At 62.2% G+C, this 44,366-nt stretch carries 36 protein-coding genes and 1 rRNA gene (1 of these 37 only partly in view); 21 read left to right on the forward strand and 16 right to left on the reverse strand.

Annotated features, from left to right (window positions below; translation table 11 throughout):
• From AC1DYQ_RS21210 to AC1DYQ_RS21225, 4 genes are all read right to left on the reverse strand, one after another.
• Positions 1-1,145: the 5' portion of a phospholipase A gene (locus AC1DYQ_RS21210; RefSeq protein WP_477688455.1), read on the reverse strand. The gene continues 61 nt to the left of window position 1, outside the view; only the first 1,145 of its 1,206 coding nucleotides appear in the window; it begins with the start codon at positions 1,143-1,145; its stop codon lies off the left edge, out of view.
• 25 nt (positions 1,146-1,170) lie between these two features.
• Positions 1,171-1,557, reverse strand: a complete 387-nt coding sequence (locus AC1DYQ_RS21215) for a hypothetical protein (RefSeq protein WP_457282668.1) — start codon at positions 1,555-1,557, stop codon at positions 1,171-1,173.
• Between the two features lie 408 nt (positions 1,558-1,965).
• The gene (locus AC1DYQ_RS21220) at positions 1,966-4,059 is read right to left on the reverse strand and encodes an ATP-dependent helicase (RefSeq protein WP_477688456.1); all 2,094 of its coding nucleotides are present in this window, start codon (positions 4,057-4,059) and stop codon (positions 1,966-1,968) included.
• A 268-nt stretch (positions 4,060-4,327) separates the two neighbouring features.
• Positions 4,328-5,191, reverse strand: coding sequence for an IclR family transcriptional regulator (locus AC1DYQ_RS21225; RefSeq protein WP_477688457.1), 864 nt, complete (start codon positions 5,189-5,191; stop codon positions 4,328-4,330).
• A 541-nt stretch (positions 5,192-5,732) separates the two neighbouring features.
• Here AC1DYQ_RS21225 and AC1DYQ_RS21230 point away from each other — a divergent pair.
• The 12 genes from AC1DYQ_RS21230 to AC1DYQ_RS21285 all read left to right on the forward strand — a co-directional run bounded on the left by AC1DYQ_RS21230 (position 5,733) and on the right by AC1DYQ_RS21285 (position 17,869).
• Positions 5,733-7,271, forward strand: a complete 1,539-nt coding sequence (locus tag AC1DYQ_RS21230) for a sugar ABC transporter ATP-binding protein (protein WP_477688458.1) — start codon at positions 5,733-5,735, stop codon at positions 7,269-7,271.
• Between the two features lie 22 nt (positions 7,272-7,293).
• Positions 7,294-8,289, forward strand: coding sequence for an ABC transporter permease (locus AC1DYQ_RS21235; RefSeq protein ID WP_477688459.1), 996 nt, complete (start codon positions 7,294-7,296; stop codon positions 8,287-8,289).
• Between the two features lie 107 nt (positions 8,290-8,396).
• Positions 8,397-9,338 carry a substrate-binding domain-containing protein gene (locus AC1DYQ_RS21240; protein WP_477688488.1) on the forward strand — a complete coding sequence of 314 codons (942 nt, stop codon included), beginning with the start codon at positions 8,397-8,399 and terminating at the stop codon, positions 9,336-9,338.
• A 78-nt stretch (positions 9,339-9,416) separates the two neighbouring features.
• Positions 9,417-10,697 (forward strand): L-fuconate dehydratase, encoded by a 1,281-nt coding sequence (locus AC1DYQ_RS21245; protein WP_477688460.1) that lies wholly within the window; start codon positions 9,417-9,419, stop codon positions 10,695-10,697.
• Between the two features lie 61 nt (positions 10,698-10,758).
• The gene (locus tag AC1DYQ_RS21250; RefSeq protein ID WP_477688461.1) at positions 10,759-11,541 is read left to right on the forward strand and encodes an L-fucose dehydrogenase; all 783 of its coding nucleotides are present in this window, start codon (positions 10,759-10,761) and stop codon (positions 11,539-11,541) included.
• A 169-nt stretch (positions 11,542-11,710) separates the two neighbouring features.
• Positions 11,711-12,772 carry a porin gene (locus AC1DYQ_RS21255; protein WP_477688462.1) on the forward strand — a complete coding sequence of 354 codons (1,062 nt, stop codon included), beginning with the start codon at positions 11,711-11,713 and terminating at the stop codon, positions 12,770-12,772.
• Between the two features lie 221 nt (positions 12,773-12,993).
• Positions 12,994-13,947: an AEC family transporter gene (locus tag AC1DYQ_RS21260; protein WP_477688463.1), complete on the forward strand. Its 954-nt coding sequence runs from the start codon at positions 12,994-12,996 to the stop codon at positions 13,945-13,947.
• Between the two features lie 164 nt (positions 13,948-14,111).
• On the forward strand, positions 14,112-14,537 hold the full coding sequence (locus AC1DYQ_RS21265; RefSeq protein WP_477688464.1) for a YciI family protein: 426 nt from the start codon (positions 14,112-14,114) through the stop codon (positions 14,535-14,537).
• 67 nt (positions 14,538-14,604) lie between these two features.
• A complete protein-coding gene (locus tag AC1DYQ_RS21270) occupies positions 14,605-15,378 on the forward strand; it encodes a YciI family protein (protein WP_477688465.1) in 774 nt (257 codons plus the stop codon).
• Between the two features lie 174 nt (positions 15,379-15,552).
• A complete protein-coding gene (locus tag AC1DYQ_RS21275; RefSeq protein WP_477688466.1) occupies positions 15,553-16,089 on the forward strand; it encodes an SRPBCC family protein in 537 nt (178 codons plus the stop codon).
• 37 nt (positions 16,090-16,126) lie between these two features.
• Entirely contained in the window at positions 16,127-16,564 is a 438-nt protein-coding gene (locus tag AC1DYQ_RS21280) for a YciI family protein (protein WP_477688467.1), read from the forward strand.
• A gap of 6 nt (positions 16,565-16,570) precedes the next feature.
• Positions 16,571-17,869: an RNA polymerase sigma factor gene (locus AC1DYQ_RS21285; protein ID WP_477688468.1), complete on the forward strand. Its 1,299-nt coding sequence runs from the start codon at positions 16,571-16,573 to the stop codon at positions 17,867-17,869.
• Between the two features lie 6 nt (positions 17,870-17,875).
• Here the strand turns inward: AC1DYQ_RS21285 and AC1DYQ_RS21290 are convergent, their stop codons facing one another.
• Positions 17,876-19,162: an MFS transporter gene (locus AC1DYQ_RS21290; RefSeq protein ID WP_477688469.1), complete on the reverse strand. Its 1,287-nt coding sequence runs from the start codon at positions 19,160-19,162 to the stop codon at positions 17,876-17,878.
• Positions 19,163-19,302: 140 nt separating this feature from the next.
• Here AC1DYQ_RS21290 and AC1DYQ_RS21295 point away from each other — a divergent pair, with 140 nt between their 5' ends.
• From AC1DYQ_RS21295 to AC1DYQ_RS21305, 3 genes are all read left to right on the forward strand, one after another.
• Positions 19,303-20,067, forward strand: a complete 765-nt coding sequence (locus AC1DYQ_RS21295; RefSeq protein ID WP_477688489.1) for an ArsR/SmtB family transcription factor — start codon at positions 19,303-19,305, stop codon at positions 20,065-20,067.
• A 112-nt stretch (positions 20,068-20,179) separates the two neighbouring features.
• A complete protein-coding gene (locus tag AC1DYQ_RS21300) occupies positions 20,180-20,584 on the forward strand; it encodes a pentapeptide repeat-containing protein (RefSeq protein ID WP_477688470.1) in 405 nt (134 codons plus the stop codon).
• Positions 20,585-20,655: 71 nt separating this feature from the next.
• Complete coding sequence (locus AC1DYQ_RS21305; RefSeq protein WP_477688471.1) at positions 20,656-21,015, forward strand: hypothetical protein; 360 nt, start codon at positions 20,656-20,658, stop codon at positions 21,013-21,015.
• Between the two features lie 553 nt (positions 21,016-21,568).
• Here the strand turns inward: AC1DYQ_RS21305 and priA are convergent.
• Genes priA through hemE form a run of 3 tightly spaced genes read right to left on the reverse strand, consistent with a single transcriptional unit; the run spans position 21,569 to position 25,254 of the window.
• Positions 21,569-23,770, reverse strand: coding sequence for a replication restart helicase PriA (gene priA / locus AC1DYQ_RS21310; protein ID WP_477688472.1), 2,202 nt, complete (start codon positions 23,768-23,770; stop codon positions 21,569-21,571).
• Positions 23,767-24,108, reverse strand: a complete 342-nt coding sequence (locus tag AC1DYQ_RS21315; RefSeq protein WP_477688473.1) for a hypothetical protein — start codon at positions 24,106-24,108, stop codon at positions 23,767-23,769. Before AC1DYQ_RS21315 ends, priA begins: the two co-directional genes overlap by 4 nt.
• 36 nt (positions 24,109-24,144) lie before the next feature.
• Positions 24,145-25,254 carry a uroporphyrinogen decarboxylase gene (gene hemE, locus AC1DYQ_RS21320; protein ID WP_477688474.1) on the reverse strand — a complete coding sequence of 370 codons (1,110 nt, stop codon included), beginning with the start codon at positions 25,252-25,254 and terminating at the stop codon, positions 24,145-24,147.
• A gap of 124 nt (positions 25,255-25,378) precedes the next feature.
• On the opposite strand from hemE, the gene AC1DYQ_RS21325 reads away from it, so the two are divergent.
• On the forward strand, positions 25,379-25,747 hold the full coding sequence (locus AC1DYQ_RS21325) for an aminoacyl-tRNA synthetase (RefSeq protein WP_477688475.1): 369 nt from the start codon (positions 25,379-25,381) through the stop codon (positions 25,745-25,747).
• On the opposite strand, the gene AC1DYQ_RS21330 is transcribed toward AC1DYQ_RS21325, so the two are convergent.
• Positions 25,728-28,313, reverse strand: a complete 2,586-nt coding sequence (locus AC1DYQ_RS21330) for a putative bifunctional diguanylate cyclase/phosphodiesterase (protein WP_477688476.1) — start codon at positions 28,311-28,313, stop codon at positions 25,728-25,730. The two genes, AC1DYQ_RS21325 and AC1DYQ_RS21330, sit on opposite strands and share 20 nt — an antisense overlap.
• Before the next feature lie 279 nt (positions 28,314-28,592).
• Here AC1DYQ_RS21330 and AC1DYQ_RS21335 point away from each other — a divergent pair, with 279 nt between their 5' ends.
• On the forward strand, positions 28,593-28,889 hold the full coding sequence (locus AC1DYQ_RS21335) for a hypothetical protein (RefSeq protein ID WP_457306745.1): 297 nt from the start codon (positions 28,593-28,595) through the stop codon (positions 28,887-28,889).
• A 31-nt stretch (positions 28,890-28,920) separates the two neighbouring features.
• Here the strand turns inward: AC1DYQ_RS21335 and AC1DYQ_RS21340 are convergent, their stop codons facing one another.
• From AC1DYQ_RS21340 to AC1DYQ_RS21360, 5 genes are all read right to left on the reverse strand, one after another.
• Positions 28,921-30,255, reverse strand: a complete 1,335-nt coding sequence (locus tag AC1DYQ_RS21340) for a class I SAM-dependent methyltransferase (protein ID WP_477688477.1) — start codon at positions 30,253-30,255, stop codon at positions 28,921-28,923.
• Between the two features lie 175 nt (positions 30,256-30,430).
• On the reverse strand, positions 30,431-31,213 hold the full coding sequence (locus tag AC1DYQ_RS21345) for a hypothetical protein (protein ID WP_477688478.1): 783 nt from the start codon (positions 31,211-31,213) through the stop codon (positions 30,431-30,433).
• 74 nt (positions 31,214-31,287) lie between these two features.
• The gene (locus tag AC1DYQ_RS21350) at positions 31,288-31,752 is read right to left on the reverse strand and encodes a CoA-binding protein (RefSeq protein ID WP_477688479.1); all 465 of its coding nucleotides are present in this window, start codon (positions 31,750-31,752) and stop codon (positions 31,288-31,290) included.
• Positions 31,753-31,830: 78 nt separating this feature from the next.
• On the reverse strand, positions 31,831-32,484 hold the full coding sequence (locus tag AC1DYQ_RS21355) for a thioredoxin family protein (protein ID WP_477688480.1): 654 nt from the start codon (positions 32,482-32,484) through the stop codon (positions 31,831-31,833).
• A 47-nt stretch (positions 32,485-32,531) separates the two neighbouring features.
• On the reverse strand, positions 32,532-34,712 hold the full coding sequence (locus AC1DYQ_RS21360; protein WP_477688481.1) for a protein-disulfide reductase DsbD family protein: 2,181 nt from the start codon (positions 34,710-34,712) through the stop codon (positions 32,532-32,534).
• 146 nt (positions 34,713-34,858) lie between these two features.
• Between AC1DYQ_RS21360 and AC1DYQ_RS21365 the strand changes: the two genes are divergently transcribed.
• Positions 34,859-36,469, forward strand: a complete 1,611-nt coding sequence (locus AC1DYQ_RS21365; protein ID WP_477688482.1) for a B12-binding domain-containing radical SAM protein — start codon at positions 34,859-34,861, stop codon at positions 36,467-36,469.
• Positions 36,470-36,488: 19 nt separating this feature from the next.
• Here AC1DYQ_RS21365 and AC1DYQ_RS21370 read toward each other — a convergent pair whose 3' ends face one another.
• Both AC1DYQ_RS21370 and AC1DYQ_RS21375 read right to left on the reverse strand, forming a co-directional pair.
• On the reverse strand, positions 36,489-38,201 hold the full coding sequence (locus AC1DYQ_RS21370) for a phospholipase D-like domain-containing protein (protein WP_477688483.1): 1,713 nt from the start codon (positions 38,199-38,201) through the stop codon (positions 36,489-36,491).
• 136 nt (positions 38,202-38,337) lie between these two features.
• Entirely contained in the window at positions 38,338-40,266 is a 1,929-nt protein-coding gene (locus AC1DYQ_RS21375) for an ATP-binding cassette domain-containing protein (RefSeq protein WP_477688484.1), read from the reverse strand.
• A 220-nt stretch (positions 40,267-40,486) separates the two neighbouring features.
• Between AC1DYQ_RS21375 and AC1DYQ_RS21380 the strand changes: the two genes are divergently transcribed.
• The 3 genes from AC1DYQ_RS21380 to AC1DYQ_RS21390 all read left to right on the forward strand — a co-directional run.
• The gene (locus AC1DYQ_RS21380; protein ID WP_477688485.1) at positions 40,487-40,963 is read left to right on the forward strand and encodes a (2Fe-2S)-binding protein; all 477 of its coding nucleotides are present in this window, start codon (positions 40,487-40,489) and stop codon (positions 40,961-40,963) included.
• Positions 40,960-43,269, forward strand: coding sequence for a xanthine dehydrogenase family protein molybdopterin-binding subunit (locus tag AC1DYQ_RS21385; RefSeq protein ID WP_477688486.1), 2,310 nt, complete (start codon positions 40,960-40,962; stop codon positions 43,267-43,269). The genes AC1DYQ_RS21380 and AC1DYQ_RS21385 overlap by 4 nt, the downstream gene beginning before the upstream one ends.
• A 649-nt stretch (positions 43,270-43,918) precedes the next feature.
• Positions 43,919-44,366 (forward strand): 16S ribosomal RNA (locus tag AC1DYQ_RS21390); the annotation flags it as partial.

The following is a 44,366-nucleotide window of genomic DNA, read 5'->3' on the forward strand; positions in this document are numbered from 1 at the left end:
AGGCTGTCACCGTAGCCGCTGAAAAGCTGCACGTGATAACGCAGGCCGGTGTAGTTGGGCGACGAGGCCGGCGCCATCATCCAGTCAAACCGGGCCGAGCCGCGGGCTTCCTTGCGCAGCGAGTGGCGCAGCGTGACGCCCACCGTGTTGGCCTTGTTGATCTGCCAGCTGCCCGTGACTTCCGCGCGGCCCACATAGTTTTCGATGCCGGGGTTGTCGTCATTGCCCGAGGACTCCCTGAGCCGGTCCCAGATACGCCCCTGAAGGATCAGGCCCGAGTCCTGGCCCAATGTTTTCTCGGCGGCGCCCATCAGGTAGACGCGGTTCCAGCTGCGCGACAGCGGCAGCGACTGGCCGTTGGACTGGTGCACCAGCCCCAGGCCCGAGAGCCGGTAGTTCCAGCCACCGGCCAAAGGGATCTGGTGCGGGTAGATGTAGATCACCTCGGGCTCGTGGTCGGTGGTGCGAAACGGCCGCGAGATGCTGCCGTTGAACAGTTGCCAATAGCTTTGCTGCGTGTAGCCGAACCATACCGAGTCATGGTCGTCGTCGTCGTTGTCGCCGCTTTTCAGCAGGCCTTTGGCGACCTTGGTGCGCACCGACAGCTGGATTTTGTTTTCAGTGCGCATATAGGGCACAGAGGTCAGCGCGGTATGCCCGGCGGAGGGTGATGAGGGTTGCGTGTTCACGCTGTCGGCGGTGGAAACGGCCAGCGTGATCGGCCGGTAGCCGCGCAGCGAGAACGTGTCGCAGTCGGTGCCGCGCTGCAGTTCCCAGAAGCGGGACAGTTCCGAGTACCTGGTGTTTTTGCAGCCGATCGGCTTGCCGTCCGGCGCTTCGGTGTTCAGTGATGGCAACAGCAGCACCGGAGTAGCCGGCTGGCCGGTCTGGGCATTGGCCGGCGCTGTGGTCAGGCTGGGTGCGGGCGTGTTGGCGGGCGTTTGCGCATCGGCCCATTGCTGGAAGCAGGTGAGCTGCGCCGCAGGGTCGCCCTTCATGGCCTGGCAGGTTTGCCAGCCTGTGCTGGATGGGCGGTTTGCCGGCGTGGCCTGTGCATGTGCCGCAGCCGTGGTGCCAAGACCCAGGAGGGCCAGAAGCACCGTGCAAAGCGATGCAGCAGCAGGATTGAGAGATTTCAGTGGCATGGCTCGGTCTTGAAAATTGCGCTGTTCAGGGCAGCCGGGTCAGCGTAAAAGGCACATCGGGTGCATTGTCGGGGGCGCTGCTGCTGGTGTCTTTCCAGGTGCCCTTGAAGGCCTTGCCGCAAGACCCTTCAACCATTTCACCGTTCCAGGTGCCGGTGATGCTGACATTGTCGGAGGATTCGTCGAGCAGCAACATGCCACCCTCCAGGTCACCGGCCAATGCGGCCTTGGCCGCATGTCCTGCAATGGCTTTGGAGCCAACGGCCGGACCCAGGTCGCGGCTCACGATGCCGGCCAGGCTTTCGGCGAATTCGGCATGCCGTTCCAGCAGCATGGTGGCGCGGGCCGGCAAGCCGGCAGGTGGGCGGTCAAAACGCACGGCCCACAGGCCATGGAGTTGTGCGGCTTTCATCTCCGTGGCGGCCGGGCACGCGGCGTCGGGTTTCGTTTGGGCCGTAGCACTAGCGGATATTGCGCAAGCGGCGATTAAAAAAAGAGCGCGTCGAAGAAAAAGCAAAGTCATGAACAAGTGAGTGCACGGCCTGGCCGTGCGGTACGGGCTGTAGCAAGGCAGCAAGGCGGACGGAGCGGCCAAGGCTGCAGTGCAGGGGGTGAAACGGAAAACTCGGGCACGCGAGTGCGGGGTTGATGCAACGCGCAGGCCGTGGAGCTTGCGCACTATCTCATGAATAGATCTCAATCAGGTAAAGCACCGGTAAAAACCCGCGGCCTGAAACGGTTTGTAACCACAGCACTGAAAACGCCTTCATGCGGCCCGGCACCTGATCTCGCGCCGAATTAACCACGGAACAGGGCTGCGCTAGCGCGTCTCTGCCGCCGCTGCTGCCGCCGCAATCCCGTCCGCTGACTTCTTCGCAAACTCCGCACGCAGGGCCTTGAGCTTTTCTCGCGGGTCTTCTTTCACCGTGGCCTTGTCCAGCGCCATCTCGGCGATGAAGCGGCTGGGCGCGCCGGGAATCATGTCGCGGCCCTTCTTGCGTTTGCGCAGCCAGTTCACAGCCAGCGTGCGTTGTGCGCGGGTGATGCCTACATACATCAGGCGGCGCTCTTCCTGCAGGCGCAATGCGATGCTGTCGGTGTTGACGCCGTCATCGTCTTCCAGCTTGAAGGGCAGCAGGCCTTCGTTCACGCCGGCCAGTACCACGTGTGGCCATTCCAGGCCTTTGGCGGCGTGCAGGGTTGAAAGGGTGACCACGTTCTGGTCGCCTTCGCGTTCGCTGATGGTGGAAAGCAGCGCAATGGTCTGCACCACTTCGAGCATGGTTTTGGTCTCGGCGGCCACCACGGCGCCTGAGGCGTCGTCGATCTGCCCACCGCAGCGCTGGGCCACCCAGTCGCAGAAATCCATCACATTGGTCCAGCGCGCGACCGCGAGTTTTTCGCTGTCTTCACCGTCGTAGAGGTGCTTCTCGTAGTCGATTTCCTTGAGCCAGTCGTTCAGGAAAACGCGCGCGTCCTCCGCGCCCACAGTGCGCTTGGCGCGGTATTCGAGGTCGTTGAGGTAGCGGCCAAACTCATGCAGCGAACCGACCGCCTTGGCCGGCAGCACCGAGCCCAGCGAGTTGCTGAAGAGCGCCTCGAAAAGGCTTTGCTTCGACTGGCTCGCGAAGGTGCCGAGTGCGCCCAGCGTGGTGTGGCCGATGCCGCGCTTGGGTGTGGTCACCGCGCGCATGAACGCCGGGTCGTCGTTGTTGTTGACCAGCAGCCGCATCCAGCAGCACAGGTCCTTGATTTCAGCACGGTCGAAAAAACTCTGGCCGCCCGAAACTTTGTACGGAATGTTGGCTTTGCGAAAGGCCTTCTCAAAAGGCTTGGCCAGATGGTTGGCGCGGTACAGCACGCAAAAATCTTTCCACTCCTTGTACTGCCCGCCTTCTGCCTGCAAGCTGCCTTCGGCGCGCAGGCTCTGGATGCGGGCCACCACGCGTTCGGCTTCGTGCTCTTCGCTGTCGCAATCGATCACGCGCACCGGCTCGCCTTCGCCGAGCTCGCTGAACAGCGTCTTGGGAAACAGCTTGGGGTTGGGGCCGATCACGTTGTTGGCCGCGCGCAGGATGGCGCTGGTGGAGCGGTAGTTCTGCTCGAGCTTCACGACCTTGAGGTTGGGGTAGTCCTGCGGCAGCTTTTTCAGGTTGTCCAGCGTGGCGCCACGCCAGCCGTAAATCGACTGGTCGTCGTCGCCCACGGCGGTGAAGCGCCCACGCGGGCCCACCAGCAGTTTGAGCATTTCGTACTGCGTGGCGTTGGTGTCCTGGTATTCGTCGACCAGCACATGGCCCAGCGACTGCTGCCATTTTTCGCGCACGCTGTCGTGCTCGCGCAGCAGCTTGAGCGGCAGGCCGACCAGGTCGTCGAAGTCGACGCTCTGGTAGGCGGTCAGGCGCTCTTCGTAGTGCGCCATGACGCGGGCAATGGCACGCTCTTCGTCGCCATTGGCCTGCGCCAGGGCTTCGGCTGCGTTGAGGCCCATGTTCTTCCACAGGCTGATGGTCCATTGCCATTGCCGCGCCGTGGCCGCATCGGTGCTGCCGCCAGCGTCCTTGATGATGCTGGTCACGTCATCGCTGTCGAGAATCGAGAACTGGGGTTTGAGGCCCAGCGCCGCGCCGTCCTGGCGCAGCATGCGCACGCCCAGTGCGTGGAAGGTGCAGACCAGCACGCCCTTGGCGCTTTTGCCGATCAGCGCCTTGGCCCGCTCGCGCATTTCAGCGGCGGCCTTGTTGGTGAAGGTGATCGCGGCAATCTGTTCGGGCCTGAGCCCTGACTGGATCAGCCGGCCTATCTTGTGCGTGATCACCCGCGTCTTGCCTGAACCGGCGCCCGCCAGTACCAGGCAGGGACCATGCAGGTAGTTCACGGCTTCTTGTTGGGCGAGGTTCAGGCCGTGGGTCATGAAAAAGAATCGGTTCCAGGGGAAAAATGCGCGGGACCGGCCTTGTCAGGTACTGCCGGTGAACGGCAAATCATAGCGGCTGCCCTTTTTGGCGCCTGCAGCGCAGGCCGGGACCGCGCAGCAGGTTTCATGCCGGTCGGTCTGGCCGGGTGAAAAACCGCAGCCGAACAACCGGCTTCAACTGGGGATTCAGGCAATAAAAGCCTGCAGGGTAATGCTTGCCAGCGCAAGCAGCTATCAAATTAGTAGCGATCGATCTGGCTCGGCTTCATGCGTTCCGGCTCGCCGGGGCGAACCCACCCTGCGTCAACGACAGTGCCTGGGCTGCCTGCTGCAGCAGCAGGCGCACGGTTTTCTGGTCGGGGCCGACGTGGCGGTCTATGCGCCGCACGTATGGGCAGGTCAACGCGGCCAGGGCGCTGTGGTCGGGCCCGAAGATGGGGCAGGAAATATCGGCCACGCCGAAAGACTGCAGACTGTCGCGCTCGAAATAGCCTTGCTCCCGGATGACACCGAGGGCGGCAACCAATGCATCGGACCCTATCGGCACTTCGCCTTCGAGTGCGGTGTGTTGGGCCAGCATTTGCTGAGCCTGGCTGGCATCCGCGAAAGCCAGCAATACCCGGCCCGAAGCGGTATCGACCAGCCCGACATGCACGCCCACGCGGATCGTCATGCTCCAGGTGCCGGGGCCGTTGACCTGCGCGGTGATCAGCACGTTGCCCTGGTCATAGACGCCCATGTGGCAGGCCTGCTCAGCCTTGTGCGCAAAGGCCTCCATGATGGGAATGGCCTGGGTCACCAGCCGGTTGAGCGGTGGATGCATGTGCGCCAGCGTGAAGAGTTTCAGGCTCAGCGAATAGCGGTCGCCCGAGAGCGAACGCATGACATATTGCCGTGCCACCAACCGCTCCAGCATGCGGTAGATCTCGCTCGCGTTGCGGTCCATTTCCTTGACGATCTCCGCGCGCGTCAGGCCCTGCGGCTGGCGAGCCAGCAACTCAAGGATGTCCAGGCCCTTGTCAAGCGCCGGTGCTCTGTAGCGGTCGTCGGCAAGAGGCGGGGATGCGGTGGCGCCAGCGTCGTTCGGGTTGTGGTCATTCGTCGGGAGAACGGAATATTTTTGTGTCATGGCGGCAGGGTGGGTGAGGTCAGAAGCATTGCAATTTTGATATGTAACGCAGCGCTCCTGATATGGCACGCGGCGCTCGCGAAGACTTTCGCCTTCATTGTTTTAGATTTATTTACTTTTGCACTTAATGTTCATCAATAAATTAAATCCTGACCTAGGGAAAGTCCGGAGCTTGGAAAGATGAGCAAATTTCTATGATTCACACCGCTTCGATCCATAAGTGAATAGATTGTTCATCAATGAACCATTTGTAACAATAAGTTTCCTGATTTTGGTGCCTTCGCCTCATTGAACGGTTCCGTCAACGCAAAAAGGTTTTTGTCATGCACCCAGGAAGTTTGGAAGGAAAAACAGTATCGATCTGCGCGGCCGCCCAAGGCGTCGGCCTGGCCCGTACACCGGTTTGCCGGGCCCCGGGTGATTCCGGGCGTTGCTGCAGCGCCTGGTTGGGGCGCACTCCGGGCCAGTCGGCGGGCCGTCTGGCCACGGTCAACGACATCGCGCCGATCTGAGCAAGCACCGCGCCAGCCCGGAACCGCCCATGACACCTCTTGTGAGCATCAGCAACCTGTGCAAATCCTTTCCGGGAGTGCGCGCATTGCACAACGCCCGGCTTGAGATTGCTGCAGGCGAGGTGCACGCGCTGATGGGTGAGAACGGCGCCGGGAAATCGACCCTGATGAAGATACTGGCCGGGGTCTACCAGAAGGATGCGGGCGAGATCAGCATCGACGGTCAGGCGGTCGAGATTGCCAGCCCGCGCGCTGCCCAAGCATTGGGTATCGGCATCATCCACCAGGAACTCAACCTGATGAGCCATCTGAGCGTGGCGCAGAACATCTTCATCGGACGCGAGCCGATCGGGCGGCTTGGGCTGTTCATCGATACCGAGAAGATGGCCCGCGACACGAAAGCGATTTTCGACCGCCTGAACCTGAACCTGGAACCGCACACGCTGGTCTGCGACCTGACAGTGGCGCGCCAGCAGATGGTCGAGATTGCCAAGGCGCTGTCGTTCGACTCGCGCGTGCTGATCATGGATGAGCCCACTGCCGCGCTGAACAATGCCGAAATCGACGACTTGTTCCGCATCATCGGCCAGCTCAAGCGCCATGGCGTTGGCATCGTGTACATCTCGCACAAGATGGACGAGCTCAAGCGCATCTCGGACCGCGTGACGGTGATGCGCGACGGCCAGTACATCGGCACCGTGCCGACTGCCACCACCAGCATGGACACCATCATCGGCATGATGGTCGGGCGCGCGCTGCTTGAAGACGAGAGGCCGCCGGCAACCGGTCAGGGCCGGGAGACCGTGCTGGAGGTGCGCGGGCTCAATCGCGGCCGTACGATCAAGGATGTCAGTTTCACCGTGCGCAAGGGCGAAATCCTCGGGTTTGCCGGCCTGATGGGCGCGGGCCGGACCGAAGTGGCGCGTGCCGTGTTCGGCGCCGACAAAAGGGATTCAGGGGAGATCTGGGTCAGGGGCCGCCAGATCGGGGTGCATAGCCCGGCCGACGCGGTTGAGCACGGCATCGGCTACCTGTCGGAAGACCGCAAGCACTTCGGTCTGGCCACCGGCATGGATGTGCAGACCAACATTGTGCTGTCGAGCCTGCGGCGGTTCTTGAGCTTCGGGTTTCTTCTCAAACCCGCTGCCATACAGGACACGGCTGCGAAGCTGATCGCGCAACTGGGCATCAAGACCCCAAGCGCGCTGCAGAAAGTGGCGCTGCTGTCGGGGGGTAACCAGCAAAAAATCGTCGTCGCCAAATGGCTGGTGCGCGACTGCGAGATCCTGTTTTTTGACGAGCCTACGCGCGGCATTGACGTGGGCGCCAAGAGCGAAATCTACAAGCTGCTCAATGCGCTGGCGGCTCAGGGCCGTGCCATCGTGATGATCTCCTCCGAACTGCCCGAGGTGCTGCGGCTGAGCCACCGCATCGTGGTGATGTGTGAGGGCCGCATCACGGGCGAGCTGGCGGCACGGGATGCGACCCAGGAAAAAATCATGCAGCTCGCCACCCAGCGCGAAGCCCCGGCTGCCGTTTCCGGCATGGTTGCCGCTGTTGCATTCTAAAAAAACACCGGAACCATCACCCATGACCGTCTCCAAGTTGCTGCAAGGTTTCAAAACTGCAGCTTTTAGCAGCAACACCCGTCAAAAGCTGTTGGCATTTGCCAGCTTGCTGGGGTTGCTGATTTTCTTCAGCATGGCCTCGTCCAGCTTCATGCAGACCGACAACATGGTGGGCATTTTGCAGGCCACTGCGGTTAACGGTGTGCTGGCCATCGCCTGCACCTTTGTCATCATCACCTCGGGCATCGACCTGTCGGTGGGCACCCTGATGACCTTTTGCGCAGTCATGGCCGGGGTGGTGCTGACCTATTGGGGCCTGCCCTTCTACCTGGGCGTGCTGGCTGCCATTTTCTTCGGTGCGTTCTCTGGCTTCACCTCGGGCGTGCTGATTGCCAAGCTGAAGATTCCGCCGTTCATTGCCACGCTGGGCATGATGCTCATGCTCAAAGGCCTGTCGCTGGTCATCACCCAATCCAAGCCAATCTATTTCAACGACACGCCGGAGTTTTCGGTCATTTCCCAGGAGTCGTTGATCGGTTATTTCCTGCCCGATCTGCCCATCCCCAATGCGGTGCTGATCCTGTTTGTGGTGGCGGTGGTATCAAGTCTGATCCTGAACAAGACGGTGCTGGGGACCTACACCTTCGCGCTGGGCAGCAACGAAGAGGCGGTACGCCTGTCGGGCGTGAATGTGGACCGCTGGAAGATCATTGTCTACACGCTCAGCGGCGCGATTTGCGGCGTGGCCGGGCTGCTCATCGCCTCGCGCCTGAATTCCGCGCAGCCGGCGCTGGGCCAGGGCTACGAGCTGGATGCGATTGCCGCCGTCGTGATCGGAGGCACTTCGCTCAGCGGCGGGGCCGGCACGATTCTGGGCACCATCATCGGCGCGTTCATCATGAGTGTGCTGACCAACGGGCTGCGCATCATGTCGGTGGCCCAGGAGTGGCAGACGGTGGTGACCGGCCTGATCATCATCGTGGCGGTGTATGCCGATATTTTGCGAAAGCGCAGGTAAATGCAAGCAAGTGCAGTTCTTGCCAAAGAGAAGCCCAAATCCTATCCATGCAACGTCTGATTTTTGATATCCCATAACAAACCCCATACCGATCGGAGATAAACATGATTTTGAAACGCACACTTTTGAGCCTCGCACTGGGCCTCGGCCTGGCGTCTGCCTTGAGCACGGCGATGGCCGCCGATGAGATCTACATCCCGATGATCTCCAAGGGCTTTCAGCACCAGTTCTGGCAAGCCGTCAAGGCCGGCGCCGAGCAGGCCGGCAAGGACTACAAGGTCAAGGTGACCTTCGAAGGCCCCGAGAGCGAGAGCATGGTGGACAAGCAGATCGACATGTTCGCGGCGGCGCTGGCCAAAAAGCCATCGGCCATCGGCTTTGCCGCGCTGGACAGCAAGGCGTCGATCCCGCTGCTGAAAAAGGCCCAGGCTGCCAAGGTTCCAGTCATCGCCTTTGACTCGGGTGTGGACAGCGATATTCCGGTAACCACGACCACCACCAACAATGTGGCCGCCGCGGCCCTCGCCGCCGACAAGATGGCCGAGCTGATCGGTAAAAGCGGCGATGTCGCCCTGGTGGTGCACGACCAGACCAGCCGCACCGGCATCGATCGCACCGACGGATTTGTCAACCGTATCAAGTCAACCTATCCCAACATCAAGATCGTCAGCGTGCAGTACGGCGGCGGCGACCAGCTCAAATCGACCGAGATCACCAAGTCCATCCTGCAGGCCAACCCCAACCTGAAGGGAATTTTCGGCGCGAACGAAGGCTCGGCCATCGGCGCACTGAACGGCGCCAGGGAAATGAAGCGCAAGGTGGTGATCATCGGCTACGACTCCGGCAAGCAGCAAAAGGCCGCCATCATGGATGGCTCGATGGCCGGCGCCATCACCCAGAACCCGGTCGGCATTGGCTACAAGACGGTGGAGGCGGCGGTCAAGTCCCTCAAGGGCGAAAAGCTGCCCAAGGTCATCGACACCGGCTTTTACTACTACGACAAGACCACCATCAACGATCCCAAGATCGCTGCGGTTCTGTATGACTGATGGGTGCGGCGGCCTCAGGGCTGCCACGCGCTGAAGCGCTTCTTCACCCGTCAAACAGCAATCCCCAGGCAATCCTTCATGAGCACTATCCAATCCATGCGCGTCATCGATGTGCGCTTTCCCACGTCGCGGCATCTCGACGGCTCGGACGCGATGAATCCGGACCCGGACTATTCGGCCGCCTATGTGGTGCTGGAAACCGGCGAGCCGGGGCTTGAAGGCCATGGCCTGACCTTCACCATCGGCCGCGGCAATGAAATCTGCTGTGCCGCCATCGAAGCCATGCGCCATCTGGTGGTCGGTCTCGACATGGACTGGGTGACCGAAGATATGGGCCGCTTCTGGCGTTACATCACCTCGGACAGCCAGCTGCGATGGATCGGCCCCGACAAGGGCGCGATCCACCTGGCGACTGCCGCCGTGGTCAATGCCGTGTGGGACCTGTGGGCCAAGCAGGAGGGCCTGCCGGTGTGGAAGCTGGTGGCCCGCATGAGCCCGGAAGAGATCGTCAGGCTGATCGACTTCCGCTACATCACCGACTGCATCACGCCGGCCGAAGCGCTGGCGCTGTTGACGCGCCAGGCCGCCGGCAAGGACGCGCGCATGAAGACGCTCGAGCAGGAAGGCTACGCCTGCTACACCACTTCCGCCGGATGGCTGGGCTATGACGACGAAAAGCTCAGGCGCCTGGCCCGGGAGGCGGTGGACGCCGGCTTTTCACACATCAAGCTCAAGGTGGGTCGCGACCTGCAGGACGACATCCGGCGGGTGCGCGTCGCCCGCGAGGTGCTCGGCCCCGACCGCACCCTGATGATTGACGCCAACCAGGTGTGGGATGTCAACGAGGCGATTGAGTGGCTGGGGCACCTGGGCTTTGCCAAGCCCTGGTTCATCGAGGAGCCTACCAGCCCCGACGACATCGAGGGTCACCGCCGCATCCGCGAGGCGGTGAAGGGCGACATGCAGGTCGCCACTGGCGAGATGTGCCAGAACCGCGTCATGTTCAAGCAGCTCATCATGCAGGGCGCCATTGACGTGGTGCAGATCGACGCCTGCCGCCTGGGCGGCGTCAACGAGGTGCTGGCCGTGATGTTGATGGCGGCCAAATATGGGCTCAAGGTCTGTCCGCATGCCGGCGGCGTCGGCCTGTGCGAATACGTGCAGCACCTGTCGATGATCGACTACCTCTGCATCGCCGGTACCAAGGAAGGTCGGGTGATCGAATACGTAGACCACCTGCACGAGCATTTCGTGGACCCCTGCGTGATTCGCCATGCCGCCTACATGCCGCCGCAGCGGCCAGGTTACTCGATTGAGATGAAGCGCGAATCGCTGGCGCAGTACGCCTTCAAGGGCTGATGGCCGCTACACACCCTCGGCTGAGCCTGACCATAACCAACGTCTGACAACGGAGCCCTTGATGAATTTGCACCTTCAAAACAAGATTGTCATTGTCACCGGCGGGGGCGCCGGAATTGGCGGGGCCATCAGCCTGCAGCTGGCGCGGGAGGGCGCCGTGCCGGTGATCTTCGGCCGCAGCCCCTTGTTGCCGGAATTTTCCGCGGCCTTGCGGGAGCTCGGTGCACGCCACGGGTTTTTCCAGCTCGAACTTGAAAGCGAATCGGCCTGCCGGACCGCGGTGCAGGGTGCCGTGGCCGAATTCGGCGGCATTGATGCGCTGGTCAACAACGCCGGCGTCAACGACAGCGTCGGCCTGGACGCCGGCCCCGAGGCCTTCCAGCGCTCGCTGCAGTCCAACCTGATGCATTACTACCTGATGGCGCACCTGTGCCTGGACCAGCTCAAGGCCAGGCGCGGCGCCATCGTCAACATTTCCTCCAAGACGGCGCTCACCGGGCAGGGCAACACCAGCGGCTATGTCGCGGCCAAGGCGGCCCAGCTGGGGCTGACACGCGAATGGGCTGCCGCGCTGGCGGCGCATGGCGTGCGGGTCAATGCGGTGCTGCCGGCCGAAGTCATGACACCGCTCTATGAAACGTGGCTCAAGACCTTTGCCGACCCGGCCGCGGCGCTCGCCGACATCACGGCCCGGATTCCCCTCGGTCAGCGCATGACGACCGACCGCGAAATTGCCGACACGGTGGTGTTTCTGCTGTCCGATCGCGCCTCGCACACGACGGGCCAGTGGATTCATCCCGATGGCGGCTATGTGCATCTGGACCGGGCCCTGCTGACCCGTTGATCGCAATGAACACGATACCCAAACGGCCGGGCCTGGAAAGCACGATGAAAGCCCGCAGCCAAGATTTTCCCCGCCCGAACCGGGTTCGCTCTGGGCAGCCATGCCGGCGAATGGGCATATCCGGACTTTTTAACTGACTCAACCTAACCATAGCAAAGAGAGACAAATCATGAAAGCTGCTTTCCGTAGTGTGTACGTCGGTGTGGCCTGCGCGGCTGCCCTGGCTCCGCAGTTGGCCTCGGCCCAGTCCAGTGTTACCTTGTACGGACGTGCCGTATCCGGCCTGGCGTATATCGACCATGTGTATGACCCGGTGGCCAATGCCAGCTTCTCCAAATCCATGGTGGCCAGCAACCAGTGGGGCACCAGCATGTGGGGCATGAAGGGCAAGGAAGACCTGGGCGGCGGCCTGGCGGCCAACTTCCTTCTCGAAAGCGGTTTTGAACTTAAAAACGGGGCGACCGGTAGTGGACTGTTCAACCGCCGCGCCTATGTCGGTCTGTCCAACGCCAGCTGGGGCAGTTTCCGCGTCGGCAAGAACCTGTTCATCAGCAACGACGTATGGGACCTGGACCCGACCGGCCAGCAGTGGGTGGGTAGCGCCACTCTGGTCAGGGGCCGCAGCTGGCCCGGTGCCAACAATGTGGTGGAGTATTCAACGCCTGATTTTGGCGGTTTCAGCGCCACCGGGCAAATCTCATTCGGCGAACAGGCTGGCAACAGCAAGGCACTCCGCGGCGAAGGCATATCGATGACCTATGCGAACCAGGACCTGATGCTGCGCGCCATTTATTCCGCGCGCCGTAATGCTACCGCCACCTTCACGGATGTTTTCAGCACCTCCAAGGAAACCATCATAGGCGGCACTTACAAGTTCGGCCCGGCCAAGCTCTATGCGGCCTACGACTACATCACCGCACCCGACGCGGCCCTCACCGCCGCGTCCAAGCTCAAGCACGCCTGGGTTGGCGTTCGCTACGATGTAACGCCGGCGCTCACGCTGATCGGTTCGGTCTTCCACGTCAAATCTGACCGGGTGGCCGGCAAGGCCACGCTGGGCATGGTGGGTGCGGACTACAGCATGTCCAAGCGCACACTGCTGTACGCGTCATTCGGTAGCGTCAGCAACTCCAGTGGCGCCAACTTCGGGGTGGACGGTGGGATCTCGGGAAATCCGGCGGTCAACCAGGGGCAAAGAACCATTTACGCGGGCATTGCGCACAGCTTTTAAAGGGCAACGCCGCCGGGTGAGCTAGGCGCTCGGCGGCAGGCTGGCTGGTTCAGATCGGGATCACCTGACGCGGACCAGCTGGCCAAACACTTTTTGCTATTAAAAATATAGCTGCTCGCGCAGGCGCTGCCTGCGCCGCAGCTATTTTTTATGCTCAATCGGCGTGCAAGCGGCATCGTATTGCGCACTCGTACGCAAGGGCGTGGGCGACAATCAGCGCCGTGCTCCGCATTCTTTTCGTCACTTTCCCTTTTTTCGCCCTGGTGCTGTGCGGCTACCTTGCTGCACGCCGGGGCCTGCTCCCGCAGCTGGCCATTCCTGGCCTGAACACCTTCGTGCTGTATTTCGCATTGCCCTGCATGCTGTACCGCTTTGGCGCCGGCACGCCGATTGCGCAGCTGCTGGACGCGAGCCTGGTGGCCGTCTATTTAGTGTGTGCTCTGTTGATGGTGGCTTTCACCGTGATGCTCACGCGCAAGGGCCGCATTGCATGGAACGATGCGTCTTTTGGCGCGCTGGTGGCGGCCTTCCCCAACACCGGCTTCATGGGCGTGCCGCTTCTGGTGGCACTGCTGGGCGCGCAGGCCGCCGGCCCGGCCATTGTCACCATCCTGGTTGATTTGCTGGTGACAAGCTCGCTGTGCATCGCGCTGTCGCGGCTGGACTCGGCCGACATTCATGGCGCCGAGGTTGCCGCGCAAAATGCGCTCAAGGGCGTGGCGCTCAATCCCATGCCGTGGGCCATCGTGCTGGGCGCGCTGTCGTCCGGCTTTGGTGTGATGTTGCCCGCGCCGGTGATGCAGACCGTCGGGCTGCTGGCCGATGCGGCCTCGCCTGTGGCGCTATTTACCATTGGCGCGGTGCTGGCGCGTTCGCAGATGAACAGCACGGCTGCCACACCCCTGAAAGAGTATGTGCCGGTTGCGCTCATCAAACTGGTGGTGCACCCGGTACTGGTGGGCCTCGTCGGGTTGGGTGCCATCGCTGTGGGCGTGCCGCTGCAACCCTTCGCGCTCACAGTCATCGTACTGGTGGCGGCGTTGCCCAGCGCCAGCAATGTGGCGCTGCTGGCCGAGCGCTTCGGCGCGGACAACGGGCGCATCGCCCGCATCATCCTGTTGTCTACGGTGCTGGCCTTTTTCAGCTTTTCGGCAGCGGTGACCCTGCTGACCTGAGCCAGGTACCAGGCCTTTTCGGGCCTCGTTACAAAAAAAATGAAAAAAGATGGCCCCGCGCTGTCGATTTCGCTCTTCCCGTTCGTCGTACCGGTAAGAGCAGGATTTTTCTGCCTGGGTTGTCCGGGCTCTCCGCTCCCAACGCAAACCCAAAGGAGTCCGAAATGAAATTCATGGTCCTCATCAAAGCCGACAAACACAGCGAAGCCGGTGAAATGCCCAGCGAACAACTGCTGGCCGACATGGGCAAGTTCAACGAATCGCTGGTCAAGGCCGGCGTCATGCTGGCGGGCGAGGGGCTGCACCCCAGTTCAAAAGGCGCGCGCGTCAGGTTTTCCGGCAGCAAGCGCACCGTGATCGACGGGCCTTTCCCCGAAACCAAAGAGTTGGTCGCCGGTTTCTGGATGCTGCAGGTCTCGTCAAAAGAGGAAGCAATTGAATGGGTCAAACGCTGCCCGTTACCGCCTGAGAGCGAAGCCGAAATCGAAATCCGTCAGGTGTTTTCGGCCGAAGATTTCGGCGCCGAATTCACGCCTGAACTTCGCGAAGCCGAGGAACGCCTGCGCCGGCAGGTAGAAGCAAAGAGCTGAAACGCGCCAGCCCCGTGTTTGAGGTAAAAACCGGGGACGGCGGCGCGGGCTGCCTAAGGAAATCCACATGCAATACATGATCCTGCGCAAATCCGACGCGAGCACTGAAGCCGGCGAGCTGCCCAGCCCCGCACTGCTGGCCGCCATGGGCGCCTACAACGAAGCACTGGCCAGGGCCGGCATGCTGCTGGGCGGCGAAGGCCTGCAGGCAAGCTCAAAGGGCGCGCGCATCCGGTTTTCCGGTGGCAAGCCCACGGTCATCGATGGCCCCTTCACCGAAGCCAAAGAGCTGATCGCCGGTTTCACCATGATTGAGGCGGCTTCCAGGGATGAAGTACTGGAATGGCTCAAGCGCTGGCCTCAAGAGGATGCGGATGGCAATACTTCGCTGGAAATCCGCGAGGGCGGCTGCCCCGGCGGCCTGCGCGGCGTTGCTGGGGAAGGCGCGCCGCCCCTGCCCGAGGGATTTCGCCGCTTCATGATTTTGCTCAAGGCCAATGACCGGGCCGAGGCCGGCATCGTGCCCGACAGCCAGTGGCTGGGCCGTATGGCCCAACACAATGACGACGCCGTCAAGGCCGGTGTGCTGCTAATGGGCGAAGGGCTTAAGCCCAGCGCCAGCGCATCCCGCATGAAATTCACCCGAGGCAAACCCAGCGTGATGGACGGGCCCTTCGCCGAAGCGAAAGAGTTGCTGGCCGGTTTCTGGATCATTCAGGCGCGGTCGCTCAAGGCCGCGGTGGACTGGGCGCTGGCCTATCCGTTCCCGTTTCGGGATACGGAAGAGGTTGAGGTCGAGATTCGGCTGTTGTTTGAGGCTGTCGATTTCGCACAGGCTTAGCGTTCAGGGTTCCGGCCAAAAATATTTGAAATTTTTTTGGCGAGGCATGTCGATTTCGCGTTTTTCGTTCGTCGTACCAGTGAGCAGACGTTTTTTGGAGGCCGGACCGGCCCGATAAACCCGGCGCTCGCCCATTTATCGAAGTGAACGAACACCAACTTAAGGGAATAAAACATGTTCAAGACCATCGCCATCATTGCAGCCGTCGCCATCGTGGTTTTTATCGTGGCCGTACTGATACTGGCCTCCAACAAGCCCGACACCTTCCGCGTGCAGCGCCAGGCCACCATCCAGGCGCCGCCCGAAAAAATCTTCCCGCTGATCAACGACTACAAACAGTGGGGCGCCTGGTCGCCCTGGGAGAAGAAGGACGCGGCCATGAAGCGCAGCTTCAGCGGTCCGGCCACCGGCAAGGGAGCGGCCTACGCCTGGGAAAGCAAGGAAGTCGGCACGGGCGACATGCTGATCACCGAATCCGTACCGTCTTCGCTCGTCAGGATAGACCTGAACTTCAGCAAACCTTTTGAAGCCCACAACAAGGTGGTCTTCACCATCCAGCCGCAAGCCGGCGGCAGCTTGGTCAGTTGGGATATGGCCGGCCCCGCGCCCCTGTTGGCCAGGGTCATGCATGTCTTCTTCGATATGGACAAGATGGTGGGCAAGGATTTCGAAGCCGGCCTGGCCGACCTGAAGGCTGCTGCAGAAAAGTAAGCCCGGCTCACCCGCCCCACATTCAAGGAGTATTCAAATGCGATTCATGATGCTGATGATCCCCAAAGGCTACGAAACTGCCGACGCAGGCACCATGCCCAGCGCCGACGCCGTCGCCGCGATGATGAAATACAACGAAGCGCTGCAAAAAGCCGGCGTGCTGCTCGCGCTGGACGGCCTGCACCCACCCTCCATGGGCGCCCGCGTGAGTTTTCCGGGTGGCAAGGACCATGTCAAAGACGGCCCTTTTGCCGAAGCCCGTGAAGTGCTGGGCGGCTACTGGATGATCAACGTGGCCTCGCGTGCCGAGGCCATCGAGTGGGCCTCGCGCTGCCCCGGCGGTGAAAACGAAATCATCGAGGTGCGCCAGGTGCAGGAGATGTCGGACTTCCCGCCCGACGTGCAGCAAGCGGCTGCCGGCTTCGTCGAGATGCAACAAGCGCCGAGCGGAAAAAGCAAAGGCAAGGGCGCCTGAAGCCGCATGGCGTCGCATGAAACCCATCGCGCCATCGACGCCGTCTGGCGCATCGAGTCGGCCAAGGTCATCGCCAAGGTTGCACGCATGGTGCAGGAGGTGGGCCTGGCTGAAGAGATCGCGCAGGACGCGCTGGTTACCGCGCTGGAGCGCTGGCCCAAGACGGGCGTGCCGGACAACCCGGGCGCCTGGCTCATGGCGGTGGCCAAGCACCGCGCCATCGACTACCTGCGGCGGCGCAAGCTGCTCGCGCTCAAGCATGAAGAGCTGGGCCATGAACTCGAGCTGGAGCAGGAAATGGCCTTCGCCGACGTAGACGAGCCTGGCTCCGGGGACGATGGCGCCGACGACTACGGCGACGACCTGCTGCGCCTGATCTTCACCGCCTGCCACCCGGTACTGTCCACCGAGGCGCGCATCGCGCTTACGCTGCGGTTGCTGGGCGGCCTGAGCACCGACGAGATCGCGCGTGCCTTCCTCGTGCCCGAACCCACCGTGGCCCAGCGCATCGTGCGCGCCAAGCGCACCCTGGCCGAGGCGCGCGTGCCCTTTGAAGTGCCCGGCCCCGAAGAGCGCGGCGCCCGGCTGGCTTCGGTGCTGGAAGTTATTTATCTGATCTTCAATGAAGGCTACTCAGCCACTTCGGGTGGCGACTGGATGCGACCCGCGCTGTGCGACCAGGCCTTGCGGCTGGGGCGCGTGCTGGCCGAACTCGCGACGCAGGAGCCTGAGGTTCATGGCCTGGTGGCGCTGATGGAAATCCAGGCCTCGCGCGCCAAGGCGCGCACCGGGCCTTCGGGTGAGCCCATCTTGCTGCTGGAACAAAACCGTGCGAGCTGGGACCATATCCTGATACGCCGCGGCTTTGCCGCATTGGCACGCGCTGAGGCGTTAGGCGGCGCGCTGGGGCCGTATGCGTTACAGGCCGCGATCGCCGCTTGCCATGCGCGTGCGCCCACCGGTGCGGACACTGACTGGCAGCGCATTGCCGCGCTTTACGATGCGCTGGCGCAGCTCATGCCCTCGCCGGTGGTGGAGCTCAATCGCGCCGTGGCGCTGGCCATGGCTTTTGGCCCGGCGACGGGGCTGGAGGTGGCCGATGCGCTGCTGGCCGAGCCCTTGATGAAAAACTACCACCTGCTGCCCAGCGTACGCGCCGACTTTTTATTTAAGCTCGGCCGGCTGGACGAAGCCCATGCCGAGTTCGAACGCGCCGCTTCGCTCACGCGCAACCTGCGCGAACGTGAGCTGCTGCTGGCACGCGCCGAGGCCTGCAAGCCCGACGCCACGCCGCGCCTTTCCTGAAGCGCTTCAGGCGGCAAGCTTGCGACCGCCCAGCATGCAGGCGATGGCCGCCAGTTGCAGCAGCACGGTCACGCCAAAGTAAAGGCCAGTGCCCGCACCGAGGTGCGCCGGGCTCCCGTTGCCGGTCACCAGCAACAGGGCAAACGTGGCTGGCGCCAGCGACCAAAGACCCTGCGAGATCGCCACGATCAGCGCCACCACACGCGCCACGTCTTCCTTGACGAACTCCACCTGCGCCACCAGCGGCGGCAGCGATGTCGCGTTGCCGATGCCGATGCCGAACAGCACCACGCCCAGCAGGATCAGCGCGGTCTGGTGTTCTGCCGCGCAGGCCAGTAACAGTGAGCCGGCGATCTGCACGGCGTAGCTCATGCTGGCCACCAGCCGCCGGTCGGCACCGGCCGGCATGCATTTGGCGACGATGGTGCGGCCGCCGATGGCGCAAGCGGTGGCCAACGCCATCGCCAGGCCCGCGCCCTGGGTGCTGAGCGCTGACACCAGCAGCGAATACAAATGCGTGATCAAGCCGGCCTGGGCAAACATGCTCAGCGCCATCGCCGCGGCCAGCGTACGAAAGCTGCGGTCGCGCCACAGCAGGCGGCCCGGCAAGGGTTTGGCATGCGCAGAGGTGACGCTGCGTGCTGGCGTGCCCGGTGCGTCACCGTCAGGCTGCTGGCCCATGCGCTCTGGCGTTTGCGCGATCACGTAGAAACAGAGGCACCCCACGACAGCCAGCATGGCCGCGCCCACCAAAAGGGTGGCGGCGGTAAAGCCCATCGCCGCGATCAAAGCGCCCCATAGCGGCGAGAAAATCACACCGCCCAGGCTGGCGCCGTTATAAGCTTTGGCCAGCGCCATGGGACGGCCGCGCACAAACCACGGCGAGATGATGGCGTTGATGCCCGCAGCGCCCATCGTGACCCAGCCGCCGCCCGTCAGCATGGCAGCCACAAACAGTTGCCAGGGCTGTGCAGCCAGCGCCCAGCCCAGAAGTCCCAGTGCCAGCGTGGCGGCACCCGCAGCGGTAGTGGCGGCGACGCCCAGCCGGGCATGGATGCGCGGCATGCAGGCCACCACGCCCGCGCCGAACAAAAAGTGAAACGTCACGGCGGCAGACACCAAGGGCAGTGCCCATCCGGTGCGCGCAAGCACCGCGTGCAGAAAAATTGCCGGGCTGTAAAAGCCAATACCCCAGCCGAAGATGGCCAATACAAAGGCGGCGCGCACAACGGTGACGCCGTAAAACGCGCGTGGCGCCGGCGGCTGAAGGGCAGGGGTCATTGGCAGTTCCATGGAGTTCTCCTTGAGGGGCGGCAGCGGCTGCTGCATGGCCTTCATGGTGCGGCGAAGCCCGACTTTGATGCTTCGTCACGGAGCGAAGCATGGGCCGCCCGATGCTGCTAAGGTTGGTACTCAGAAGGTCTTAAACCATGATGAATACCAACCAAATCGCGCACATCGCCTCGCTGGTCGGCGAACCGGCCCGCACCGCCATGCTGATGGAGCTGCTGGACGGCCGCTCGCTCACCGCCCACGAACTGGCGGGCGTCGGCAATGTCTCGCCACAAACCGCCAGCCGTCACCTGGCCCTGATGGTCGAAGGCGGCCTGCTGTGCGTAGAGCAGCACGGCCGGCACCGCTACCACCGCCTGGCCTCGGTCGACGTGGCCCGCGTACTCGAAGGCATCACGCAACTGGCCTCACAAAATGCACCCGCGCCACGCCGCTCCGTAGTGCCCGGCCCCAAAGACGCTGCCATGCGCATGGCCCGCAGCTGCTACGACCACATCGCCGGCCGCCTCGGTGTGGCCATTGCCCATCACCTTGTGGCCGACGGCGCCATCACGTTTGATGGCGAGGCCGGCCATGTGACCGCCAAGGCCGGCGCCGTACTGGCGCGTCTGGGGATTGAGATGTCAACGTCGCCGACCAGCATCAACACCAAGCGCCCCTACTGCCGCCCGTGCCTGGACTGGAGCGAACGCCGCTTCCATGTCGCCGGGCAACTCGGCACGCTGATCTGCACGCACAGCCTGGAGCGCGGCTGGCTGCTGCGCCGCCAGGGCATGCGCGCGCTGGAGATCACGCCCAAAGGCGTGGTTGCGCTGCGTGACTGGATGGGGCAGGAGGATTGGCGGCAGGTCACTGAAGGCGATGCATTTCCTGCGCGGGTAGGGGCTGCGTTACGCGCCGCCTGAAGCCGTTGCTCGCAACCGTTTTACGGTCGAAACCGCCAATGTATGCCGCAGCGTTTTGCGGCATACATTACGTCAGGCACTTCGCTCAAAACCCGCTTCTGTCCGATTTTCCATGACCATCTACATTGAGAGCACTGACTTTGACCAAGACTCGCTACCCAAAGGTTGGGATGAGGCGGCGTTCAAATACTGCAACTTCAGCAAACTTTGTATGGAGGGTAGCGGTTTCGGCGGCGTTCTCGTTGGCTGTGTCATCGAGGAATCTGAGTGGTACTGGAGCCTGTTCAATACCACAACATTTGTGAACGTCGAATTCAAAAAGTGCGTCTTTCGCGGCGCCTCATTTGCAGGTTGCAGCTTCACTGAATGCAGATTTATCGACTGCTTGTTTGTCAAAGACAACCTGGGCGGAGACTGTCATTTCACTGAAAGCCGCTGGTACGCATGCACACAATCTGGTTGCACAGGTCTCGTTGATGCAGTCGCTCAATCGCCGAGCCCAGGTGAGTTCGCCTGACCTTCCATCAAGCTGATGTCCCTTGGCAAGACAGAAAATGCCTTTCATCTAAAATTTTGGAGCGTAAAAGCATGATTGCAATGTACGGGCCTTCCTGGCCGAGGCGAGTTGACCGGCGTGCCGAACGGGGCCACTACGAGCCGCATGACGAACCACCGTTCCTGGTGAATGCCCGAACGTTGGGAGACGCGCTGTCGGCCTATGGAGAACGCTTCAGCATCGACATAAAGCCCTACGACGGGTCTCTCGAACATTTCCCGCTTGAGGCTGGCACGCCGCCAAAGTACTTTTTCTACATTCAGGCCAATGGAGATCGGTCTATGGTGGACATCCATGTGACGCGGGGCAATGAGGAGCTCTGTCCAAAGCAGGATTTGGCTTTCGTATTGCTGGCGGATGACCGGGTAGAAATTGGCGGGCTCATATGTTGAATTCCCTTGGGAGACTATTTAAATGAGACAAGGCTCAATGCCTAGCATCGGAGTTCGCGTTGTTGTCGTCGTAGTCGGTGCCTGTATCTGCCTTTTCGCGGGATTGAGGTTGAGTCAAGCGGTGCAGCACGCTGTGGCGACTGGAGCCGTTCTTCTTGGCGACACCAAGCCTATGTCTCGTGGCGCGGTCTACCCCTACCCGTGGCGCGAAGCCTGGGGTTTCTTTGCGGGGTGGTCCTTAATAGCCGTTGGCGGGATATTGGTCGCGCTTGCGGCAGCGGGGCGCTGGTGGCTTTTGCTGATCGCCTTGTTGGCGTTCTTGAGCGGGCAGATACTGGTAGCTGCTGCCCCTATGCTTGGTTCGGTTTGGGGCACCTTTGTGCTTGTCTCAGTCTGGGGCGGTGGAAGCCTGTTGGCATTGGCATTTGCGCTCTGGCGAAGTGCGCGCAACCATCGGCAGCTGCAACTAGAGCCGGAACTCCAAGACCGAAAGCGCGGTGAACATTCTGCATAGCTGGTCAGTCCAGGCAGGCGTTCTGTTGGCAGGTGTCGATCAAATCGCAATCGGATCCACATCAATCGCCCAGCGAATCAGGCTTTTGAATTCAGCCTGCTGGCGCGTTTCAAACAGCACCGGCTGCCAGGCCGCCAGAAAGCGTTGCAGCGCTGCGCGTGACGGGCTTTCGACCAGCATCTGCGCACGCTCGATATTGGCCACGCGCTGTATCGTCATCGGCACGGCTGGGTAGGCGGTGACTTGCCCGTGGCCCGTGAGTTGCTGCGCCTCGGCCTGGGCGGCTGCCGCGTTGAGAAATCCTTGTGCGACGGACTGCTCGCGTGCCTCGGCGCGCACCAGCGCTGAAAAGCCAAAGGGCGACATGCCTGCCGCTTCGCGTTCTGCCAGCTGCTGGTCGGCAAAACCCGGGTAGTCGTGCTTTTTGAGTGCTTCAAACAGCGGATGGGCGGGATGAAAGGTTTGCACCCACATCTCGCTGGCGTCGCTGTGCCTTGCATCACGGCCTGCGCGGCCGCCGGCCTGCATCAAAAGACTGAAGAGGCGCTCGGGGGCGCGGAAGTCGCTAGAGAACAGCGCGCCGTCGGGGTTGATAGCCGCCACCAGCGTGATGTGGCGAAAGTCGTGGCCCTTGGCAATCATCTGCGTGCCGACCAGCACGTCGACTTCGCCCGCATGCACGCTGGCCAATTGTGATTCGAGCGCGCCTTTGAGCCGTGTCGTGTCGGCATCAATGCGGGCAATGCGCGGCGGCTCGCCGTCTGGCCGCTTCACGCCGGCCAGCAATTCGGCCAAATGTTCTTCCAGCCGTTCGGTGCCGCGTCCCACGGGCGCGATGTCGATGTTGCCGCAGCTCGGGCAGGCGCGCGGCACGCGTTCGGTAAAGCCGCAGTGGTGGCAGCGCAATGTGCGGTCTATCTTGTGGAAGACGCGGTAGGCGCTGCAATGCGGGCACTCGCTTTTCCAGCCGCAGTCGTGGCAGGCCAGCACAGGTGCATAACCGCGCCGGTTTAAAAAGATCAGCGACTGCTCGCCACGCGCCACCCGTTGTGCGATGGCATCCAGCAGCGGCGGCGCAATCACGCAGTGCTTGGGCTGGTGGTTCATGTCCACGCGCCGAACTGTGGGCAGGCCTCCTGAAGAGCTCGTCGCTGAGGAATTTTCCGACGGGCCGCCCCTAGGAAAATTGGCCCCCTCGGGGGGCAGCGCATTACGCGAAGCGAAAAGCGTGGGGGCCACGTCACCGATGCGTTCACTCATTGTGAGGCGTTGGTAGCGGCCCGCCAGTGTCGCCTGCCAGCTCTCCAATGATGGCGTGGCCGAACCGAGCAGCACCCTGCAAGGACCATGGCCATGCGTGGCGTCTTCGGTTTCGATCTTGGCGCGGTAGACAGCCAGGTCGCGGGCGGAATAGCGTGCGCCCTCTTGTTGCTTGTAGCTTGGGTCGTGTTCCTCGTCGACCACCAGCAGGCGCAGATTCGGCATGGAGGCAAACACCGCCATGCGCGTGCCCAGCACCAGGCGCGCATGGCCGGCATGGGCCGCCAGCCAGCTTTTCAGGCGCTGGGCTGGGGTCAGGCCGCTGTGCAAGGCCACCACGCGCTCTTTGCCCAGGTGGGCAAAACGCGCTTCAAAGCGCGACTGCAGCTGAGGCGTGAGGTTGATCTCGGGCACCATCACCAGCACCTGGGCTGTGGGGTCCTGCTCCAGCACGCGGGCCGCGGCGCGCAGGTAGACCTCGGTTTTGCCGCTGCCGGTGGCGCCGAACAGCAGCGCGGGCCGGGTATCGTTGTCAAATTCAGCCAGGGCAAGAGCCTGCTGCGCACTGAGCGGCATCAGCGCCGCGGTGTCCTGCGGGCCGCTGGTGTCAGCCACCGGGCGCTTGAGCCGCCGCGCCAGCTGAACATTGCTCAGGTCGCGCAGTTGCGGCGGCAATGCCGCCAGCGCCACCTCGCCCAGGGAGCGCTGGTAATAAGCCGCGGTGAACGTCACCAGTTTTCGCCAGGTCGCCGAAAGAGGCTGCAGCCCTTCCAGCCCGCCGGTGACGTGGCGCGTCTGTATTTCCAGTAGCGTTCCACTGTCAGGCACTGCTTCCCACACGACCCCAAGGACTTCGCGTTTACCCAGCGGCACCCGCACCAGGGAGCCGACAGCAAGTGGCAATTCACTCTGGTAGGTCAGTGGCCCGGCGATGGAACTGTGCGCGGGCGCGGCAACGGCAACTTGAAGCCAATAGCTCATTTGGAGTAACTAAATGTGTTTACTTCTTGAGAAGTACATCCAGATAGTGCGCTAAGTCCTTGATTTACCATCGCTTTACAGATTTCCAGATTTTCTGTGGATAACTTTGTTGATAGCTTGCCTTGGCGCGTCGCGAAGCCTTGTAAATCAAGGCTTTTCTTAAACTGCCCGGAAAAAAAGCAATTTAAAGTCTCTATATAAATCAATAACTTACGTGCGCTATTGCTTTGATAGCGAAGCATGCTGCCTGGGTTCACCATTGCGGCACCGCAACACGAATTTTGTGCATAAGTCCGGGCGCCGTCGCCCGGTTTTGTGCTAGCCATGGTTGAAATCATTCATCCCGTGGCCTTTTCTGGACGTAGGCGGAAAGTTTAGGTACCAGCGCCGCGCATGCTGCGAGAGTGAGCGTGTACTGCGCGCACCAGCACTTCCACACTTTCGGGTGGCGTGTGCTGGCTGATGCCATGCCCCAGGTTGAAAATATGGGCCGGTCCAGGCTCGTGGGCATCAATATGGGGCTTGCCAAAGCTGTCCAGCACGCTTTTCACTTCGGCTTCTATCTGGGTCGGGTTGGCAAATAGCACGTTGGGGTCCAGGTTGCCCTGCAAGGCTTTGGCATATGGTCCGTTTTCGCCGACCAGCGCGCGCGCCCTGGCCAGGTTGACCGTCCAGTCCAGTCCCAGCACCTCGCAATCGAGCTGCGCCATGGCTTCGAGCCACTGGCCGCCGCCTTTGGTGAAGACGAGGCGGGGGATCTTGACGCCCTCGTGCTCGCGTTTGAGCTGGGCCAGCACGCGGGCCGTGTAGGCCAGGCTGAAGGTTTTGAAGGCCGCGTCGGCCAGCACGCCACCCCAGCTGTCAAAAATCATCACGGCCTGGGCGCCGGCTTCAATTTGTGCGTTCAGATAGGAGGCAACGGCGTCGGCGTTCACGGCAAGCATTCTGTGCATCAGGTCCGGGCGCTGGTACAGCATGGTCTTGACCAGGCGGTAGTCGTCGGAGCCCGCGCCTTCGACCATGTAGCAGGCCAACGTCCAGGGGCTGCCCGAAAAGCCGATCAGCGGCACGCGGCCGTTCAGGGCCTTGCGGATCGACGTCACGGCGTCAAACACGTAGCGCAACTTGTTCATGTCGGGCACCTCAAGCTTCGCCACGGCCGCCTCATCGCGCACCGGCGTAGCAAAGCGCGGGCCTTCGCCCAGCGCGAACGAGAGGCCCAGGCCCATGGCGTCGGGCACGGTCAGGATGTCGCTGAACAGGATGGCGGCATCCAGCGGGTAACGCTCAAGCGGCTGCAGCGTGACTTCGGTGGCGTAGTCGGTGTTGGTGGCCAGACCCATGAAACTGCCGGCCTGGGCGCGCGTGGCGCGGTACTCGGGCAAATAACGGCCGGCCTGGCGCATCAGCCAGACGGGAGTGTGGGTTGTGGCCTGGCGCAGGCAGGCGCGCAAAAAGGTGTCGTTTTGAAGGGGTGCGAACATGCCCTGATTGTCTCAGGTGTGAGGCGGGCCCTCGCATCGCGGGATATCCGCAGGGCTGGCACTTGAGTGGGTTCGGATTTACCATGGCCTCATGGACCCCGCCGGGTCCGAAAAGAGGTGTTTCATGCGCATGAACGACCAGGAGTATTTCCGCAGCTGCATCGCCAGGGAGCGGCATCTGGCGCAGCTGCTGGGCCATGCGCACATCGAGGAATGCTACGAAAGCGCAGGCACTCTCTGGGACAGTAACAAGGTTTTGCCGCAGTGGACGCGCGACTGGCGTGCCTGCGGGCCACTGATGACAGCCTACGGCATCACAGTGAGCTATGACGCCGGGGGCGTGACGCTAGGGTCTACGACGGTGCATTTCGCGGACCACCCTGACCGCGACCGCGCGGTGATGTACGGCATCGTCAAGGAGGTGATCGTTCGGCTGGAACACCACAAGGCCGCACCATTGCCTGCCGTCACCTTTAAATCCGAAGTGTCTTGATGAAGGCTTCGAGCTCGTCGATGGGCAGGGGCTTGCAGAACAGATAGCCCTGGTAGCAGTCGCAACCGTGGCGCGACAGAAAGTCGCGCTGGGCTTCGGTCTCAACGCCTTCCGCCACCACGCCCAGCCCCAGGCTTTGCGCCAGGCCAATGATGGTGCGTGCGATGGCGGCGTCGTTAGGGTCGCGCAGGATGTCTTCCACAAAAGACTTGTCGATTTTCAATTGATCCAGCGGCAAGCGCTTCAGGCATGAGAGTGAGGAATAGCCCATGCCGAAATCGTCAATGGAAAGGGTCACGCCCATCTTCTTGAGCCGGGCCATTTTTGTGATGGTGACATCCATGTTTTCGGCGAGCAGGCTTTCGGTCAGCTCCAGTTTGAGCTTGTGCGGACTGACTTTCGTTTCCTTGAGAGCGGCCATGACAAGGTCCACGAACTCCGGGTGGCGGAATTGGCGCACGCTCACGTTGACGGCCACGCTGAAGGCTGCGGTTTCAGGGCGATGGGCCCATGCTGCGAGCTGTCGGCAGGCTGTCTCGAGCGCCCATTGGCCCAGCGGCAGTATCAGCCCGGCCTCCTCCGCCGCCGGAATGAACTCGGACGGCTGTACCAGGCCACGCGCGCCGTGCTGCCAGCGCAACAGCGCCTCGACGCCCGTCATGCGCCCGTCACGCCCCACCTGCGGCTGGTAGTACAGGAGGAACTGCTTTTCACGCAGGCCCTGGCGCAAGTCCGACTGCAGCGCGGCGCTGGCGGTGACGGCGGCCTGCATCGCCGGGTTGAAAAAGCAGATGGTATTGCGCCCCGACATCTTGGCCTGGTACATGGCCAGGTCAGCCTGCTTGAGCAGGTCCCCGATGTTGTCCAGGGTCTGGTTGAACGAGGTAATGCCGATGCTGCAGGTGCTGTAGTGCTGGTAGCCCGCCAGGTTGTAGGGCTCGCTCAGCGCGGCAAGGATCCGCGTGCCCACCGCTTCAGCTTTTGCGGCCGCTGCGCGAGGATCCTGGCCCAGGTCTTCCAGCATGACCACAAATTCGTCCCCGCCCAGCCGTGCCACCGTGTCGGGCTGCTCCAGGCAGGCCGCCAGGCGCTTGGCCACCTGTTGCAGCAACAGGTCTCCCTTCTGGTGGCCCATGGTGTCGTTGAGCGTCTTGAAATTGTCCAGGTCGATGAACATCAGCGCGGCTTCGCGTGGGTGCCTGTAGTTGTGGGTGAGTGCTTTTTGCAGCCTGTCCATCAGCAGCTGGCGATTGGGCAGCTGCGTCAGCGGGTCGTAGAAAGCCAGGTGCTTGATTTCACTCTCCGCCACCTTGCGGCGCGTGATGTCGCGCCCCACCGCAACCCAATGGGTAAAGAAAACGCCGGCGTCATCCGCGACCGGCACGATGTCGACTTCCATCCAGAAGTGCCTGCCGTTTTTCTTGTAGGTGATGAGTTCGGCCTGAACAGGTTCGCCTTTCTGAAAGGCGGCGCTGATGCGCTCCAGTTCGCTGCGTTGGGTTAACGGCCCGCACAGCAGGCGCGGCGAATGGCCGAGGGCCTCTTCCGGGCTATAACCGGTATGTTGCTCGAACGCGTTGTTGACAAAAATGATGCGCAAGCCCGGTTTTCCGGAAGGTACCGCTTCCGTGATGAGCACGATATCGTTGAGGCGGGAGATGCTTGTCTCCAGCAGCATGAGCTGTTCCCTGGCCTTGCGTCGTTCGCTGATATCACGAAAGTAGATGGCGACTCCGTCCGGAAACGGGTAGGCGCGGATCTCGAACCATTTGTCCAGCGGTGCATAGAGGGCTTCAAATTCCACCTGGTAGTTGCCCGCAACCGCGGCCCGGACCTGCTCGGAAAACGAGGTGTTGATGGCGCCCGGAAATTCCTTCCAGATGCTTTTGCCCAGCAGGTCCTTGCTGGGCCGGCGGAGCAGCCGCGCGCCTTCCCGGTTGAGGTAGGTAAAGCGCCATTGCGGATCCAGCGTGTAAAACCCCTCAGTGATGCTTTCCAGCGTGATGCCCAAGCGGGTGGCCAGCCGCTGGGCGTCTTCTTCGGTCCGCTGGCCGGCCGTACCGGCTGCGCTGTCCCCAGGTTCCTCATGTCCTTCTGCCCCTGCGGTTCGCAGCGCATGCTGCTGCAGGTTCAGTTGCGCAGCGATCAATCCGGCAAGCGTGTCCTGGTCTTCCTCTTGCGCAGCGTCCAGACTCCGCGGAACCCTGTCCATGACGGCCAGTACGCCCAGCAAAACGCCGTCACCGCCGGCCAGCGGCACGCCGCGGTAAAAGTTGATGCCGGGAGCACAACGGGCAGGTATCAGCGGCTGGCGCGGCGGGTTTTCCAGTGTGGCGGCGCAGAGCGTCACCAGGCCTTCACGCTCATGCGGAGCGAAGCCGGTGCCCGACCTGAAAGCCGGCTGCCCGTTTTCCATCGCCACCATGATGGCAATCGGCGTGGCGCAGGACCGGGCTGCCAGCCGGGTAAGCCGGTCGGCGTTGGTTGGACGCGTGGCATCGTGCTCTTCGCCACCCTGCGGCAGGACGTGTAGCGCAAACGCTGGATCGACAGTGGAAACGGACACGGGAGCAACACCTGCTTTTCAAACTACAGCCTTTGATGCTGATGCATAGCGCTGCGAATTGACGTCAGCGACGTGTGAGATTTGCAAGTGTTGACCATAAAGCGTTGCAAAACGTTCTGTTGCGTACCCGGAAGCGAATTTGTCCTACGCTGCTCTCTGTCGCTGCCTCACCGTACCTGGCGGTAGCGCGTTGCATGCTGCAACACCTCTCATCACCTATCGCTCTTGCCTGCTCAGCTCTCCCGATTTCCGTGATCTTTCCTCTTCAGCGAAGCACAAATGCCCCCTCTTGAACTCGATCAATTGCAGCAATGCCCCGATATCGACACTTTGCAAACGGTCCTCAGGAACATGTGTTCCCGTTTCGGCTCCGTCACCCAGCTCAATATCCTGCCGGCCTCCCACGCCGGCAAGCAACAGGCCCTGTGCTTCCTGCGCATGGCCACAGCCGAGGAAGAACAACGCCTGATGAGTGGCCTGGGCATAGGCCGGTTTGGCGGAGAGCTTGTGCTGGTGGTGGATCTGCAGACCACAGAGCCACTGGCGGCACCCAAATTGTCCGGCTCGGCCGCATGAGTGCCGCCCGTCCGGACCCCTGACGGGATGCTTATCCGGCCGCTAACGGGCCGGCCGAGGGATGCCTGAGCAGCAGTCTGTCGAGGGCCGCCAGCGTGCCAAAAGATTCGGCGAAGTCGGCAAACAGCGTGGCATTGTCGGGTGCCGCGGCCTTGCCTTGCCATGCAGCGCGGAACTGGTCGAAGATTTCGCCAAAACTCCTCTGGCCATCCACCAGCGAAAGAATCTTCGCGCCGTATTTCCCGGGATTGACCATGACCGCGATGCCTGAATGCTGGTGCCTGAGCATGAAGGGCTGGCCCCGGTTGCTGCCGAACACCTGCGCGGCAAGTTCGCCGGTCAGGGGCTCGTGGTAGAAAAACGGCACGTATTCCGCGTCGCCATAAGGCGCCTTGCAAGTGTCACCGTGCGTGACGTATAGCGAATGGGTGATGAGGGTGCCGGCCATCAGTTCGGCCACTTCGTACTGTTGGCGCCGTGGCAGTTTGCGCAATGCCGCGGCCATGGCCGGTGGCTTGCTTCCCAGCACCATGTGCGGCAAATAAGGCGAAAGGCCGCGCTGTACATCGGTGAACTCCAGGTGCATGCCGTGTCCGCTCTTTGCGCCATCCGCTTCGTCGCCCAGCCAGTCAAACAGCTCGCCCACGCTGTATGAGCGGTCCTGCGAATGCAGCAGCAGGTCGTAGATGCCTGCGTCGCCCATCTTGTGGTCGTGGTGCAGGTCTTCGCTGCGCTTGAACCAGTTGGTGGCGGGCAGGCTGGCCAGCAAGTCGCGCGTGTTGGCGATTTTTCGCTGTGCATCCGCCTCGTCGCCGTTGACCAGGCGCATGAGCTCCTGCATCTGGTACACGCCCGTGCGGCCCGTGGTGGCATACACCATGAGGCCGATAGCACCATCGTCCTTGAGCACGCTGCGCAGCGCCTTGAATCCCAGATCGGGATCGGCCAGATGGTGCAGCACGCCGCTGCAATTGATGTAGTCGAAGATGCCGAGCTCTGCCGCCAGGGCCGGCAGGTTCAGCAATGAATCGTGAACCCAGGTGATGTTTGCCAGCCCGCGAATCTGCGCGCGCTCCTTCGCCAGCGCGATGCTGGCTCCGCTCATGTCGAGATGCACGATTTGTGCGTCGGTGTCGCGCAACTGCTCGGCCAGGAAAATGGTGGCGTCACCGGTGCCGCCGCCCGCCACCAGCGCACGAAAGCCCTTCTGGAACGACTGCTTTCCCGCAAAGCAGTAGTGATTGATCATGGGCAAATCTTCCAGCCACGTCCGCACCAGGCGCTTGTGGTCGTCCTGCGGATTGCAAGGCGGATAAGGCAGCGCCTCGTACTGGCTTCTGACTTCGGGCAAATAGTTGTCGGGCATGGAGGCTTCCGGAAAAACGATTGGCAAAAGCCTATTGTCTCCGCCCAGGATCGCCCCGCGCCGGAAACCTCTCTCCCATCCAGTGGCCGCGCGGAACCGGCTTTGCCGGGCCGCAGCGGCCGCCCCCTGCAAGGGGGGATCCGGCTACACGCAGTGAGCCGAGAAGGGGGTGAACCTACCTGACGGGCAAGAACTGGAGAAACGTCCCACCCAGCAGGTTCTGCACATACGTGATGACGGCGCGCCGGTATTTCTCCGTCAACACGGAGGACAGCAGATCCAGCCGGCCAATGATTTTGCCGAACTCGCGTTCAAAGCTCAGGTTGCGCTCGCGCTCGGTGATTTCGTCGGCCAGCAGCAAGGGCTGGCCTGCGGCATTGCGCCGGTTGGACAGCATCCATACGGCGATTTCAATGTTGCGGGCGGCGTTGTAGATGTATTGCGCATCCAGGCTGTCGGTCAGGTAATACGCTGTTTTCCCGCCGTGGGCCGTGACCACCATGTCGGCGCTGGCATAAATGAACGCCGCCACGCGGTCGCCCTTGAAGTCGGGGCCCAGCGCCAGCGACAGCGCGGCGATGTCGCGCTTACCCTGCAGTTCGGGCCAGGGTGTGCGGGTGTCGACCGCCACGCGCAGCTGGGCAAGGGCCGCGTCGCGTCCGAGCGTGCTGGTTTTTCGCCATTCCGCCGGGTTGCGCCGGTACAGCTTGTCGGCCAGGCGCAGCAAACCCTCCAGGTTATCGCGCATGCCCAGGGTGGCCATGCGGTTCACGTCCGACTGGCCGATCTCGCTGGCGGCCATCGGGGCGGCCTGTGCTTCGCCCTTGTGCGTGGGCGCCTGGCTGGCGCAGCCGGCCAATGCAGCCAGGGCCAGCAACAGGGGAGGGCGGAAGAATGAAAAAATGGAAGGAGAAATGGCTGGTGCGGGAAGGGAGATGGGTGCCGTGCGCAGGGACATGGGGCATTTTCAGCGGCTGCGCCGCGCCGCGCAAGCATGGCTTTCCCGGGCTGCCGCCGGCCGCAGGGGCAAGCTCAGGCGGAAGCCGCGCCCACTTGGGCAATCGGGTGCAACAGTCCGCGGGATAGCAGCACACGGTGGTCAATCTTGAGGCAGTGGTCCTGTACCACCAGCAAGCCTGCGGCTTCTGCCTTGGCGGCGGCTGCCGGATTGGAAATTCCGAGCTGCATCCACACGGCCTTGGCGCCTATCGCAATGGCTTCGTCGACCACTGGCGGAATATCTTCGCTGTTGCGAAAGCAGTTCACCAGGTCGATCTTTTCGTGCTGCGCGGCTTCAGTCAGCGTCGAATAGGCCTTTTCACCAAGCACCTCGGCGGCGTTCGGGTTGACCGGGATGATGCGGTAGCCATTGGCCTGCATGTAGCGCGCCACATCAAAGCTGGCGCGGTGGGGCTTGGGCGACAAGCCCACTACCGCGATGGTGCGGCAGTGGTTGAGGATGTGCGGCATGCGCTCTGCAGGTGGCAAGGGGTTCATGGCTGGGCTTTGTGTTGGTCTGGCTTGGACCGGCGTTGCCGGACACGGTTCAGGCTCTGTTTATCTATTTAAGCTGGTCTATGCCTTGTATTTGACGGAGCAGCCATAAGCCCGGCTGGTCGCTACGCTCAAGGGCTTGCCGCCCAGCGCTTCGGTCAGGCCCTGGCGCACGTAATTGGTGGCGGTCTTGATATCGTCAACGCGGGCGGAAGGGATGCTGTCAATGCCTCCTGCGTAAATCAGCTGGCCCTGCGGACTGATGATGTACATGTGCGGTGTCGTCTTGGCGCCGTAAAGCTGGCCGATCCTGCCTGACTCGTCCATCAGTGTCGCAGTCGGTTGGCCCTGTTTTTCGGCCATCCAGCTGGCCAGTTTGGCTGGCGCCAGGTAGTCGCCGCTTTCGGCCTCCGTGGAGTTGATGGACAGCCACACCACGCCTTTCGCGGTGAACTCCTTTTGCAGGCCTTGCATGTTGCCGCTGTAGTGCTTGCGCACAAAAGGGCAGCCCGGATTGGTCCATTCCAGCACCACCAGCTTGCCGCTGTAATCGCCCAGGTTGCGGGTCTTGCCAGCCGTGTCGGGGGCCGAAAAGTCGGGGGCTGCCTGGCCGACACTTGCTGTGGCCGCCTGCACGGAAAAAGCGGCCGACGCCAGCCAGGGGGCGGCAACGAGAGCGCCGGAAAAGTTGCGGCGGGTAAGTGCCCGGACGGGCCTCAGAGGGGTATTCAACATGGCTTGAACTCCTTCAGGAAGAAATCAACAACACGACAACAGGTTCTTTACAGCTTGGCCAGTTCGGCCCTCACGTCGTCAATCGACAGAATCTCCGACAGCACGACCGGCGCACGGCCGGGCTTGTAAATCACATATACCGGTACACCGTTGCGGCCCAGTTGCTTCAGTGCCGCTGTCACTGCCGGGTCGCGCCGCGTCCAGTCGGCACGCAACAGCGCCACGTTCTTCGTTTCGATGTCGGCCAGTACCGACGCATTCGAGAGGGTGGTCTTTTTGTTGTACTGGCAGGTCACGCACCAGGCGGCGGTGAAATCCACGAACACACTTTGCCCTTGCGCGGTGAGCTGGTCAACCCGACCCGGCTCCCAGGCCTGCCAACCGCCCGCTGCCGGTATTGCCGACACCAGGGCCGTGGGTTTGGTGATGTTCGGGCCAATGGCCCATAGCCCCAACGCGCCCAACGCCACGGAAAAGGTTGCCAACAGCGTGCGCGCCGTGCCGCGCAGGGTAAAAGCCCAGATCGCCAGCGCCATCAACACCAGCAGGGCCAGCAACGCGCCCGCGCCGTCGATGCCGCTTTGCTGGCCCAGCACCCAGACCAGCCAGGCGACCGTGGCAAACATCGGGAAAGCCATCAGCTGCTTGAAGGTCACCATCCAGGGGCCGGGACGCGGCAGCGTTCTTGCCACGGCCGGTATGGCGCTCGCCGCCAGATACGGCAACGCCATACCCACGCCGATGGCCGCGAAGATCGCGAGAGCTTCAGGCGCCGGAAGCCCCACCGCATAGCCCAGCGAGGCGCCCATGAAGGGAGCGGTGCATGGCGATGCAATGGCGGTGGCCAGCACACCCGACAAAAATGCGTTGACGGTGGGATTTTTCACCTGCCAGCCGGCGAGCCGGCCCGGCAGGACATTGCCGAATTCAAACAGGCCCGCCAGGTTTAGCCCCAGCAAGGTGAACAGTGCCGCCAGCAGCGCCACTACCGCCGGGTTCTGCAGCTGAAAGCCCCAGCCGAGCTGATCGCCCGCTGCGCGCAAACCCAGCAGCAGCGCACCCAGCGCCAGGAAAGACATCACCACACCCACGGTGTAAGCCAAGCCGGTGGTCAGGCGCGTGGCCTGGTCCTTCACCTGCACAAAACCCACCACCTTGATGGCCAGCACCGGAAACACACAGGGCATGAGGTTGAGGATCAGCCCTCCGAGCAATGCACCCAGCAGGGCGGCGATGAGGCCGACCGGTGGGGCGCTGGTTTGCACGGGTGCCGCACCGGCCGACGCGTTGGCGCGCAAGGCCGCTTCAAGTGCGGGCGGCACGACGGTGGCGGCCGCTGGCGCAGGCCAGGGGCCTTTGACCGGCGCGTCAATGCGATAGGCAGTGTTCTCCAGGGCCACCACCAGCGGCATGCTGGCCGGGCTTTCAGTTCGCTGGCCCGACAGGGGCACCTGGGCCGTCCATACCGCGCCTTGCCAAGCCTGTTGCCAAGGGGCGGCGGGCTCGATCACGCTACCGGTTTCGGGGTACAGCGCCAGTGTTTTGCCCTGCAGGGCGGCAGGCAAGCTGGCCAGGGAGATGCTGATCGCCTTGCCTTCGACGGCCACTTTGCTGGCGCCGGCCGCCAGTGCTTTGGGCGTGGCTGCGAACGTGTCCTGAAACAACTGGCCACTGGAGGCGGTCGAGCTTCGCACCGGGATGCTCAGTGAAAAGTCACCCTCTTGCGGAATGCATTCCTTGCGGCAGACCAGCCAGGACGCCTTGAGTTTGACGTCCAGCTGCCTGGCGGCGAAACTGGGCGCCACGGTCAAAGGCACGGGCAGCAGCACCGCCTTTTCATAGCCGTAGTTGGCCAGCGTGCCAATCGGGATTTTTTTCGGTGTCGGCCAGGCGATATCGCCTGCAGTGATGCCGGCGGGCAATTGCCATTCGAGCTGCGTCGGCAACCCGGAGTCGCCGGAGTTTTTCCAGTAGGTATGCCATTCGGGCTGGTGCGTGAGCCGCAGCCCCACCCAGACCGGCTTGCCGGGCTCCACGCCTTCCGGCGCCCAGGCCAGCAGTTCGGCACTGACCTGCTCCGTCGTGACCACCGCACGGGTGGTGCTCTGCGTGCCTTTTCCCAGAATGTCGCTAAAGGCTTTTTGAGCGCTGGCGGGCACGGGGATTGCGCAGGCAGCTATCAAAAATGTAGCGGCTAGCTTGGCAAACGGAAAACGCAGGGCATTCATTGTGCAAGTGTGAGCGGGTGGCGCAGAGATTAGTTCCTGGAAGGCTAGGGGGCAAGACAGCGTGCGGGCATTGCTCGATGATGGTTAGTCCGGTTTCACGCTGCCTTATTACAGCCGTTTTCAGAGTCAGCCCAGATAATAGGGGCATGCCGCGCATTGTCCTCGCCACCCTCAACGCGAAGTACATCCACGCTTCGCTGGGCCTGCGGTACCTGCTGGCCAATATGGACCTGCATGGCGGCCCCGGCCTTCGTGCACAAACGTTGCTGCGCGAATTCGTGATCCAGCAACGGCCCATGCAGATCGTCGAGGAGTTGCTGGCGCTCGATCCTGAAGTCATCGGCCTCGGCATTTATATATGGAACGTGGTGGAAACCACCCAGGTCGTGCGCCTGCTCAAAACCCTGAGGCCCGGCATCAAGGTGGTGCTGGGCGGACCCGAGGTCAGTTACGAGACGGGCGAACAGGAAATCTGCCGCCTGGCCGACCATGTGGTCACCGGCTGGGGCGATGTGAGTTTTCCCAAGCTCTGCCGTGCCTTGCTCGAGGGCCCGCAACCGCTGATGAAGGTCGTTGCGGGGGAGCAGCCGGCACTGGAGGCGCTGGCCCTGCCTTATGGCGAATACACCGACGAAGACCTTGCCAAACGGTTGCTGTATGTCGAAGCCTCGCGCGGCTGCCCCTTCAAGTGCGAGTTCTGCCTGAGCTCGCTCGACAAGACCGCCTGGGCTTTTGACCTGGACGCGTTTATGGCCGAGATGGACGCGCTCTACCGGCGCGGCGCACGCAACTTCAAGTTTGTGGACCGCACGTTCAACCTGAAGGTCGAGAACTCGGTGCGCATCCTGCAGTTTTTCCTGGACCGGATGGCGCCTGACCTGTTTGTGCATTTTGAAGTGGTGCCCGACAGCCTGCCCGACCGGCTCAAAGCGCTGATTGCGCAGTTCCCGGCAGGTTCGCTTCAGTTTGAAGTCGGTATCCAGAGCTTCAACCCCGAGGTGCAGCAGCGCATTTCGCGCAAGCAGGACAACGCCAGGACCGCGGACAACTTGCGCTGGCTGGTGAACGAAAGCCAGGCCCATGTGCACGCAGACCTGATCTTCGGTTTGCCCGGCGAGACGCTGGAGAGCTTCGCCCAGGGTTTTGATCGCCTGCATGAACTGGCGCCGCATGAAATCCAGTTCGGCATCCTGAAGCGCCTGCGCGGCACACCCATCACCCGGCACACGGCGGAGTTTGCCATGGCGTATGACCCGCAGACGCCGTATACGATTTTGCAGAACTCCACGATCGACTTTGTCACCATGCAGCGCATCAATCGCTTTGCGCGGTATTGGGAAATGCTGGCCAATTCAGGGCGTTTTGCGCGGGGGCTCCAGCTGCTGCTGACCCCCGGCTCGGCGTTCGGCCACTTTCTGAAGTTCAGCGACTGGCTCTGGGCCAGCACCGGCAAAACCCATGAGTTCGCACCCGAGAAGCTGGTGGATTTTCTGTTTGAGCACCTCACCGCAGTGCGGGGCTTGGCCAGCGCAGATGTGCGCAACGCCCTGCTGGCCGACTACCTGGCCAGCGGTGCACGCGGCCGCCCCAGTTGCCTGGCCGATCTGCTGGGTGCGGCACGGCCGGCTGCGCCGCTGCGTTCCGGCCGACAGGGCACTGCGCGGCAGGGGCGCCATGTGAACCAGCAATCAGCAGGGTTTCAGGACGAGTCGGGCGCCCACCGGGAAGCCATTCAAAAGGCCGCGGCGGCCGCTTGATGAGCCAAAGCCCCCATCTTCAAAGCATTTCGTCCGGCGCGAACGGCCCGATCAGCTTGAGCATCAGTTGCAGTCCCCAGCTGGCATCCGGCTCGATCAGGGAGTCCTTGAGGGGCGAGCCCTGCGGCGCACGCCAGACCAGCCGGCCGTTCTCCAGCTCGACCCGGTAGGCGCCTGAAGCCAGCGTGGGTTCGATCAGCCGTGTGGCCTCGGCTGAGATGCTGCGGTTGCGGATGACGATAGCCACTTCGCTGTTTTGCAGCTGCGAGCGCAGGTCCAGGTTCATGGACCCCACGACCAGCATCCGGTCGTCCATGACAACGACCTTGGAATGTAGGCTGGCACGTGAGCCGCCGGTGGAGCCACCGGTTGATCCCCCGATCGAGCCGCCGGCAATGGCGGCCGAGCCAAAGCTGCTGAAAGAGCCTTCCTGTTCGGCGCGCATTTCGTAAATCTCGATGCCCATCTCCAGCAAGGCCTTGCGGTAGCGGGCGTAGCCGACGTGGGCCGCCGGCGCGTCGTTCGATGCCAGCGAGTTGGTGAGCACCCGCACACGAACACCGCGTTGCCGGATCTCGGAAAACTGTTTCATCATGCGTTCGCCGGGCACAAAGTAGGGCGAAACGATCAGCAGGTTGTTTTTGGCTTGCGACATCAGCTGCAGCAGGCCGTCCACCGTGGTGTCCTGCGATTCTTCGGTCGTGTCGGCGTCGGCGGCGATTTTGGACGCCTTGTCCACCAGCAACACCGACGGCGCCCAGGTCCAGGTCAACAACCGCAGGTCGGTCGAATCCGGCAGCGTTGGCAGTGTGGAGGTGGCCCGTTCCGGCCGGGCCGAGGGCGTCACGGTGCCGTCACCTGCCGGAAGGTTCGCTGCCTGCGCTGTGCCGACCGGCCCGGAAGGGTTTTCAGGGGCCGGCGGCTTGCGCTTGAGTGCGTCGATTTCCTTTTCGGTCATCAGCGACTGCACCGGGTAGGCCAGCGGGTTGTTCCAGTACTGGTCAAAGCTGCGCGACAGGTCTTGCGCGATGCGGCCGGCCGCCAGTACGTCGATGTCCACAAAATTGGTGCCGGTGCTCTGGCCGAAGTAGGTTTCGCCCAGGTTGCGCCCGCCGGTGATGGCCACGGCGTTGTCCGCCACAAAAATCTTGTTGTGCATGCGCCGCTGCATGCGCGCCGTGTCCTTGAGGTTGCCCAGGATGCGGAACATCAGGGAGCCGCGGCCGCCCGGCAGGGGGTTGAACAGGCGCAGCTCGATGTTTTTCTCAAAAGCCAGCTTCAGCACCTGTGCGTTTTTGCCTGAGGTGTTGAAGTCGTCCAGCAGTATGCGGATGCGCACGCCGCGGCCCGCTGCTTCGCGCAGCGCGTCAAACATGCGTTCGGTGGTTTCGTCGGCAAAGATCGCGTAGTACTGGATATCCAGTGTCTTTTGCGCTGCCTTGATCAGCGTCATGCGGCTGGTAAAAGCCAGTTCTGCGTCGCCGACCAGCGCAAACCCCGAATCGTTTCGCGTGCCGGCCTTGGCCGCACGGGCCGCCACCAGGCTGCCCAGGCGCGTTTCGGCCGGGTTGGCCAGCGCGGTGGACACCGGGCGGTCGACCTCGCTGGGCAGCGAGGCGCAACCCGTCACCCAGAGAGCGGCGAAAACGAGCGCCAGCCCCTGCAACGCMCGCCAGCCCGCAGGGGGGATGAAAAAACGGGTGCCGGGAAAGGCGCTGGAAGTGGTCTGCATCGTGCAGGCACTTTAGCGTAAGGGGATGTATTGGGTGCCGCTGGACCCTGCGTCCGCGCCTATTCTTCTTGTAGGCGCCCGGCTTGACTGCGCGTCACTTCCGCAGCCGGCCCGTATGCAGCGGGCATGGGCGCGGTTATGACGACAGGATTTCCCAGCGCTGCAGCGCTGCCATCAGCTCTTCCTCGATCTTGCTGTTGCGCGCGTTGAGTTCCGCCGCCCGTTTGGCATTCGTGGTGTAGAGCGTGCCGTCATAGAGCTCCTGCTCGATGGCTTTTTGCTGCGACTCCAATTGCTGGATCAGCGCCGGCAGGCCGTCGAGCTCGCGCTGCTCTTTGTAGCTCAGCTTCTTTTTTGATAGCAGCTCGCGCTCGTCCTTATTGGGCTGCGGGCTTGTTTTGCTTGAAATTTTGCTGCCGGCGGGGCTGCTGGCGGGCTTGTTGGCACCGGTGATCTGCGCTGCGCGCTTGGATTGCGTGATCCAGTCGGTCACGCCGCCCTCGTATTCGCGCCAGAAGCCGGGGTTCTCGGGCGTGCCCTCATAGGCGATGGTGCTGGTGACCACGTTGTCCAGGAAGCGCCTGTCGTGGCTGACCAGGAAAACCGTGCCTTCGTAGTTTTGCAGCAGGTCTTCCAGCAATTCGAGGGTGTCGATGTCCAGGTCGTTGGTCGGCTCGTCCAGCACCAACACATTGGCCGGCCGGGCAAACAGGCGCGCCAGCAGCAGCCGGTTGCGCTCGCCGCCTGACAAAGTGCGCACGGGTGAGTTCGCACGCTGGGGCGAGAACAGAAAGTCCGTCAAATAGCTCTTGACGTGTTTTTTCTGGCCGTTGATTTCGACCCACTCGCTGCCGGGGCTGATGAAGTCTTCCAGCGTGGCGTCCAGGTCCAGGCTGTCGCGCATCTGGTCAAAGTACGCGACCTGCAGGTTGGCACCCTGGCGGATTTTGCCGGGCGGGTTTGTCACGTCGGGCTGCAACTCGCCCAGGATGAGCTTGAGCAGCGTGGTCTTGCCGGCGCCGTTCGGGCCGAGCAGGCCGACCTTGTCGCCGCGCAGCAGCGTGCCGGTGAACTTGTTGACGATGATTTTTTCGCTGCCCGGGTGGCCGAAGCTTTTGCTCACGTCGGTGAGCTCGGCGACGATCTTGCCGCTCTTCTCGCCGCTGGAGACGTCCAGGTTGACGCGGCCCACCGCATCACGCCGTGCCGCACGGTTGTCGCGCAGGGCTTCGAGGCGTCCAATGCGGGCCACGCTGCGGGTGCGGCGCGCCTCCACGCCCTTGCGGATCCACACCTCTTCTTGCGCCAGCAGCTTGTCGGCCTTGGCATTGATGACGGCTTCCTGCGCCATCTGCTCTTCTTTTTGCACCAGGTACTGGGCAAAGTTGCCGGGGTAACTGTTGAGCTTGCCGCGGTCGAGCTCGACGATGACGGTGGCGACCTGGTCCAGGAAGGCCCGGTCATGGGTGATGGTAATGATGCTTCCGTTGAAATTGACCAGCAAATCCTCCAGCCAGGCGATGGAATCGAGGTCCAGGTGGTTGGTCGGCTCGTCGAGCAGCAGCACGTCGGGCTTGGCGACCAGCGCCTGGGCCAGAGCCACGCGTTTTTTGGTGCCGCCCGAAAGCGAGCCGACGATGGCGTCTTTGTCCAGGTGCAGGCGGTGCAGGGTTTCTTCGACGCGCTGCTCCCAGGTCCAGCCGTCCAGCGCCTCGATTTCCGACTGCAGGGCGTCCAGGTCGGTATGCTCGTCGGCCGCGAGATATTGCTCAACTACGTGCCTGGTGCGCGCCAGTCCTGCGCTGGCAGCTATAAAAACAGTAGCGTGCGGGTCCAGGCTGGGCTCTTGCGGCACATAGGCGATGCGCAGGTTCTGCTGCAGCTGCAGCGTGCCGTCATCGGGTTTTTCGAGGCCGGCGAGAATTTTCAGCAGGGATGACTTGCCCGTGCCGTTGCGGCCGATCAGGCCGATCCGCTGGTTGGTTTCAAGGGAAAAATCTGCGTGATCCAGCAGTGCGACGTGCCCAAAAGCGAGTTGGGCGTCCAGTAAGGTAATAAGTGCCATAAGGGGGCAGATTATCCGCCCCTACCGCGACGCGGTGTCTATATAGGCCCTTCATCGGCCCTGCAGGGCCCGCCTTTGGTCACATGACGCCCCCCTAAGTGCCATCCCTTAAATACAAGTTATTACGTGAGTGGCCGGTGTCGCATCTGCGCCCTATCGCTTGCCAAGCCTCGCCGATATAGTCGTCCGTTCCGGCGATTCGATCGCTGAAGGAGGGACCTTGGAACTGCAAATCAATGGCCGGGCCGTTCAGGCCGACGCCGATCCCGGCATGCCCTTGCTCTGGCTGCTGCGCGACGTGCTGAACATGACGGGCACCAAGTTCGGATGCGGCGTGGCCGCGTGTGGCGCTTGCACAGTGCGGGTGGACGGCGAAGCGGTGCGGTCCTGTGTCGTCCCGGTGTCCGCCGTGATGGGCAAGCGAATTCAGACCATTGAAGCGCTGGGTGCGCCGGGCAAGCCCCACGCCCTGCAGGCCGCCTGGATTGCCGAGCAGGTGCCCCAATGCGGCTATTGCCAGTCGGGCATGCTGATGGCCGCCGCCGCCCTGCTCGACAAAATCCCCAAGCCGACAGATGCGGACATCGATGCCGCCATGACCAATATCTGCCGATGTGGCACTTACCAGCGGATCCGGGTGGCCATCAAGCGCGCGGCCGGCATGGCGCCCGGCGTTCTGCAGAAGGTCCGGACATGAAAAGAAGGGCCTGGCTGCTCAGTGCAACCGGTGCGGCAGGCGCATTGCTGGTGGGCTGGAGCCTGTTGCCGGCGCGCTCCCGGCTGGGCAGCCCGGCCAAACCCTGGCCTGCGAGCATTCCCGAGCTTGATGGCGCGGTGTTCAATGGCTGGGTCAAGATCCGGGCGGACGGCGGTGTGGTGCTGGCCATGCCGCGCAGCGAAATGGGCCAGGGCGTGCACACGGCGCTGGCCATGCTGGTGGCCGAAGAGCTTGACGTGCCGCTGCAGCGGGTGACCGTGGCGCAGGCGGGATCCGACGCCATTTACGGTAATGTCGCGATGCTGGTGGGCAGCCTGCCTTTTCATCCACTGGACGTCGATGACTTTGCCAAAGAAGGCGCCCCCAGGGTTCGCCCCACCCCGGTCAGGATCGGCGAGTGGATGATGGGCAAGGTTGCCCGTGAGCTCGGCATCAACGCGACAGGGGGTTCCTCAAGCCTGGCGGATGCCTGGGACGTGGTGCGGCTGGCCGCTGCCACGGCCAGGGCATCCCTGCTGGGGGCCGCCTCGCTGGACTGGAAATTGCCGGTGGATGAGCTCACAGTCAAAAACGGCGTGATTTCGCACCCTTCAGGTCCCTCATCCCACTACGGTGAACTGGCGAAATTTGCCGCAGCGACTCCGCCGGGTGACGTGACACTCAAAAGCCGCGGGGACTGGAAACTGATAGGGCGGGGTGCCCAGCGCCTGGATTTACCTGCCAAGGTCAATGGCACGGCCGTTTTTGGCCTCGATGTCCGGTTGCCGGGCATGGTGTATGCGGCGATCCGGCTTTGTCCCATGTTGGGCGGCTCAGCGGGTGCGATTCAGGTAAATACGGCGCTCGCCTTGCCTGGCGTGGAGCGTCTGGTGCGGCTGCCGGCCTATGCGGGCTCTACTGCCGGCTTTGCCGTGGTGGGTAAAACCTGGTGGCAGGCCCAGCAGGCGGCCTTGATGGTGCCGGTCGAATGGCAGCAGCGACCCGCTGGCGCGCTGGACACGCGCGTGATTGAACAATCGCTGGAAACCGCTCTGGCACGTGAAGAAGGCCATGTCTTTTATGAAAAAGGTGATGCCGGCAAGGCCGAGGCGTCCGCTGTGCGGAAAATCGAGGCACTTTATCGTGCGCCCTACCTGGCCCACGCCACGCTTGAGCCCATGAACTGCACCGCGCAAGTCATGGGCGGCAAGGTATGGCTCTGGGCGCCCACCCAGGTGCCGCAGATGGCTGTGGCCGTTGCCGCACGGGTGGCTGGGGTGGCTCAGGAAGATGTCCATGTCACTGTCACCTTGCTGGGCGGCGGCTTTGGCCGCCGGCTGGAGGTCGACTGCGTGGCGCAGGCAGTGCGCATTGCCGTGGAGTGTGGGGGCAGGCCTGTGCAACTGATCTGGTCGCGCGAAGAAGACACCACGCACGACTTTTACCGGCCCATGCAGGTAGCCAGGCTGAGGGCCTCCCTGGACGAAAAGGGCGACGTCACCTGCCTGTCCATCAAGTCTGCCGGCGACGCCATTACGCCTAGATGGCTAGAACGCAACCTGCCGGCCCTGTCCGGGCCCTTTGATACTCCCGACAAGAGCGCTGCGGAAGGATTGTTCGATCTGCCTTACGGCTTTGCCAGCCAGTCCATGTCGCATGTGGCCATGCGCTCGGGCGTACCTGTCGGCTACTGGCGTTCGGTGGGGCATTCGCATAACGCGTTCTTCTCAGAATGCTTCGTGGATGAGCTGGCCTGGGCGACTGGACGGGATCCTCTCGCTTTCCGGCGTTCCTTGCTGGACGAAGCACCCCGGCATCTGGCCGTGCTGGAACTGGCTGCACTCAAGGCTGGCTGGGGCGGCGCTTTGCCCGAGGGGCGGGCCCGCGGCATCGCCCTGCATGAATCATTTGGATCCATCGTGGCGCAGGTCGTGGAGGTGTCATTGCTCAATGGCATGCCGCGCGTCCACCGCGTGGTGTGTGCTGTGGATTGCGGTACGGTTGTGAACCCGGGCATCGTGGCACAGCAAATGGAGGGGAGCGTTATCTTTGCGCTGACCGCAGCGCTGTATGGCCGCATAGATATAGAAGAAGGTGTCGTGCGCCAGAAGAATTTTCCCCAGTACGCCATGGTGGGGCTGGCGCAGGCGCCCGTTGTGCAGACTCATATTGTCCCCAGCGAGAGAACACCTGGCGGCGCAGGCGAACCAGGTGTTCCGCCATTGGCGCCCGCATTGGGAAATGCCCTCTATGCACTGACAGGGAAGCGCTTGCGCTCGCTGCCTCTTATAGTGAACAACGCGTAAGTTGAGAAAGTTTTTTAAGTGCTGCTTGAAAAGCGCAAAACAACCGTGCTATAGTCGATGGCTCTGCTGAACACAGCGAACAAATTCTTCGGGATTTGCAGCTACCGCGAAAGCGAAAAGTTCAGTAGAAAAAAGATCTTGAAAAGTTGACCGGGACTCAAAATTCGGTATAGAATTCAAGGCTCTGCTGAAAACGAAAGTGCTGACCGCCAAGCGATCAGGCAGCAGAAAAAAGAGTCAAAAAAGTTTGACTGGTGATTAAAAACCGGTATATAATTTGAGGCTCTGCTGATCACAGCAAGACAAGCAAAATTCTCTGAATTGAGTTTGTCAAGCGAGAAAGGCAAATAACCCTCGGGTTGACTGGGAATTAAAAACCAGTATATAATTCGAGGCTCAGCTGATTACAGCGAGACGACAAAAGCAGGGTGCTAAACGCGCTGAGCAAGTAGTCAGGATCATTAAAAATTTACAGCCGATAAGTATGGGCGTTTGAAGGCGATTGCCAGGTTACTTGTAACCAGGTCTTCTGACCTTAAACGCTCATAGAGATAGAAAATGTGAAATCGTCAAGATTTCTCATCAATTCCGTTTTTATGAGTTTCTTCTCGCAGTCAAATGCGAGGAGTTGAAAATTATTGCAGTGATTAAACTATAGAGTTTGATCCTGGCTCAGATTGAACGCTGGCGGCATGCCTTACACATGCAAGTCGAACGGTAGAGTAGCAATACTCGAGAGTGGCGAACGGGTGAGTAATATATCGGAACGTGCCCAACTGTGGGGGATAACGTAGAGAAATTTACGCTAATACCGCATACGATCTAAGGATGAAAGCGGGGGATCGCAAGACCTCGCGCAGTTGGAGCGGCTGATATCAGATTAGCTTGTTGGTGAGGTAAAAGCTCACCAAGGCGACGATCTGTAGCTGGTTTGAGAGAACGACCAGCCACACTGGGACTGAGACACGGCCCAGACTCCTACGGGAGGCAGCAGTGGGGAATTTTGGACAATGGGCGAAAGCCTGATCCAGCAATGCCGCGTGCAGGAAGAAGGCCTTCGGGTTGTAAACTGCTTTTGTACGGAACGAAACGGCCTG

It is taken from the genome of Polaromonas sp. P1_F4 (assembly GCF_056405675.1).

Coding starts and splice junctions, on each gene's coding strand:
- AC1DYQ_RS21225 (WP_477688457.1), bottom strand. CDS start 5,191: ATGACACAAAAATATTCCGTTCTCCCGACGAATGACCACAACCCGAAC.
- AC1DYQ_RS21295 (WP_477688489.1), top strand. CDS start 19,303: ATGAATACCAACCAAATCGCGCACATCGCCTCGCTGGTCGGCGAACCG.
- AC1DYQ_RS21345 (WP_477688478.1), bottom strand. CDS start 31,213: ATGTCCCTGCGCACGGCACCCATCTCCCTTCCCGCACCAGCCATTTCT.
- AC1DYQ_RS21290 (WP_477688469.1), bottom strand. CDS start 19,162: ATGGAACTGCCAATGACCCCTGCCCTTCAGCCGCCGGCGCCACGCGCG.
- AC1DYQ_RS21265 (WP_477688464.1), top strand. CDS start 14,112: ATGAAATTCATGGTCCTCATCAAAGCCGACAAACACAGCGAAGCCGGT.
- AC1DYQ_RS21220 (WP_477688456.1), bottom strand. CDS start 4,059: ATGACCCACGGCCTGAACCTCGCCCAACAAGAAGCCGTGAACTACCTG.
- AC1DYQ_RS21275 (WP_477688466.1), top strand. CDS start 15,553: ATGTTCAAGACCATCGCCATCATTGCAGCCGTCGCCATCGTGGTTTTT.
- AC1DYQ_RS21355 (WP_477688480.1), bottom strand. CDS start 32,484: ATGTTGAATACCCCTCTGAGGCCCGTCCGGGCACTTACCCGCCGCAAC.
- AC1DYQ_RS21300 (WP_477688470.1), top strand. CDS start 20,180: ATGACCATCTACATTGAGAGCACTGACTTTGACCAAGACTCGCTACCC.
- AC1DYQ_RS21365 (WP_477688482.1), top strand. CDS start 34,859: ATGCCGCGCATTGTCCTCGCCACCCTCAACGCGAAGTACATCCACGCT.
- AC1DYQ_RS21250 (WP_477688461.1), top strand. CDS start 10,759: ATGAATTTGCACCTTCAAAACAAGATTGTCATTGTCACCGGCGGGGGC.
- AC1DYQ_RS21245 (WP_477688460.1), top strand. CDS start 9,417: ATGAGCACTATCCAATCCATGCGCGTCATCGATGTGCGCTTTCCCACG.
- AC1DYQ_RS21325 (WP_477688475.1), top strand. CDS start 25,379: ATGCGCATGAACGACCAGGAGTATTTCCGCAGCTGCATCGCCAGGGAG.
- AC1DYQ_RS21315 (WP_477688473.1), bottom strand. CDS start 24,108: ATGATTTCAACCATGGCTAGCACAAAACCGGGCGACGGCGCCCGGACT.
- priA (WP_477688472.1), bottom strand. CDS start 23,770: ATGAGCTATTGGCTTCAAGTTGCCGTTGCCGCGCCCGCGCACAGTTCC.
- AC1DYQ_RS21235 (WP_477688459.1), top strand. CDS start 7,294: ATGACCGTCTCCAAGTTGCTGCAAGGTTTCAAAACTGCAGCTTTTAGC.
- AC1DYQ_RS21215 (WP_457282668.1), bottom strand. CDS start 1,557: ATGAAAGCCGCACAACTCCATGGCCTGTGGGCCGTGCGTTTTGACCGC.
- AC1DYQ_RS21360 (WP_477688481.1), bottom strand. CDS start 34,712: ATGAATGCCCTGCGTTTTCCGTTTGCCAAGCTAGCCGCTACATTTTTG.
- AC1DYQ_RS21255 (WP_477688462.1), top strand. CDS start 11,711: ATGAAAGCTGCTTTCCGTAGTGTGTACGTCGGTGTGGCCTGCGCGGCT.
- AC1DYQ_RS21280 (WP_477688467.1), top strand. CDS start 16,127: ATGCGATTCATGATGCTGATGATCCCCAAAGGCTACGAAACTGCCGAC.
- hemE (WP_477688474.1), bottom strand. CDS start 25,254: ATGTTCGCACCCCTTCAAAACGACACCTTTTTGCGCGCCTGCCTGCGC.
- AC1DYQ_RS21350 (WP_477688479.1), bottom strand. CDS start 31,752: ATGAACCCCTTGCCACCTGCAGAGCGCATGCCGCACATCCTCAACCAC.
- AC1DYQ_RS21375 (WP_477688484.1), bottom strand. CDS start 40,266: ATGGCACTTATTACCTTACTGGACGCCCAACTCGCTTTTGGGCACGTC.
- AC1DYQ_RS21385 (WP_477688486.1), top strand. CDS start 40,960: ATGAAAAGAAGGGCCTGGCTGCTCAGTGCAACCGGTGCGGCAGGCGCA.
- AC1DYQ_RS21340 (WP_477688477.1), bottom strand. CDS start 30,255: ATGCCCGACAACTATTTGCCCGAAGTCAGAAGCCAGTACGAGGCGCTG.
- AC1DYQ_RS21270 (WP_477688465.1), top strand. CDS start 14,605: ATGCAATACATGATCCTGCGCAAATCCGACGCGAGCACTGAAGCCGGC.
- AC1DYQ_RS21230 (WP_477688458.1), top strand. CDS start 5,733: ATGACACCTCTTGTGAGCATCAGCAACCTGTGCAAATCCTTTCCGGGA.
- AC1DYQ_RS21285 (WP_477688468.1), top strand. CDS start 16,571: ATGGCGTCGCATGAAACCCATCGCGCCATCGACGCCGTCTGGCGCATC.
- AC1DYQ_RS21335 (WP_457306745.1), top strand. CDS start 28,593: ATGCCCCCTCTTGAACTCGATCAATTGCAGCAATGCCCCGATATCGAC.
- AC1DYQ_RS21305 (WP_477688471.1), top strand. CDS start 20,656: ATGATTGCAATGTACGGGCCTTCCTGGCCGAGGCGAGTTGACCGGCGT.